The 42,381-nt window shown below is 41.0% G+C and carries 30 protein-coding genes (1 of these 30 cut by a window edge); 25 read left to right on the forward strand and 5 right to left on the reverse strand.

From position 1 onward, the window contains the following. The 4 genes from OCV88_RS09225 to OCV88_RS09240 all read left to right on the forward strand — a co-directional run. Positions 1–378, forward strand: partial view of a tyrosine-type recombinase/integrase gene (locus OCV88_RS09225; protein WP_158425216.1) — the 3' end only. 483 nt of this gene lie to the left of the window's left edge; only the last 378 of its 861 coding nucleotides appear in the window; its start codon lies off the left edge, out of view; its stop codon occupies positions 376–378. Between the two features lie 338 nt (positions 379–716). After that, a complete protein-coding gene (locus OCV88_RS09230; protein ID WP_158425217.1) occupies positions 717–9,548 on the forward strand; it encodes a Spy0128 family protein in 8,832 nt (2,943 codons plus the stop codon). A 275-nt stretch (positions 9,549–9,823) separates the two neighbouring features. Next, positions 9,824–11,659, forward strand: coding sequence for an ABC-F family ATP-binding cassette domain-containing protein (locus OCV88_RS09235; protein WP_158425218.1), 1,836 nt, complete (start codon positions 9,824–9,826; stop codon positions 11,657–11,659). A gap of 148 nt (positions 11,660–11,807) precedes the next feature. After that, entirely contained in the window at positions 11,808–12,941 is a 1,134-nt protein-coding gene (locus tag OCV88_RS09240; RefSeq protein WP_158425219.1) for an aldo/keto reductase, read from the forward strand. 172 nt (positions 12,942–13,113) lie between these two features. On the opposite strand, the gene OCV88_RS09245 is transcribed toward OCV88_RS09240, so the two are convergent. Beyond that, positions 13,114–14,424, reverse strand: coding sequence for an alpha-amylase family glycosyl hydrolase (locus tag OCV88_RS09245; protein ID WP_158425220.1), 1,311 nt, complete (start codon positions 14,422–14,424; stop codon positions 13,114–13,116). Positions 14,425–14,640: 216 nt separating this feature from the next. On the opposite strand from OCV88_RS09245, the gene OCV88_RS09250 reads away from it, so the two are divergent. The 3 genes from OCV88_RS09250 (at position 14,641) to OCV88_RS09260 (ending at position 16,750) form a co-directional block, all read left to right on the forward strand. Further along, entirely contained in the window at positions 14,641–15,573 is a 933-nt protein-coding gene (locus OCV88_RS09250; RefSeq protein ID WP_262591096.1) for an AEC family transporter, read from the forward strand. 317 nt (positions 15,574–15,890) lie between these two features. After that, complete coding sequence (locus tag OCV88_RS09255) at positions 15,891–16,247, forward strand: hypothetical protein (protein ID WP_158425222.1); 357 nt, start codon at positions 15,891–15,893, stop codon at positions 16,245–16,247. Further along, the gene (locus OCV88_RS09260) at positions 16,244–16,750 is read left to right on the forward strand and encodes a hypothetical protein (protein ID WP_158425223.1); all 507 of its coding nucleotides are present in this window, start codon (positions 16,244–16,246) and stop codon (positions 16,748–16,750) included. The genes OCV88_RS09255 and OCV88_RS09260 overlap by 4 nt, the downstream gene beginning before the upstream one ends. Positions 16,751–16,862: 112 nt before the next feature. Here OCV88_RS09260 and OCV88_RS09265 read toward each other — a convergent pair whose 3' ends face one another. From OCV88_RS09265 to OCV88_RS09280, 4 genes are all read right to left on the reverse strand, one after another. Next, positions 16,863–17,852: an IS3 family transposase gene (locus OCV88_RS09265; protein WP_317258618.1), complete on the reverse strand. Its 990-nt coding sequence runs from the start codon at positions 17,850–17,852 to the stop codon at positions 16,863–16,865. Continuing rightward, positions 17,762–18,433, reverse strand: a complete 672-nt coding sequence (locus OCV88_RS09270) for a helix-turn-helix domain-containing protein (protein ID WP_158425225.1) — start codon at positions 18,431–18,433, stop codon at positions 17,762–17,764. Before OCV88_RS09270 ends, OCV88_RS09265 begins: the two co-directional genes overlap by 91 nt. A 148-nt stretch (positions 18,434–18,581) precedes the next feature. Then, complete coding sequence (gene proC / locus OCV88_RS09275; RefSeq protein WP_158425226.1) at positions 18,582–19,391, reverse strand: pyrroline-5-carboxylate reductase; 810 nt, start codon at positions 19,389–19,391, stop codon at positions 18,582–18,584. Between the two features lie 410 nt (positions 19,392–19,801). Further along, positions 19,802–20,581 carry an enoyl-CoA hydratase-related protein gene (locus OCV88_RS09280; RefSeq protein WP_158425227.1) on the reverse strand — a complete coding sequence of 260 codons (780 nt, stop codon included), beginning with the start codon at positions 20,579–20,581 and terminating at the stop codon, positions 19,802–19,804. A gap of 159 nt (positions 20,582–20,740) precedes the next feature. Between OCV88_RS09280 and OCV88_RS09285 the strand changes: the two genes are divergently transcribed. From OCV88_RS09285 to OCV88_RS09370, 18 genes are all read left to right on the forward strand, one after another. After that, entirely contained in the window at positions 20,741–21,904 is a 1,164-nt protein-coding gene (locus OCV88_RS09285) for a pyridoxal phosphate-dependent aminotransferase (protein ID WP_158425228.1), read from the forward strand. Positions 21,905–21,917: 13 nt separating this feature from the next. Continuing rightward, positions 21,918–22,604, forward strand: coding sequence for a DNA/RNA nuclease SfsA (sfsA, locus tag OCV88_RS09290; RefSeq protein WP_158425229.1), 687 nt, complete (start codon positions 21,918–21,920; stop codon positions 22,602–22,604). Between the two features lie 15 nt (positions 22,605–22,619). Next, positions 22,620–23,708 (forward strand): A/G-specific adenine glycosylase, encoded by a 1,089-nt coding sequence (gene mutY, locus OCV88_RS09295; protein ID WP_158425230.1) that lies wholly within the window; start codon positions 22,620–22,622, stop codon positions 23,706–23,708. Positions 23,709–24,047: 339 nt separating this feature from the next. Continuing rightward, positions 24,048–25,064, forward strand: a complete 1,017-nt coding sequence (locus OCV88_RS09300) for a glycosyltransferase family 2 protein (RefSeq protein ID WP_158425231.1) — start codon at positions 24,048–24,050, stop codon at positions 25,062–25,064. Positions 25,065–25,067: 3 nt separating this feature from the next. Further along, on the forward strand, positions 25,068–26,621 hold the full coding sequence (locus tag OCV88_RS09305; RefSeq protein WP_158425232.1) for an ABC-F family ATP-binding cassette domain-containing protein: 1,554 nt from the start codon (positions 25,068–25,070) through the stop codon (positions 26,619–26,621). Between the two features lie 219 nt (positions 26,622–26,840). Further along, complete coding sequence (locus OCV88_RS09310) at positions 26,841–27,386, forward strand: RNA polymerase sigma factor (RefSeq protein ID WP_158425233.1); 546 nt, start codon at positions 26,841–26,843, stop codon at positions 27,384–27,386. Continuing rightward, a complete protein-coding gene (locus OCV88_RS09315) occupies positions 27,383–28,078 on the forward strand; it encodes a DUF4367 domain-containing protein (protein WP_158425234.1) in 696 nt (231 codons plus the stop codon). Before OCV88_RS09310 ends, OCV88_RS09315 begins: the two co-directional genes overlap by 4 nt. 110 nt (positions 28,079–28,188) lie before the next feature. Beyond that, a complete protein-coding gene (locus OCV88_RS09320) occupies positions 28,189–28,581 on the forward strand; it encodes a hypothetical protein (RefSeq protein ID WP_158425235.1) in 393 nt (130 codons plus the stop codon). Positions 28,582–29,051: 470 nt separating this feature from the next. Beyond that, on the forward strand, positions 29,052–29,597 hold the full coding sequence (locus OCV88_RS09325; RefSeq protein ID WP_158425236.1) for an RNA polymerase sigma factor: 546 nt from the start codon (positions 29,052–29,054) through the stop codon (positions 29,595–29,597). 1 nt (position 29,598) lies between these two features. Further along, entirely contained in the window at positions 29,599–30,273 is a 675-nt protein-coding gene (locus OCV88_RS09330; RefSeq protein WP_158425237.1) for a DUF4367 domain-containing protein, read from the forward strand. A 179-nt stretch (positions 30,274–30,452) separates the two neighbouring features. Further along, the gene (locus tag OCV88_RS09335; RefSeq protein WP_158425238.1) at positions 30,453–30,851 is read left to right on the forward strand and encodes a hypothetical protein; all 399 of its coding nucleotides are present in this window, start codon (positions 30,453–30,455) and stop codon (positions 30,849–30,851) included. Positions 30,852–30,881: 30 nt separating this feature from the next. Next, entirely contained in the window at positions 30,882–36,563 is a 5,682-nt protein-coding gene (locus OCV88_RS09340; protein ID WP_262591099.1) for an RHS repeat-associated core domain-containing protein, read from the forward strand. A 162-nt stretch (positions 36,564–36,725) separates the two neighbouring features. Then, a complete protein-coding gene (locus OCV88_RS09345) occupies positions 36,726–38,165 on the forward strand; it encodes an ankyrin repeat domain-containing protein (protein ID WP_158425240.1) in 1,440 nt (479 codons plus the stop codon). 226 nt (positions 38,166–38,391) lie between these two features. Continuing rightward, positions 38,392–38,958: an ankyrin repeat domain-containing protein gene (locus OCV88_RS09350; protein ID WP_158425241.1), complete on the forward strand. Its 567-nt coding sequence runs from the start codon at positions 38,392–38,394 to the stop codon at positions 38,956–38,958. Between the two features lie 43 nt (positions 38,959–39,001). After that, positions 39,002–39,766, forward strand: a complete 765-nt coding sequence (locus OCV88_RS09355; protein WP_158425242.1) for an ankyrin repeat domain-containing protein — start codon at positions 39,002–39,004, stop codon at positions 39,764–39,766. Then, positions 39,750–41,207, forward strand: coding sequence for an ankyrin repeat domain-containing protein (locus OCV88_RS09360; RefSeq protein WP_158425243.1), 1,458 nt, complete (start codon positions 39,750–39,752; stop codon positions 41,205–41,207). The genes OCV88_RS09355 and OCV88_RS09360 overlap by 17 nt, the downstream gene beginning before the upstream one ends. Positions 41,208–41,345: 138 nt before the next feature. After that, complete coding sequence (locus tag OCV88_RS09365; protein ID WP_158425244.1) at positions 41,346–41,855, forward strand: hypothetical protein; 510 nt, start codon at positions 41,346–41,348, stop codon at positions 41,853–41,855. A 46-nt stretch (positions 41,856–41,901) separates the two neighbouring features. Beyond that, on the forward strand, positions 41,902–42,381 hold a 480-nt coding region (locus tag OCV88_RS09370; protein WP_262591102.1), incomplete at its 3' end, for an ankyrin repeat domain-containing protein.

Here is a 42,381-nt window from a genome sequence, read left to right on the forward strand (position 1 = left end):
AAGGTCTGGAATAAAGGAAAGTACAGACTTGTGATTATTCCAAAGGAGCTTCAAATGCGGCTGCTGTTTTATATAAGAAAAAACGGACTTTCTCATGGGCCGATTTTTTGTACAAAATCTGGAAAAGAAAAGGACCGGTCAAATATATGGAAGGAAATGAAAAAGCTTGCAAAAGAAGCCGGAATTAATACGGATAAAGTTTTTCCGCATAATTTGAGACATCTGTTTGCCAGGACGTTTTACAAAACTACAAAAAATCTGATAAATCTGGCAGATATTCTTGGACACAGCAATCTGGAAGTAACAAGATCTTATGCTTCTGACGGGATTAAAGAATGGAAACGCAATCTGGAACGGATGCGGATACTAGAAGTTTGACAACATAATATTAGTTATGTTGTATTATAGAAAATTCACAAATCAAACACGGTTTTCCTTTATTTTATAATACATATTTTTAATAGTCAAATTAAAAATCATATTTTAATAGTAATAGTTTTTGTCTATATCTGAGAAAAGTTTTTGTTTCTTAAATCTATAATCTATAGAAATATTCCCTGATTTTACAGCTATACAGAGAAATAACTACATAACTAATATTATGTAGTATCACATCCTCGTATCTGCAATGGAGAAGTTCATATGAGAAGACTGGTTTTTTATTCCATGTTAGCAGGCACAATGTGTCACAAAAATATGAATGAGAGGAGAGTATTATGTACAAGTCTAAAAAGACAAACAAAGCAGAGAAGAAACTGCGGCGTATTGGAACCAGACGAATACTTGCTATGGCGGCAGCGGCACTTATGGCGGCAGGTGCAGTGCCTCAGGGGACAGGCTTAGTCCAGGCAAAGGGCACGGTCTTAGAAGAAACAGATACGGCAAATAATTCGTCGGAAACATTTTGGTCCAGACTGACTGCCAAAGCAGCTTCTTTTTTTGGAATCGGCGATGACAGCAAAGAAAGGTCCGTGGATGATCATACTGTAGAGGGAATATCCCCCCAGGGAACCACCATTAATCTGTTTGATTACTGGGTAAATCAGCGGGACAGCCCGGATTATGGATATAATAATGATGATGGTGGTATTAATGCCGGGCATCAGCTGAAGTTTACAACCGGCAGCAGCGGTTCTATGAATTCCTGGACCGGGTTGGCGGCCCCAAGGGAGGGGATTGTTTCCAATAAGCTGGTTAACGGTTATCCCCAATTATCCGGAAGCAGTGAGCTTGGAATGACCAGAACGGAGTCGCTTGACTATCTGTTTAATGGAAATGATGTGGATTCAGAATCTGAGGTTGCGGGGAAAAAAGCTTATACAGATGTGGAAGGGCTTCTTCAGGTCAGCGATGACGGCTATTATTATTATGACAGTAAACAGAATTTTGCATCCTTTCAGGAGGAAAGCAATTCATTTGCGATATATGATGCCCCGGCGGTATATACAAATGAGGAGCCTAAAAATATAGGACAGTTTTTTCCTTTTAATACCGCAGAGACAGTTTTTAATGAAGTTGATGGAGCGCTGGAAGCCAAGGAATTGGGAACTCAGAATAATACAATAAAGCATTGGTTTGGGCTGACAATGACATCTCGATTTGTGCAGATGGATGGAGGAACTACCAGCAAAGGAGCTCCGGTTACCTATGAGTTCAGCGGAGATGATGATGTATGGATCTTTATTGACAATGTGCTGGTAGGTGACCTTGGAGGGATTCATTCAGCCGCATCGGTAAAGATTGATTTTTCCACCGGAGAAATTAGTATAAATGGTGAATCGGATGGAACGTTGAAAAGTAAATTTGATGCTGCGGGAGTGTCCACTGACGGATGGGACGAAAATACATTTCCTGATGATTCCCTGCACACGCTGCGGTTTTATTATCTGGAGCGGGGAAATGTAGATTCCAATATGAGTCTTAAGTTTAACCTGGTTATGGTTCCTGAGAGCGATATTGTAAAAGTGGACCAGACCGGGAATCCGGTTCAGGGAGCAGAATTTGCATTATATACAGCCAATGAAGATTTTGAGGTTACAAACCAGACGCCGGTTTCCACCGGGATTACAGACAGTGATGGAAAAATTGTTCTGGTGGATGAAAATGATACATTGATCAGCTTTGATGAGCTCCACAATGGAGGTTATGATTACTTTGTATTGGAGGAAACCAGTGTACCGGAAGGATATCGGAAAACCGGTGAGATGCATCTGCGCTATATTGCCAGTGAAAGCACGGGCAATATCGGGCGCGGGATTGTAGTTTCCGATAATTATGTAGATACAGGTGCATTTGCCAATGCAAAGGTATCCACCACAGTTTCTACAGATATACAGGGGATTGACGGACGGAGCGTGCCGATTACAGATGGAAAGCTGGAAAGAGGAACCTTATTTGCAGTAATTCTTCATCGAAAAGAAGGAGGGGATCTGGAAGATTCTTCAAGCTGGTACGGCATCAGTGGAAGCGCACTTGAGGAGTGGACGACCTCTAAGGAAAATGGAACAAATCTTGCAGGTGTGCTGGAAACAGCAAAGAAAAATCCCATGGAATTTTACTTAAATTCCAGTGGTCTGTATCAGGTGGACATTCCGGAACTGCCGGGGGATATTCAATATTATTACAGTATGCTGGCAGATGATGAGAAAGAAGAGACAGAGTTTGCTATCGGATATTACTACACTTTCGCGGACAATATTGCAGATGCCGAGGAAGGGAATACTTTCCGATTGGATGATACACAATTTTCCAGCCAGTATGCGGCGAATTTTAATATTCCGGATATCAAGAACCGTTTGCTGGTTCAAAAGCTGGATCAGGAGGGAAATCCTGTCAGTGGTGCAAAGTTCAGGCTTTATAATGCAGATGATGTAACGGTCAATAATGACGGCAGTTATCAGGTGCGGGATGGCGCTGACAGTCAGGAAGTGACCACAGAGGATCTGACCAAAGAAAAGGACGGCATAACTATGCAGGGTGCAGCTGTATATGAAGGACTGTCCAATGGAAGATATTATCTTTTGGAGTCATCAGCGCCCAAAGGGTATCTGCTGAATAAATCAATTACAGAGGTAGTGGTGGATGATTCCGGTGTCTATGCAGATGCAGGTGAGGCAGATGATGGAATTGTCACAGCCCGGGGTGTTGGCTCTCTGGTTCAGACGATGCTTCAGTTTGCCACTAACGATGATATGGATACAACGTTCTATAACATACTGGCATCTTTGCAGACACAGGATACACAGCAATTTGACAGCTCCAAAGGCTGGTCTGACACTTCCCAGACAATGCATTTACAATATGATGCAGATACGGCAGCGTTAGAATATGTTCCAGGAGAAACTGATGGAGCAGTGCAGCTTTCTACAGATACCGGCTGGTCACGTTTAAGCATTAAGCAGTGTTATCAGCATGATGCCAATACTGACACAAGTACGAAAAAGAACCTGGGGGATACGGAACTGTCTCAGTTGTTTTCCGGAACGGTAACGGTTCAGGTAACGGATATTCGTTCGGCTGATTTAAAAATCAGTAAGACCGTAAACGGATATGAGGGAATTTCAGATGCCGATCTTGAGAACCTGAAAGATCTTTCTTTTACTTTTCAGGTAACTCTTGAAGAAGAGTATGAAGAGGGAGGAACAGTAAACACAAGACCTCTGGAAGGAACCTGGCAGATTGTAAACCAGAATGGAGAACCGATTTTAGATGCTGATAGCAAAGAGATCGCAGTAGAAAACGGACAGGCGGTATTTACGCTGAAAAGTGGCCAGACAGCAGTAATCAAAGATCTTCCGGAAGGGGCAAAATATCAGGTTACAGAGAATTCTCCGGGACAAGGTTTTACTGCACAAGTAGAAAGTAACGATGCAGATGCAGATCTTAATACAGCGGGAACCATCCGTGGAGATATCAAAGACTTAAATCCGGATATTTCCGGTCTGGAAGAGATTACGGCAGATTTTACAAACACTTATTCTCCGGCAGCTGTAACGGTAGAAGGGACAGATCTGTCCGGAACAAAAACTCTTGCCGGCAAGAACTGGGATGATACGGACAGCTATACCTTTGAAATTACAGCGGTAGAACCTCAGACAGCACCAATGCCGGAAAAGAAGACAGTTACACTGAACGGGAAGGAGCTGACAGTTTCCGGGAATACGCCGGTGTCCTTTAACTTTGGAGATATTACGTATACAAAGCCCGGCACATATATTTATAATATCAAAGAACAGCTTCCTGCCGGAATTGTACCGGGGGTAAGTTATTCCCAGGCCTCCTATCGGGCAGTGGTTACTGTGACAGACCAGGATCAGAACGGCAATTATACAGGACAGTTAAGTGCGTCAGTTTCAATTGTAAAAGAGAAGGATGATACGGGTGCTGCGGCAGATACCCCTTCCCAACAGGCGGATTTTACAAATACATATAATTCGGATGCTGCTAATTTTGTATTGCTGGCCCAAAAAAACTATGATAATCAGGGGAATCATCCGCTGACAGAAAATATGTTTTCTTTTGTGCTCTCCGGGAAAGAAGGAACAACAGAAAACGGTGCTAGTATAGATAAAGACAAAATTCCAATGCCGGATGAAACTGTGAATGGTATTTGTGAGTCCGGCAACAACAGTACGGGAGCTGTTTTTTTAGGAACACTCCATTTTGATCAGGCGGATGTAGGTAACGAATATGTTTATCAGGTATATGAAAAACAGCCTACAGATGATGGAACTTACCAGGGCAGCGCTTTGAAAGAAGGCTTACAGTCTGCATGGCAGGACCCGGAAAAAGACAATGCCTGGGTATATAAAGGTGTAACTTATGATAAAGAGGTCAAAGAGATTACAGTATCAGTAACCCGGGATGCAAACAACACAATTATTGTGACGGCAGAGTATGAAAATACCGGAGATACAATGCTGTACTTTGACAATACATATACACCAGATGCTGTCACGCTTTCCGGAAATACAGCTTTGCAGGGAGAGAAAACTCTGACGGGACGCAGTATGACAGCTGGCGAAGCTTTTGAATTTGAGCTTACTGCTGCCAATGATGCGGCTGAGACGGTACTGCCGGCAGCATTAACAGAAACGGTTAAGGATGTGGAAGATGGTACAGCAGAAAAATTTTCCTTTAAGGATTTGACGTTTACCGAAACAGGTACGTATATCTTCCATATTACAGAAAAGCTGCCTGACGGTGTAAGTGCGGAGAATCCGATAAAAGAAGGAACTGTCTATGACACGCACACCACCATAGTAACAGTAGAGGTTACGGACGATCAGGAGGGAAGTCTTACAGCGAAGGTTTCTTACAATAACGGAAGCGTAAGCAGTGAAACAGACCGGGCAGTTTTTTCCAATACTTACCGGGCTGTTGGAAGTTATAATATCACAGGTATAAAAGAAATAAGCGGCCGTGTATTTAACGGGAATGATCATTTTACTTTTAAAATAGAAGCTCTGGATAATGCTCCGCTGCCTTCCGGCGTTCTTGCAGACGGAACGATTGTTATTACACCTAAGTCAGGAACAAAGGCAGCCATAGACTTTGGAACAGTAAATTTTGATAAAGCAGGGCAGTCTTACAGCTATATTCTTTCAGAAGCAGAGCCGGCAGACAGTGAGAAGCCGGGAGGTATTTCTTACAGCAAAGATACCTACAAAATCACAATAACAGCAAAGGCCGGCGATACGCCGGGAACTTTGATTCCGGAAACTGTAATTGTTAAAAATCCGGGAGGTGATGATGAAACCGAAACTGATGAAATAGGATGGTTAAATCAGTACAGTGCCAGCGGAACACTGGAGGGAGCTGCAAATCTTGGCGGAACAAAAGTTTTAAGAGGAAGAGACTGGACTGCCGATGACAGATTTACCTTCCGGCTGCAGGGCGGCAATCCTATGACCCAGGCAGCAATCTCGTCTGGAAAAGTGATTCTTCCGGCGGTTACGGAAAAAACAGTAAACAGTGATGATCTGAATCAGGGTGAAGCAGCGTTTTCCTTTGATGATATTACTTTTACAAAGGCAACGGATCCGGGATATCCATACATCTTTCAGATAACAGAGAATCTGCCATCTGGGGTTAGTGAGGATCAGCCAAAAAAAGATGGGATCACTTATGATACACATAAATATCTGATTTCTGTTACGGTAACAGATAACGGGGACGGAACGCTGGCGGTTGTTTCTGGACCTTTTTCGGGTTCTTCAACATTTACAAATGTTTACAGCTCCCTGATGCCGGAAGATGAGACGGCTAAAACAGATATTACGTTTACTAAAGAGCTTATTGGAAGAGACTGGACCGATACGGATGCATTTACATTCAGCATCACTGCACTGGATAATGCTCCCGTGCCAAAAGATCAGGACGGCAATGAGATCAGCCAGGTAACTGTGGAAAAAACGTCTGATTCGGATGTTTCAAAGGGTTCATTTGGAGAAATTCATTATACGTACGATATGATCAGCGGGGAGGCGGGATATTCAAAAACATTTGTTTACGAAATATCAGAAGTAATCCCTGAAGATTCCGGGAAACAGACTGGCATGAATTATGATAACAGTGTTTACAGGGTGGAAATTACTGTAACCGATGACAAGAAGGGAACTATGACGGCAGATTCCGTTATAAAAAAGGAAAAAGCTGACGGAACTTATGAAGAAGTCAACGGGGTGGAATTTAAAAATACGTATAAAGCTCTTTCAAATACCCTGACTCCATTAAAGATTACGAAAATCTTAAGCGGCGGAAGAGAAGAAGCTTTACAGAAGGATGAGTTTTTCTTTGAGCTGTCAGTAACTGCTGTGGAGGGTTCACCGGAAGATGGTTTCCGGCTGCCGGCCAAGACAAAGTTAGGAAATGAGGCAGATGGAAGCGTTCAGTTTGATGATATTGTCTTTACTGAAGAGGGAACTTATCAGGTAACAGTCAGTGAAGTAAAACCGGCGTCCGGTGTTTTGGAAGGGGTTACTTACGATGACAATGTATTAACTTATACTGTGACCGTAAAAGATAATAACGGCAATCTGGAAGCGGAAATTTCAGATGTAACTGGCAGTCAGACCTTTACCAATCAGTATCAGGCATCGGGAACTCTCAATGGTGCGGCAAATCTGAAAGTAACAAAAGAACTTTCCGGAAGAAACTGGCTTGATGATGACAGCTTTACCTTTGAGTTATCGCCGGGGGATGAGATTACCCAGAATGCGGTAAAAGATAAAACAGTAATTCTGCCGGAAGATACAAAACTGCAGATTACAGGTAAGGATCAAGTAAAGGAAAAAGCCTTTGGAGATATTACATTTACAAAAGCAGGGACTTATAAATTCCAGATTACTGAAGAAGAAGGAAAACAGGCGGGGATTACCTATGATACAGTCCCGCGTATCCTGACAGTTAAAGTTACGGATAACAATGACGGAACACTGACCGTTGCAGGAACAGAAGTGGTTGAAAACTCTCTGACCTTCCATAATACGTATACAGCCGTACCGGCAGTGTCAGAAAATTTGACTGCTGAAAAAACATTAACAGGCAGGGATATGAAGGACGGTGAATTTTCCTTTTCTGTAACACCACAGAATCAGGCGCCTGCTCCTACAATGGTATCAGTGAAAAATACAGCGGCCAAAAATAATGAGACCAGTGAACTGAACTTTGGCAGAATTATATTTACAGAGGCCGGAAAGTACACATACCTTATAAAGGAAGAAAAGGGAAATCTGGGCGGTGTTTCGTATGACCAAAGAGAATATACCGTTACCTATATTGTGACGGACAACTTAAAGGGAAATCTGGAAATTGAATCTGAAGTTACTCTGGATGGAAAACCTGTTGATACGGTTTCCTTTAAAAATACTTATACGTCAGAAGCTGCAGAGATTTCAGGCAGTGCAGATTTAAGTGGAACAAAGACAGTTGTATCCGAGGATCCGGATTCTTCTTATACGATGAAGGGTAAAGAATTTGAATTTGAAATAACTGCTTTAACAAAGGATGCTCCATTGCCGGAGGATACCATTGTTACGAATGATGCAGGCGGAAGTTTTTCATTTGGAAATATTACCTATACGGCTCCCGGCACCTACCGTTATCAGATTAGTGAGGTAAAGGGAAGTGCGGCCGGAATGTCTTATGACGGAAGTACGTATGAAGTTGTGGTGGAAGTGACGGATAATGGCTTGGGACAGCTTCTTGCAAGTGTAAGCAAAAGCGGAGATTTAGAGTTCAGAAATCATTATAATCCCGAAAAAATCAGTGCTTCGATTTCAGGAACCAAGAGTCTTGCCGGAAGAGATCTGAAGGATCAGGAATTTAGCTTCCGTCTGGAGGCAGGGGATGATCTGACAAAGAAAGCAGTCAAGGAAGGCATTGTAGTACTTGGCGGTCATGCAGACAGTCTGATTACAGACAATACACAGGCCGGTTCCTTCAACTTTGGACAGGATGCCATTACATTCTGCCAGGCAGGAAATTATACATTCCTTGTAACCGAAGAAAAGGGAGAAGATGCCAATATCACTTATGATGACACTGTTTATGAAGTAAAAGTGAATGTGACAGATGATAATGGACTTCTGAAAGCAGAATGGAGCAAAGATCTGGATATTCACTTTGAAAATACCTATACTCCGTTTGAAACAGAGGTGTCCTTTGGCGGAACAAAAACATTAGACGGAAGAACCATTAAAGATGGAGAATTCAAGTTTATTGTTACAGATGCACAGGGAAATGAAGTTTCAAAAGGAACAAATGATGCAGAGGGAAACATTGAATTTGAGCCGGTTGTGTTTACAAAAGCCGGGGAATATTACTATGATATTACAGAGGTCAACAACGCAGTGGGCGGTATTGTTTATGACACAAATTTGTATCATGTGAAAGTTGTAATTGACGATGTTGACGGACAGCTGACAGCAGCATCTGTGATATATACTGCCGATGGCGGAGATTCTGAAAATGGTGCAGTATTTAAAAATGTTTACCGGGCAGAGCATACTTCTGTTGTGTTAGGAGCAGTTAAAGAGCTGGAAGGACGCAGCCTGAAGGACAAGGAATTTACTTTTGTATTGAAAGATGAGAACGGAAAAGTCATCGCTGAAGCACAGAATGACGAAACAGGTATGATTTTGTTTGAGGAAATTGCTTTTGACAAGGCAGGAACGTATCAGTACACTGTTTCAGAGGCTGCAGGAACAGAGGAAAACATTACTTATGATGAGACCGTATATTCGATTACGGTTACTGTGGAAGATAATCAGGAAGGATATCTATCTGCGGCTGTGGATAATCACGGGCAAGATATAGTATTCCATAATCTGTATCAGGAAGCTCAGGCAGATCATCCAAAAGAGGATGATTCCAAAACAGATCAGCCGGGGGCGGACAAAGACGATTTACAGATAGAGGATACAGCTGATGCACCAGCTACTGGAGACGGGCAGCCTGTATTTCAGAGTCTGGCAGTATTTGTAATCGCAGCAGCCGGTATACTCATTGCTGCAGGAGTGATAATCCGCAGAAGAAAACGGATGTAGGAAAATGTATCAGAACTTATGAGCAGACAGATAAAAACTGTCAGTGTGTAAGCAGGCGGAAGGTGCCGGTTCAAAAAGGAATCGGCACCTTCTGTTTTGTGTTTCAGAAGCAAAACAGAATATGCCACACTGCTCCGGCCTGTGTCCGTTTTTTGAATTTCTGTTAAGAGCCGGTTTTCCCGGATAAGTTGACGATTTTTTTAAAATTCGCTATGATGATTAAACAATATATAAAAATCATATAGAAATAAAAATGACAGGCAGGGAGTGTTTTTGTGAACATTTTAAATATAGAACATATCAGTAAAGTATACGGAGAAAAGGTGATTTTTGATGATGTGTCCTGGGGGATACAGGAAGGTGATAAAATTGGAATTATAGGGATTAACGGAACTGGAAAATCCACACTGCTTAAAATTGCGGCGGGACTTGAGGAAGCAGACTCCGGAAGCTGTATCAAAGCAAATCATATTGTAGTACAGTATCTTTCTCAAACCCCGGAATTTGACGGAGAATCCTGCGTGCTTGAATATGTGATGAAGGAAATGTCTGCAGATGTTCACTGGGATATGGAAGGAGAAGCTAAAAATATGCTTCAGACTTTGGGGATTACGGACTGGAATCAGAAAATCGGGGAGCTTTCCGGAGGTCAGCGAAAAAGGCTGGCTCTGGCAGAGGTACTGTTAAAGCCCTGTGATCTGCTGGTGTTAGATGAGCCCACCAACCATCTGGACCACAGTATGGCTCAGTGGCTGGAACAGTATCTGAAAAGCTGGAGGGGAAGTCTTTTGATGGTAACCCATGACCGGTATTTTCTGGACAGTGTTTCCAACCGGATTTTGGAGATTGATAAAGGAAAGATTTATAATTATGATACCAATTATGCCGGGTTTCTGGAATTAAAAACCCAGCGGGAAGAGATGGAGCAGGCCACAGAGAGGAAGCGCCAGTCAATTCTGCGCACAGAGCTTGAATGGGTGAAGCGGGGAGCCAGAGCCCGTTCTACCAAGCAGAAGGCAAGACTTTTGCGGTATGAGGAACTAAAAAACCAGGGTGGTCCTGTCAGTGATGGCAGGGTGGAGATGAGTTCTGTTTCTACGCGTATGGGAAACACAACCATTGAGGTGGAAAATCTCTGTAAATCATATAGAGAGAAGACTTTGGTCAGGGATTTTTCCTACATATTTTTAAAAAATGACCGTATTGGATTTGTGGGTGATAACGGCTGTGGGAAAACAACGCTGATGAAAATGCTGACGGGACGGATACAGCCGGACCAGGGAACAATTAAAATCGGGCAGACCATTAAAATGGGATATTATTCCCAGGAGATTGAGACGGGAAAGGATGCGGGAATTGCTTATATGGACCCTGCTATGCGTGTCATTGATTATATCAGGGAGACCGCAGAATATGTGCGTACCGAAGATGGTCTTATCAGTGCTTCTGCGATGCTGGAACGGTTTTTGTTTCCCCCGGATGCTCAGTACAGCCTGATTGGAAAACTATCGGGAGGAGAACGCCGCCGGCTGAATTTGCTCCGGGTACTGATGGAAGCGCCAAATGTGCTGATTTTAGATGAGCCCACCAATGATCTGGATATTTCCACATTGACCATACTGGAGGATTATCTGGATCACTATCAGGGAATTGTGATAACCGTGTCTCATGACCGGTATTTTCTGGACCGGACGGTGCGGAGGATTTTTGCTTTTGAAGATGGCGGGCGCCTGAGGCAGTATGAAGGCGGATATACAGATTATATTATGAAGGCCAAAGAAGCGGATGAGGAGAAACAAAGTCCGGCAGCGGCCGATGTTTTGGCAGAAAAATCTGGAAGAGCAGGGAAAGATACTTATCGGGCTGCAAAAGAAAAGAAACTGAAATTTTCTTATAAGGAACAGCGGGAGTATGAGACCATTGAGGAAGATATCGCAGCTTTAGAAGAGGCGTTGGAGCAGCTGGAGCAGGATATGATGGCAAATGCAACAAACTCTGCAAAATTATCAGAACTGACAGAATTAAAATCCAAAAAGGAGCAGGAACTGGAAGAGAAGATGGAGCGCTGGGAGTATCTGGAGGAGCTGGCTGAAAAAATTGCCGGGCAGTAGAGAACTTCAGGATTATGCAAAAAAGGCATAGGTATCCATTTTAAACAGATATTTGTAAAGCCAGTTTTTTCTGGCTTATACTAAGAAATAATTGATAATAGAAATAAAATATAAAACAGAATATAAAAACAGAATGGAGTGACAGGTTATGATTTATAAAGGATTTCAGGATTTAAAACTATCAGCCCTTGGAATGGGGGCCATGCGTCTGCCGGTTGTAGATGGAGATGATTCAAACATTGATGAGGCTGCGGCAATGAAAATGGTGGACTATGCTATGAAGCAGGGGATTAACTATTATGATACTGCCTGGGGATATCATGGAGGACAGTCGGAGCTGGTGATGGGTAAGGCGCTTGCCCGGCATCCCAGAGAAAGCTTTTATCTGGCAGATAAATTTCCCGGATATGATCTTTCCAATATGGATAAAGTGGAAGAGATTTTTGAGACACAGCTGAAAAAGTGTAAGGTAGATTATTTTGATTTTTATTTGTTTCACAATGTCTGTGAAATGAATATTGATGCATATCTGGATGAAGCTTATGGTATTTACGATTATCTTATGAAACAAAAAGCGGACGGACGCATCAGACACCTGGGCTTTTCTGTTCACGGAGCGTATGATGTTATGGAACGGTTTTTAAAGGCATACGGAAGCGATATGGAATTCTGTCAGATTCAGTTAAATTATCTGGACTGGAGTTTTCAGGATGCAAAAGCTAAGATAGAGCTTTTAAAACAGTATCAGATACCAGTCTGGGTAATGGAACCCCTGCGGGGCGGACAGCTGGCATCCCTTGATCTTAAGCAGGAGCAGCAGTTAAAAAAACTGCGCCCAGAGGAAGGAATACCGGCATGGGCATTCCGGTTTCTGCAGACAATTCCGGAAGTGACAGTAACTCTTTCCGGGATGTCAGATTTTGGCCAGCTTCAGGAAAATATTCATACCTTTGAAACCAATCAGCCCTTAAATGATATGGAATTTGACGCTGTAATAAAAATTGCGGACAGTATCATAAAGAAGATTGCTCTGCCGTGCACCTCATGCAGATATTGTGTCAGTCATTGCCCTAAAGGGCTTAATATCCCGGTTTTAATCGGGCTGTATAATGAGCACTGTTCTACAAAGGGAGGTTTCCTTGCACCTATGGCGCTGATGGCTGTACCGGAATCAAAACGCCCTGCTGCCTGCGTGGGATGCAGAAGCTGTGAAGCAGTCTGTCCCCAGCAGATAAAAATATCAGAGGCTATGGCTGATTTTACGAAAATGCTGAATGCGTAAACTTTAAGAGAGAAAAATCCCACAGTCCGGAACCTTCCATTGAACTGCCCGCCAAAAGCTAGACCAAAAATCTAACGATTGGGAGATTGGTTCAATGGGCCATGTGGTTCCTTACAGTGGGATTTTTGTTTCTCGGCCTATTTTACTTTAAATAGTTATTTGTTTTTAAAAATCAGCTCTCACATTTCCAGAAGAAAGCGCTGTAAGCAGGCAGCTGGCTGCCGCCGCCAAAGTCGTGCTCTGCACCGGTAATCAGATCTTTCGCCCGACCGCAGCCGGTGTCAAAGTGTGCCGTGTAAGGCGTTTCATCGGCATTGACTGCCACAAATACACGCTCGTTGTCTGTCCGGCGTTCAAAAATACATTGACGGTTTGTCAGAACTACTGAGCAAAAATCCCCATAGTTAAGGGCAGCGCTTTCTTTTTTTGCTTTGCTTAAAGCAGTAATCCATCTGGTAAGCTCATTTTCAAGAGGGGCGTCAAAACATGGACGTAATGCAGGATCTCCTTCATTTTTGTGCGCCTTTGCACCCCATTCGCTTCCGTAGTAAATACATGGAATACCAGGCATTCCAAAACAGAGGGCATAAATCAATGGAAGGTGCCGTTCATTGGTGAGATTGCTGGCAATCCGGGTTACATCATGATTATCCACAAATGAAAGCAGATGTTTTCCTTTATAAAGAGTCCAGTTTTCCGGTCCGAACTGGCGCAGTAAAGAGTGGATAATTTCAAACATATTCATGCTGTTAAAGCTGGAGAACAGTCCTTTGTAGCATTCGTAATTCGTTACTGAATGCAGCATCTGATCATTCATCAGCTGGTTATAATCGCCGTGAAGCATTTCTCCTACCAGGAAGAATTCATTTTTTAGAGAATCACAGTGGCTCCGGAGACGGCGGACAAAGTCATGGTCAAGACAGTAGGCTACATCCAGCCGCAGTCCGTCGATATCAAAGGTATCAATCCAGTATTTTACGCTGTCTAACAGATAACGGATCACTTCTTCATTTTTCAGGTTCAGCTTAACCAGATCAAAGTTTCCTTCCCAGCCTTCATACCAGAGACCGTCGTTATAGTTGGAGTTCCCCTGAAAATTCAGGAAAAACCAATCCTTGTAGGAAGAGTTTTCACGGTTTTTTAAAACATCCTGAAAAGCAAAAAAACCCCGTCCCGCATGATTAAACACCCCGTCTAACACGATGCGGATACCTGCCCGGTGCAGATTTTTACATACTGCGGCAAAGTCTTCATTGGTGCCCAGACGCACATCCAGTTTTTTATAATCCCTTGTATTATATCCATGGGTATCAGATTCAAATAACGGTGAAAAATAAACGGCATCAGCGCCAAGCTTCTTGATATGGGGGATCCAGTCATTTACTTTTAAAATCCGATGTGTTAAAACTCCATCATTTTCAAAAGGCGCCCCGCAAAATCCAAGGGGATAAATCTGATAAAAAACACTTTCATAAGCCCACATAGTTTTTCCTCCTGTTTCAAAACAGATATGAACAGAGATCTGTTTTTCTTTATAATAACCTTATGATAAAATTTTACTCAATGTCTGTACAGGATACAAGGGGAACTTGCAAGTTTCTAAGAATACGTGACATTCTAAAAAGTGTGTGCTATGATAGATTTAATAAAAAAATCTTGTTTTATGCAAAATATATGAAAAATGAAAGGGGAGAGAAATATGGTTATTGCAACAACAATGTGTAAGCTTTTAGCTGCCATGGTAGTTGGATTTTTTTTGTTTCGAAAAAAAATACTCACAGAAGAAACGAATAAGAAGCTTTCCGCCATGATTGTACAGGTTACCTGTCCGTGTATTATTTTAAACAGTGTTTCTTCCGTATCCCATGATGACCCGCAGATGGTACTGAAGCTTTTTCTGGCGGGAATTGTCATGTATGCGATATTTCCGTTTATCGCCTATTTGGTAACAGGACTGATGCGGGTTCCAAAACATCTCAGAGGGACCTATATGTGTATGCTGATTTTTTCCAATAACTCTTTTATGGGATATCCGGTGGTCCAGGCATTATTTGGAGAAAGCGCAATCTTTTACATAACGATTTTTAATATGCCATTTAACATTTTGTTTTTCTCACTGGCACTGCATTTGTTCAAGAAAGACGCGGCAATCGGGTCCGGTGCTTCTGAGAAAGAGAAAATGAAGCTTCGCAGTTTTATCAATAATGGAATTATTGCAGCTGCAGCAGCCCTGGTGATTTACTTTGCCAATATCCCAATGCCGGATATTTTCTTTGAATGTGTGGGATTTATCGGAAACATTACCACCCCGTTGTCCATGATTATTATCGGAAGCTCTATGGCTGCGGCTTCCTTTAAGGAAATCAAAACAGAAAAAGGAATCTGGCCCATGCTTCCGGTGAGGCTGATTGGAATGCCCCTGTTAGTCTGGGGATTTATGCATTTTGTAACAGACGATCCTGTTCTGATCAGTATTTGTACTATAGGAGCCGGGATGCCGGTAGCTTCTTTAGTGGCCATGGGGTCTGCGCCTTATGCGAGACAAAACAAAAGCGCTTCTATCGGTGTTGTGATTTCGACACTTTGCTCGTTAATTACCATTCCCATTATGGCGGTGCTGCTGGGAGCCTGAGGAAATTTAACAGCAGGAAAAAGCGTTAAAAATATCAAGATAATTATAGAAAGCTGAAAAACACTGCTTTGCAGGAACGGACAGGATAAGGTGTCTTTAATTGCAGGGTGGTGTTTTTATTATAAATAATATATAATAACAAATACTTTATAATACAAAGTATAGTTGACAAAGAATGAAAAGATAGTAAAATAATCTATAAGATATAGTAATGGATGTCTTAAAATAATTATTTTATTTGAACAGATATATCTGCATTATTATGGCTGGTACTCTGTCGGAAGTGTATAGCAGAAAATGTTCAGAAAGGAATATCTATGAAAAATATTTTATACATAATTTTAGTGCAGCTGATCGTTTTTATAGATCCGATTCTGCTGCATAAATTATATGATTATGCAGCCCGTAACTATAATACATATCCAAGCCTGATCTATCAGGCCATTTCAGCATTGATATTTGGCGTCTTCTTATATCTGGCAATAAAAAAATCAGATGATGCCGCCATAAACGTAAAAATACTTTATGTGATTCTGGCCTTTGTCAATGTAGTTATTAGTATTTACTGGTGGATTTCTTGGGGACAGATCGTTCGATTTGCATTGATTGCTCTTGTAGTATTTGCAGCTTTGTTTATCAGCCAGTGCCGTAAAACAAAAGGAGAACACCATTGATAAAAAAGTGTAAGAAACTGACAGCTGTTATGGTTTTTGCTATGGCAGGTGTATTTCTGCTTTCCTGTGAGCAAAAAAATGTACAGAAAGAATCGGTCCAGAGCAGTACGGAATCAAAAGAAGCGGAAAAGTATCAAGAAGAATCCCTGATTACAGAAAAAGATCTGGAACAGAAGTCATATGTGAACGTTGTGGAAGACTTTTTTGATGCTTTTTCCAGGGAAGATTACGAGACCATGAAGAGCTATTGTACGGACAATTTTGCAAAAAACCTGATTCATGAAAATGTCGTCTGGGGAATGCGCCGGGCAAAACTGAAAGAACTGCCCACCGGCATAGAGGAAGCGGTTAAAATTGTGGACGGACAGCTGTGGGTCTTTGCAGAGGTAGAAATGGAAACGGTAAAAGAGTCTGCGCTGTATCCGGATACGGAAGGCGGATATTACGTTGTGCTGGATAAGACAGCTGACGGATGGCTCATTGACAGTCTGACAACCGGATAATTTAAAGAAAGAAAAGAGAGGGCCGGCGGGTAAAATGAACTGCTTCCCGTCAAGTAGACAATTAAAAAAATAAAATTTTTTCTGCCAGTAGGTGTTACCTGCTGGCAGATTTTTATGCTGCCTGCAAATATATTTCATGTTTTTCCATTGGTGTTAACACACCCAAATTTCTCTGTAAACGTTTATTGTTGTAATAGTAGATATATTCTTCAATCATGGTTACTAGTGACTCTCGATCTGTGAAGCGTCTACTATAATAGCGTTCTCTCTTTAAAATTCCCCAAAATCCTTCCATAGGACCGTTATCGATACATTTCGCAACCCTAGACATACTTTGTGTCATTCCGGCATCTTCAAGTTTGGCGTGAAATATTCTGTTGGTATACTGGAATCCCCTATCACTATGAAATAAAGGATGCGCATCTGGATTCTTCATGACAGCATCGTCAAGGGTGTCAAAAACTAAAGAATTATTATTGCTGTTGCCAATACAATAAGCTACAATTCTTCTATCGAACAGATCCAGAATAGCACTTAAGTATACTTTGTGTTTCTCGGTTCCGATGTAGTACTGAAATTCTGTTACATCAGTAAGCCACTTCTGGTTTGGTGCTTCTGCCTTAAACTCACGGTTTAGTATATTTTCTGCTATATACTGTGGATTTACCGCCTGTCTTGTACATCCGTTATTCGCATACTTAATGGTAGATTTGATACCAAGTTTCCGGCAGATACGCAAAATACGTTTATCATTCACATCGATCCCATGGTATCGTTCCAGTTCATCGCGGATCCTGCGGTAACCCTTATCTGGTGATTCGTTATGGATTTTTTCTATCAGTATTGCAATTCTTTGGTTCTCCTGCTCGTGTTCCGACATTTTCCGATTTAGCCATTTATAGTAGGCAGCTCTGGAAACACTGCCGAGTTTACAAAGAGCCCGTACTGGATAATTATGTTCCTCATGTTCTTCTTTCACCGCCTGATAGATTGACTCATGGCGAACCAGGCTCAGCCCCGCCTCCTCTCGATTTCCTCTAATTTTTTTAAGAATGATATTTCCATTTCCGCTTTCTGTCGTTTTGCTTTTTCCATCTTTAATTCAGCCCGGAGTTTTTCAATTTCGGTCAGAGAATCTTCTGGTTTTCGCTTGCCGCGATGATCCTGAAGGGCATTGATACCGCCCGCTTCATACTTTACCGTGTAATTACGAGCCTGTTGATAGGATACCTGATACTTCTCTGCTGTTTCAGCATAGTTATGTTCATGTGCAATACAGTACTGCACGATTTCAATACGTTCTTCAAATGTTGTTTTTCTTCCTTTGGTCATAAGGCTATGTCCTCCTGTTCCGGAAGCTTTCAGCTCCTTATGACCATTATATAACAAAATCCACTTCGATAATTGAGTAGATGAATGAATAGCATATTTTTTGCATAACCCCATTAAAGAATCCTTATCAGCCAGATAGTCATTTACCGCTTGTTCTTTCAGTTCTTTTGAGTATCTTTTGTACCCTGACTTTACAAAAGCATCCGTTCCCATAGATTCATATTTCATAAGCCATCTTTGAACAGAAATCTTATTGACTTGAAGGATCTTGGCTATTTGTCCTTGTGAAAGCTTACCCTCCAAGTACTGTTTACAATAATATATCTTGTCTTCTGCTGATATTTTTGACATAGAAAATGCTCCCTCCTAAGCAAACAAGTTTTTATTATTTCACTTGTCTACCTAGAAGGGAGCATATCAAAAAAACGCCAATGCTCCTCTCTTTTTGCTCTATAGGAAATACTGTGTTGTGGTAAAGCTGTAATTTTTGTACCGGTTATTATTTACTCATATCCTTTGATTTCTGACTGCAGGCTCTCTGGGCTTCGATAACAGCAGTGCGCAGCCCCATCTGCTCCAAAACAGCTACAGCTTCGATGGTTGTCCCTCCGGGTGAGCAGACCATATCCTTTAATTCTCCTGGGTGTTTTCCTGTTTCCAGTACCATTTTTGCGGAACCAAGTACAGACTGTGCTGCAAATTTATAGGCCTGGCTGCGGGGCATACCGTCAGCAACAGCGGCGTCTGCCATAGCTTCGATAAACATATAAACATAAGCAGGAGAAGAACCGCTGACACCTACAACTGCATCCATCAGAGATTCGGATATAATTTCGGATTCTCCGAAGCTGTCAAACAGCTGTTTTACTTCATGGAGTTCTTCCTCAGAAACGTGATCGTTGCCGCATAAAGCGCTCATGGAAGCGCCTACAAGTGCGGGAGTGTTTGGCATAGCCCGGACTAGTTTTATGGGGTGCTCAAACAGATCTTCGATTTTCTCTAGAGACTGTCCGGCAGCAATGGAGACGATAATTGAGCTTTCTTTCAGATGATGTCTGATCTCTGGAATAACTGTGGGAAACATATTCGGTTTTACTGCCAGAAATAAAATATCAGCAAGAGAGCTGACTTCAATATTTTCAGTAGATGTCTGGATACCGAAAGTTTCTTTCAGACGATTGACGGCAGCCTGGGTTTTGTCTGCGGCAATAATATGTTCTTTATCAGAAAGGCCGGAGCTTATCAGTCCGCCGATAATTGCGCTGCCCATATTGCCGCCGCCGATAAATCCGATAATTTTTTGATTCATGTTTGTGTAACCTCCTTTGGATAAAACAGGATTTGTTTTTATATGAAAGAAAGCAGGGAAGTAAAAGCTTCCCTGCAATTTTTTACTCTATAGGAAATACTGTGTTGTGATAAAGCTGAAAAGTACCGATTCTTATAGAGCAAAAAACGCTCCGCTGAGGATCGCACTGCGGCGGAATGGAGTCATTTCGCAAAAACGACCCGCCGCAGGCGGAGAATGTGCTTTGCACATTCTTTTTTACTCTACTAGGAAATACTGTGTTGTGATAAAGCTGAAAAGTACCGATTCCTATAGAGAAAAAAAACGCTCCGCTGAGGATCGCACTGCGGCGGAATGGAATCATGTCGCAAAGGCGACCCGCCGCAGGCGGAGAATCCTGCCGTGGCAGGATACTTTTTTATTAATAGTATTTAGAAATCAGTGAAGTTTTTCTCTTTCCGTTTTTCAAGGAAAGCAGTCATTCCCTCTGTCTTATCATGTGTGGAACATGTAATGCCAAACAGGTTTGCTTCATATTCAACAGCATTTTTGATATCCATATCATAACCGTTGTTGATGGCCGCTTTTGCAATAGAAACAGCATAGCTTGCATTGCGGGCAATTTTGGATGCCATTTTTTTAGCGGTATCCATCAGCTCTGCCTGAGGAACAACTTTATTTACAAGGCCGATTCTGTAAGCTTCCTGAGCGTCAATGTTTGTGCATGCAAAGATCATTTCTTTTGCACGGCCCATACCTACCAGACGGGCAAGTCTTTGTGTGCCGCCGAAGCCCGGAATGATTCCAAGACCGCATTCAGGCTGTCCAAACAGTGCGTTGTCAGATGCGATACGGATATCGCAGGCCATAGAGATCTCGCATCCGCCCCCAAGAGCAAATCCGTTTACAGCAGCGATGGTAACCTGACGCATATTCATTAATTTAAAGAATGGATCTGCCGCGCGCATACCAAAAGCACGTCCTTCTGCACCTGAGAAATTAACCATTTCAGAGATGTCAGCGCCTGCAACAAAAGATTTCTCCCCTGCGCCTGTAAGAATGACAACTTTGATGTCGCTTCTTCCTTCGATTTCTGTGAGTACTTCGTTTAATTCAGTCAGCGTTTCGCTGTTTAAAGCATTCAGAGCCTTTGGTCTGTTGATTGTCAAGACCGCAATTGAATTTTCAACTTCCAGTGTTAAGTTATTCATTACCTTATACCTCCTGTGGTTTACCAACTTAAAGATACAACAATTATACACCAGAAAAATGAAAAATGAAAGCGCGGATTGTTTTGGGGATAGGAATTTTTAAGGGACTGTGTTACACTCAGTTAGAATGTGAACCAAAGAAATAAAGCAGGTGATAGAATGAAAAAAACATATATATCGGATGTGGTTATGCAGATGCCTGATTCCGGCATTAAAGATTTTTTCGATGTGGCAAATACATTAGACGGCGCGGTATCTTTAGGAGTAGGGGAGCCGGATTTTGCAACGGCAGAGCATGTGCGGGATGCCGCCATAGAGGCCATCAGAGAGGCCCGGACAAAATACACGGATAACCGTGGAACGGTGGAGTTAAGACGGGCAGCCGCCAAATATCTGGAAAAGTTTGATCTTTATTATGACAGACAGGATGAGATTTTGATTACTGTGGGAGCAAGTGAAGGAATTGATCTGGCGCTTCGGGCTTTGATTAATCCCGGGGATGAGGTTTTGGTGGTGGAACCATCTTATGTTTCCTACATTCCGTGTGTAATGATGTGCGGCGGTGTGCCGGTTCATCTTTGTATGCAGGAGAAAAACCGCTTTCGTCTCACACCGGAGGAGCTAAAAGAAAAGATAACTCCGAAAACAAAGGCTCTGCTGCTTCCGTTTCCCTGCAATCCTACCGGGGCTATTATGGAACAGACGGATTTAGAGGTCCTTGTTCCCATTTTAAAGGAACACAATATTTTTGTAATCAGTGATGAAATTTATGCGGAGCTTACATATGGAAAGAGACACGTATCCATTGCGGCGCTGCCGGGGATGAAGGAGCAGTGTGTAGTATTAAATGGATTTTCCAAGGCTTTTGCCATGACCGGATGGCGTATGGGGATGGCGGCAGGACCGGCAGAAATCATTGCGGCCATGAATAAAATCCATCAGTTTACAATAATGTCTGCAGGAACGATTGCACAGGCCGCCGCACTAGAAGCCCTTACCAGTGCCCAAAGAGAAGAAGATATAGAAGTTATGCGCAGGGAATATGATGCCAGAAGAATGTTAATGACAGAAGGTTTTAAAAACATGGGGCTGGATGTGGTGGAGCCGGAAGGCGCCTTTTATGTATTTCCATCCATTAAAAAGACCGGCATGAGCAGTCAGGAGTTCTGCCGCAGACTACTTGAGGATCAGAAGGTGGCTGTAATCCCGGGGGATGCCTTTGGAGCCTGCGGCGACGGTTACATCCGCTGTTCTTATGCATACAGCCAGGAAACCATCCGCATCTGTCTGGAAAAAATCGCGGCGTTTTTAAAGAAAATTTAAAGAAGATAAATTTATGAAATACAAAAAGATAGTAAAGGGAAATTTTGTAAGCCGGCCCAACCGGTTTGTGGCAAATGTAGCTATTTCAGGAAAAGAGACGATCTGTCATGTAAAAAATACAGGCCGGTGCCGGGAGCTTCTGATTCCGGGGGCGGAGGTTTTTCTGGAGGAGAGCTCTAATCCTGCCCGGAAGACAAAATATGATCTGTTAGGGGTAAAAAAGGGAGATTTGATGATTAACATGGATTCTCAGGCTCCCAACAAGGCCGTGGCAGAATGGCTTAAGAAAAAGATTTTATTTCCGGATCTGACTTATTTAAAAGCAGAACAAAAATACGGAACCTCCAGATTTGATTTTTATCTGGAAGCCGGAGAGCGGAAAGTTTTTCTGGAAGTAAAAGGCGTTACCTTAGAAGAAGACGGCACGGCCTATTTTCCGGATGCGCCTACCCAGCGGGGAGTGCGGCATATCAGGGAATTAATTTCCTGTATGCAGGACGGATTTGAGGGAGTAATCTTATTTGTGATACAGATGAAACAGATTCGGCAGTTCTGCCCCAATGACCGCACCCATCCTGAATTTGGAGCTGCTTTAAGAGAAGCCTGGGGGGCGGGCGTTAAGGTTCTGGCTTATGACTGCCTTGTAACGGAGGATTCTATGGAGCTGGACAAAGAGATTCCGGTAGTTTTGCACCAATGAAACAGGAGAAAAAGTATGCTGACAGATTTTGATCTGACAAAAATAACAGAGCCGCTGCTTTTGTGGTATGAGCAGAATAAAAGGTCTCTGCCCTGGAGAGATGAGGTTTCTCCCTATCGGGTATGGATATCTGAAATTATGCTGCAGCAGACAAGGGTGGAGGCGGTAAAACCGTATTTTGCCCGGTTTACGATAAGCTTGCCGGATATAAAAGCGCTGGCAGAGTGCGAAGAGGAACGTCTGCTGAAGCTTTGGGAAGGTCTTGGATACTATAACCGTGTCAGAAATATGCAGACTGCCGCCAGGACGGTAATGGAAGCGTTTGGCGGAGAGCTTCCGGCGGATTATGAGAAACTGCTGACCTTAAAAGGAATCGGACACTATACGGCGGGAGCTATTGCGTCTATTGCCTATGGGATACCGGTTCCGGCAGTGGATGGAAATGTGCTGCGCATTTTGATGCGCCTGACAGAAGATGATTCCGATATTATGAAACAGTCAGTAAAAACTAAAGTGGAGCAGGAGCTTCTTAAGATCATGCCAAAGGGGCGGGCAGGAGCCTTTAATCAGGCTCTGATGGAGCTTGGCGCTACTGTGTGCGTGCCAAACGGGGCGCCAAAATGCGGAGAATGTCCATGGAAGGAGTTCTGCCTTGCAAATCAGCATCAAACATGGGACAGGCTTCCGGTAAAGACAAAAGCAAAAGCCAGAAGAATCGAAGATAAAACGGTTCTGGTGATTCGTGATGGTGAGCGGGTGGTGCTGAACAAGCGGGGAAAACGGGGGCTTCTTGCGGGGTTATATGAGTTTCCAAACAGGGAAGGGCATCTGTCTGCCCGGGAAGCCCTTAACTGTGTGCAGGAAATGAATCTGCATCCTATGAGGATTCAGCAGCTAGAGGAAGCCGTGCATATTTTTTCCCATGTAGAATGGCATATGACTGGTTATATGATACAGGTGGATACATTGACAAGAGAAAAAGCCGGACTTTTATTTGCAGAAACTGCAGAGGCGGAGCAGAAATATGCAATTCCCGCGGCTTTCGGAGCTTATACGAAATATATGAATCTCCGTCTTGGAAATGAAAAGTTTCAGGAGCAGTGAGGGCAGATCAGGAGAATATTTTAAGTTTGTGAAAGATATTGAAAAAGCAGGAAGGGTTACAGAAAGTTATGCCCAAAGACAAAGAGGAAGCCGGTGTGGTGGCACCGGCTATTTACATGAAAAAGATTTATGAAAAGAAATTGTCACTGCTAAGTTAATTTCTTAACTTGAGATAAGTATAAAATTAAAATGTGTCAATCGTATGTTGAATATATGTTTATTTAGTAAATAAAATATGAACAGTTTATGAACGATAAAATTTTTAAAATAATTGATGAAAATTAGTATTTAAGTGTATAATGGGACGTAAGATGAAAAAAACAGAGTGAGGAATGTTTTATGAAACTGCTTACTGTAACGGTTCCCTGTTATAATTCACAGGATTATATGGAAAGATGTATTGATTCTCTGCTTCCGGGAGGCGAGGATGTGGAGATCATTATTATAGATGACGGTTCTACAGACCGGACAGGAGAGATCGCTGACACATATGCGAAAAACTATCCTGACATTGTCAGAGTGATCCATCAGGAAAACGGAGGCCATGGAGCAGGCCTGAATGCCGGGATAAACCATGCTGCAGGTCTGTACTTTAAGGTGGTTGACAGTGATGACTGGGTTGATCTTGATGCCTATCAGAAAATTCTTCTGACCCTTAGAAATTTGTGCAGCGGCGGCTGTATGCTGGATATGATGATCAGCAATTTTGTTTATGAAAAGATAGGAGCCAAGCATAAAAAGACTGTGCGCTATACAAATATTCTGCCCCAGAATCAGTTATTTGGCTGGGCAGAAACAAAGAATTTTAACACAGGTAAATATATTCTGATGCATTCAGTAATTTACCGGACACAGCTGCTTCGGGACTGTCATCTGGTACTGCCAAGGCATACATTTTATGTGGATAATCTGTTTGTCTATGTGCCCCTTCCATATGTAAAGACCATGTATTATCTGAATGTGGATTTTTACCGCTATTACATAGGCAGAGAAGATCAGTCAGTCAATGAATCGGTGATGATTAAACGCATTGATCAGCAGATCAAGGTTAATAAAATGATGATTGACGCATGTGATCTGTACAAGCTGACAGACCGCCATCTGCGCAATTATATGATGAATTATCTTGAGATTATCACTGTGATTTCCACAATTATGCTGATAAAATCGGGTACGAAAGAAAATCTGGAAAAGAAGCGGGAGCTTTGGACTTATTTAAAAGGGCGTGATATACGCCTGTTTCATAAGCTGCGCAACCGGATTATGGGACAGATTGTGCATCTGCCAGGGAAAGGCGGCAGGCAGATCTCACTGACAATTTATAAAATTTCACAGAAGGTAATTGGATTTAACTAGATTATGAGCATTTTAAATGTTGAACATCTGACCCATGGATTTGGGGACAGAGCGATTTTTGAGGACGTTTCCTTCCGGCTGTTAAAAGGAGAACACATTGGCCTTATAGGAGCCAACGGAGAAGGAAAGTCCACATTTATGAATATTATTACCGGCAGATTGATGCCGGATGAAGGAAAAATTGAATGGGCAAAAAATGTCCGCGTTGGCTACCTTGACCAGCATACAGTACTTCAAAAAGGAATGACAATCCGGGATGTACTGTCCTCGGCGTTTGATTTCCTGTATGAGATGGAAGAGGAAATGAACAAAATATACGAAAAGCTGGGGGAAGCAGACCCAGAGCAGATGACTGTCTGGATGGAAGAGGCAGGGACGCTGCAGGACCTTCTGACCATGCATGATTTTTATATGATTGATGCCAAGGTTGAGGAGGTTGCAAGAGCTCTGGGACTTCTTGATCTGTCTTTGGACCGGGATGTAACGGACCTCAGCGGCGGCCAGAGAACAAAGGTGCTGCTTGGGAAGCTTTTACTGGAAAAGCCGGATATCCTGCTGTTGGACGAGCCCACAAACTATCTGGATACAGAGCATATTGAGTGGCTGAAACGTTATCTGAATGATTATGAAAATGCATTTATTCTGATATCCCATGATATTCCTTTTTTAAACAGTGTGATCAATCTGATCTATCATATGGAAAACCGGGCTTTAGACAGGTATGTGGGAGATTATGATAAATTCCAGGAAGTACATGCCGCAAAAAAGGCTCAGCTTGAGGCGGCCTATAACAGACAGCAGAAGGAAATTGCTGATTTGAAGGATTTTGTGGCACGGAATAAAGCCAGAGTTGCAACCAGAAATATGGCTATGTCACGGCAGAAAAAGCTGGACAAGATGGATGTCATTGAGCTGGCAGCAGAGCGTCCCAAGCCGGAATTTCACTTTAAAGAAGCACGTACGCCGGGACGCTATATTGTTCAGACAAAGGAGCTGGTGATTGGATATGAGGAACCTTTGTCAAAACCTTTGAATCTTGAGATGGAACGGGGAATGAAAATTGCATTAACCGGCTCTAATGGTATCGGAAAAACGACATTGTTAAAGAGTATTCTTGGATTTATTCCGGCTCTGGAGGGAGAGATTTTTCTGGGGGATTATCTGGAGATTGGATATTTTGAACAGGAAATGAGCCAGGACGCGGATACAACCTGCATTGAGGAAATCTGGAAGGAGTTTCCGGGATATTCTCAGTATGAAGTTCGCAGCGCTCTTGCAAAATGCGGCTTAACAACCAAGCATATTGAAAGTAAAGTAAGAGTATTAAGCGGCGGCGAGCAGGCAAAGGTTAGATTATGTAAACTTATAAACAGGGCCAGTAATCTGCTGGTTTTGGATGAACCTACAAATCATCTGGATGTGGATGCAAAGGAAGAGCTGAAACGGGCATTAAAAGCATATAAGGGCAGTATTTTGATGGTCTGCCATGAACCGGATTTTTACGAAGACTGGGCAGATGCTGTCTGGGACTGCACAGTGTGGACCACAAAACTGTAAGGTGAAATGAGACCTGACACAGATTATTCCAAAAGGAATGATCTATGGACAGGCCTCTTTCGCTGTTATGATAAATCAGGTGCTGATGCCTGAGAAAACGAAATTTTAAAATTGTAATGTATCAGTTTAGAGACTATTGGACTGTAAATTTTAAAAAATTTCTGATTTGTTGTCACAAATAAAGGGTTCCATACGTTCTTGTATGGTAGAAGGAGGAAAATGATACTATTTTATACAGTTCCACTGGAAACTGAAGCTGAGAAAACAAAGTTTGAACTTATATATGAAAAATATCACAAATTAATGCTGTATGTTGCCATGGAGATGCTGAATAATCAAATGGCAGCGGAGGATGCGGTACACAGCGCTTTTTTAAAGCTGCTCCATCATTTAGATCAGGTGGAGGAAATCAGCGGAAATAAGACGAAACGGTTTGTACTGACGATAACGGAAAGAACTGTTATTGATATGATGAGAAGGAATAAAAGAGAAAGGAAAATTTCTCTGGATGAGGTAGAGGACTGGCAGATGCCTGGCAAATTTCAGGAGAGCTATTATGAGCTGCCGGAGGAAAACCGGGTGATCACTGCTATTAAAAATATGCCGAAGCTGTATCAAGATATTTTTCTTCTTAAGTACAGCAGTGGTTATGAAAACTGTGAAATTTCAAAGATATTGGATATTTCTGAGGATTCGGTCCGGAAACGTATTTCCAGAGGAAAAATAAAATTGGAAAAAATATTAAATGGAGAGGGAGTTTTATGAGAATAGAAGTTACCGACGAGCTGCTTTATAAATATGTGCCAAAAGCAGATCAGGAGCTTTTAGATGAAATGCCGGAACAGCCGGATCTTAACTTTACACCCGGCATTCAATTTCAGAAAAGAATGAATAAGCTGAAAAGGCAGAGCAGACATCCAGGGAGACATTTTCATTATATGTCTGCAGGCAGACGGATTGCAATGATTATACTTCTTTTGTTTGCCATCAGCACAGCTCTTTCCGCTGGCGTGAAGGCAGCTATTAATTTCAGAATGAAAATAGTGGAGACAAAAAAGAATGAAAAATATGTAGAGGAGGAATATTCTATAGACGGAACCGGGTACGGTAGTCTTAAAAAATTCTCCTATATACCGTCCGGATATTTGATGGAACATGAAGAACTGTCGGATAATAGTTATTCCGGAGAATATGAAAATGGCGAAGGTTCCCTGCTTGTGTTTCAGCAGACTATTTTAGAAGACGGGGCGGTGACCGCCAGGGATGCGGAATTTTCAGAGTCTCATTATGCACAGGTGAGGGGAAACGATGTTCTGATTGGGACCACCCCGGATGGGTGGAAAGAATGTTTCTGGGTAGAAGAAGATATCTGGTGTGTGCTTCTGGCAGAAGATCTGCCGGAAGAAGAGCTGATAAAAATAATAGAAGAAATGGCAGAAAGCAGAAAAGAGGCTTAAGTTGTCTATTTCGTACAGATTAAGCAGAAAAAGAAATTAAAACTTGTCTAATTTTTTGGTCACAAAAGGGCATAGTTGAACGTTATAGTATGTTGGAGGAGGTGAAAGACATGAAAAAAATTATTTCTGTTATCATTCTGTGTGTGACGGTGCTGGCACTGGCTGTTATGCCTGCCATGGCTTCGGAGTCTCAGATCAGTCCGGCCAGTACACAGAATGTACATTGCGGACTGACCATCAGTGGATTAAAAGCAACGTCAACCTGCAGTGTCATTGTAAGCGGAGCAGAAAAAACAACTGCAACGCTGTATCTGGAGAAGTACAAAAGCGGAAAGTGGAAAGTAATGCAGAGTGCTTCAAAAACCACCGGCAATAATACGTTATCTATTAAGAAATCAAGGCTGATTGTGTCCGGGAAGTTTCGTGCGAAGGTAAAAGTTACAACCGTGAAAAACGGTAAAAAAGAAACACATACATATTATAGTGCTGTAAAGAGCCGTTAGGTATGTATGTGCGGGGATACAGGTAAAATGTTGAGAGTACTGTATCATGGAAAAGCGCTGTAAAGACAGGCATATCTGACGCAGGAAAAGCTGACGGCTGGTATTAACTTGGGGAAGGGATAGCGGCTTTGGGCTGAAATGAAAGTGGGGACTTTCACGGCATCAGATACAGCAGACACGGGGCTATAAAGGTAATGTATTAGGAAACGTAAAAGAGTATTTAAGTGCAGACTGTAAGCTTACATATAGGCATTATAAATGGAACCGGAGCAGTTGCATGGGGCATGTATGTTGAACTGTCAGTCTGGACTGAATTATTCTTTGCAGAAGCTGAAAAGTTGCGGCGATGTATGATCAAAAGATTGTATGTGGCCGTTTTTTTTGATATGTGGTATTATAAAAGTAAATTATAAGTGACAGGGTGCAGAGGTGAAAGCGGATTGCATTTATTGTGTAAAAGGGGAAAACAAATGCTTATATTTTATGCGGCAATACTGGAAACAGAGTCTGAAAAAACGGAGATGGAACGTTTATATGAAAAGTACCACAGGCTCATGCTCTATACGGCGGTGAAGATGTTGAAGGAGCAGATGGCGGCAGAGGATGCGGTACACAGTTCTTTTTTGAAAATTATCAGGCATCTGGACAAAATTAGAAGTATGGATGATTATTGCAAAAAAAGGTTTGTATTAACAATTACGGAACATACGGCGGTAGATATGCTCAGAAAGAAGAAAAAAGAGAGTTTCGTATCCTTTGATGAGATGGAGGACTGGAAGGTGCCGTCAGGGGGAACTGTAGATTTCTATGAATTGCCTGAGGAGAATCAGATTATTCTTGCAATAAAAAATATGCCTCTTTTGTACCGGGATATATTTTTGCTGAAATACAGCAGCGGATATGAAAACAGAGAAATTGCCTCTATATTTGGAATTACAGAAGAATCTGTACGGAAACGTATTTCCCGGGGGAAGAAAAAACTGGAGGAAATATTGAATAAAGAGGGGGTGCTGTAAGATGAAAGTAAATGATGAGTTATTGTATCACTATGTACCGTTAGCCGATCAAGAACTTTTAAATGAAATTTTGGATCAGCCGGATCCCGGTTTTCTTCCCAGCAGAAGTTTTCGAAAAAAAATGAAAAAATTACTCCGTCAGAGCAGATATCCGAAACTGCATTTTCAATATATGTCCGCTGGGCGCAGGGTGGCAATGATTGTGCTGCTGTTGTTTGCCGTAAGTGCTGCATTATCTGTGGGAGTAAAGGCGGCCATTAACTTTAGACTAAAATTAATAGAACATAAAGAATACGAGGATTATGTGGAGGATCGTTATTCTGTGGAAGGAAACGGTGGGGGGGTTTTTAAACAGTTTTTGTATCTGCCCGGGGGATATGAGTTAAAGGATGAAGACTACAGTGAAGACTCATACAGCGGAGAATTTGCGAATCAGGAAGGGATGCAGATTATATTTATGCAGGTAAAAATGTCCGACAATATAACAACTGCCAGAGACAACGAATTTGTAGAGTCGCACACTGTTTTGATTCGGGGAAATGAGGTTTTAATTGGAGTTACCGAAGACGGATGGCATGAGTGTTTCTGGACAGAACGTGATATATGGAATGTTATATATGCGGAGTCATTGTCAGAAGAAGAGATCATAAAAATGATCAATGAAATGAAAGAGTAAAGGGAAGCGCTGGGGATTTTTAAAGTACGTGGAGAGTCTGGGTAATCAAAAGGAAGCTGTGGGCTTTTGATTAATGGGAATTGGTTAATAGTTACAAAAAAATAAAATAAAATTGTGCACTATTTTTGTCACAAATTGAAATAACTTTTCGTGTTTTGTATGTATAGGAGGTGAATGAAATGCGGAAGGTTATTTCTTTTTTATTAGTTTGTGTGACCGTATTTTTGCTGGTAACAATGTCTGCAATGGCAGCCGGCAGTGGTAAAAATAGTATTTCTGCCAGATTAAACAGTACAACATGCAGTTTAAAGATCAGTGGAATGACCGCTGAGTCCAGTTGTAATGTAATACTTCGAGGAACAGATAAGGCGACTGTTACACTATCTTTGCAGAAGTATAAAAACGGAAAATGGACGGTGGTTCAAAGCACAACGAAATCAACAACAGGAGCGCGTTTGAGTTTTTCCAGGAAAAAGCTGATTACAGCAGGAAAATTCAGGGCAAAAGCTGTTGTTACTGCAATCAGGGGAAATACCAGAGAAACTAAAAACTATTACAGTTCTATTGTAACAAAGTAGATTAGACAACAGAAAGTGACAGGTATGATTATGAAAAATACAAAAAAATACTTAAGACGTGGGATTTCCTGTAGTCTAGCAGCGTCTGTTTGTTTTACAGGATTTAACATAACACCATTGCTGGATGGAAGAATAGTAATGGCGCAGGAAATAGAATATCAAAAGCAGCTGGAAGAAACAAAAGTGGAAGTGTCTGAAGAGAGAACAGAGGACACTACCAGCTATCAGCTGGCAGATGGAACAAAGCAGCTTGTAATTCACTCAGGGGATGTCAGATATGAGAATGAGAGTGGAGAGCTGATAGATTATGATCCTACTTTAACTCAGATTACAGAAGAAGTTTCTGAACAAAAGAGAAGTCTGGAAGGATATACATACGAAAATACAGAAGGTGATATGAAACATTACCTTCCTCAAAAACTGGATCCGGATACTCCGCTTTTACTGGAAAATGGAAAGATGGCTATTGAGCTTCAGCCGGTAACAGACCAGGACAATAATGTATTTGGCATGGCCGGAGAATATGAAAAAGTACAGGCAGTTAAGGAAGATTATACGGATATTTATGATGAAGAAGAACCGGCAGTTGTCGGCGCCGTATATGAAACAAAAGATGAAAGTCTGGAATTATCATATATTTCCAATACGGATGGGGTAAAAGAGACGATAGTCCTAAATGAAAAACCAAAAGGAAATGTATTTCGCTATTATCTTCAGTTAAATGGTCTTGAGCCGCTGATAAATGAAGAAACAAAAGAGATTGAGCTATACCGTGCAGGAGATACGGATGATCCTGCGGCTGTTATTGAAGCGCCCTATATGAATGATGCCACACAGGAGGCTTATAGTGAGGATATATATTATGATATTGAATCTAAAGACGACGGCCGCTATCTTCTTACCATGATAGTAGATCAGGGTTATTTAGATAAGGCTCAGTATCCTGTTATAATTGATCCAACGGCTACCTGGAGCGGCAGTGCAAAAATAGATGATGTTTATATCGCAGATGGCGCACATAAAAACAGTAATTTTTATGCGGCGGCTTCACAGGCATTTTTTGCAGGACAGAACCACAGCGGGTTAAAACTCAGATCATTAATAAAATTAAATGATTTGAAAAAGACACTGGACGGAAAGTGTGTGACCAGTGCAGTGTTGAATATGTATGAGGCAGGGGGAGATTCAGGAGTAACAGTAAACTCTTATGCTTTAACGTCTACCAGAGCTAACAGCTCCGCTACCTGGGCGAATCAGCCTACAATTAGCTCCACAGTGCTTGGAACCTGTAAAAGTACCGGAACCATAGGAAATAAAGTTACTATGAACATGACAAAATTTGTTCAGGAGCTGTGTAACGGAACAAGATCTTATAATTATGGGATCATGATGAAGAGTACCAGTGAAGCAAATAAAAAATATGCTAAATTTTATGGCGTTCGTTTTACCACTGCAGGTAAGCGTCCCACTCTGGTTGTGAATTATGTAGATGGCCCGACAACAGCGACTTCTGTCAGCGCCAGTCCAAATTATATCAAAAAGGGCGGGACAACGAAAGTTACCTGGGCAGGTATTAATACGTCCTATTTAAGCTATGTACAATACCGGATACAAAAAAGTGGTGCGGAAGATAATTTGGTAAATTATTCATCCAGCACTAAAATCGGAACAACCGGTTCCGGTTCTGCCAATGTAACATTGGGAAGCTGGGCAGATGGTACGTACCGCATTTATGTCCGGGGAGTAGATAAAGGTGGAATAAAAGGTGTTGCTAAAGGCGTGAATGTGGTAATTGACAGCACCAATCCGGTATTTGATAAAAATTCCGTATCACCGGCAACATCGGCATCCGCTTATTCTAAAAGTTTACCGACCATGAGCTGGAAAGTAACGGATACAAATTTCAGGGACCTGTATTATTCTATAGATAAGGGGACTACCTGGAAAAAATTAAGCACGGCAAAAGAAGGCAGTGCAGCACTTCCGGCGTCAGATTTTAAAAAGACCGGAACATATCGCATTTTTTTAAGGGCTTATGACAAAGCGGGGAATTATAAAACATCCGCAGGGATGGATTATTATTATGATAATACGGCACCCAAAGCAAAAACAGTTACCAGATCAAACGATGGTACCAATGTTTTAATATCTTTGTATGGATTATCAGAGGTAATTGATACAGATAAGGTGTACTATGCAGTTTCTGCAGGCGGTGCAGGCAGACCGGCAAAGACCTCTTATACTCCGGTTACAGCTCTTTCATATAAGGACAATAATCTTACAGTAAAGGTGCCAATAGACTCTAAAATCAATGCAGAGAAAGTATATGATATTTATGTGGCGATAGGAGATAAAGCAGGAAATATTTCTTATGATAATCCGGTGAAGGCAGGATGGTACAATATAAAAAATGCTGTTTATGATGGTACTCTAATTGTGTCTGCGGATAAAAATGAAGAAAATCCTACGGATGACTGGTATTTATTTTGGGATACAGGTAATTCATCAAGTGGGTCAGCAGATAGTGTGATTACATCAGCAGACATATATGAGAGTTTGGATGGAAATACATTTAAGAAGATAGGTACCAATACTACAGGACAGCAAGTGATTTCTGTCCCGGAAATGAAAGATTATGTTTCATATAGAATTGTAGCTTCCTATAAAGATGGGAGTAAACGGTTGTCTAATGTACAAAGTTTACGAAAAACAGCATTAGATGAATATGTCGAGACACAGGAGCAGGAATTGGGTGCATCTATTTCAGAAGAAGATGTAGATGAACTGGTTGCTATGGATGCAGTTGCAGTAAAGGAGGAATCGCCGGATATTATTTCAGGAAAACAGCGTGCTGCAGAAAATATTGCGGAAGAATATGTTTATCTGAATGAAGAGATTGATACGGACGGCGACCAGCTATTGGATGGCTATGAGATGTGGGAGATTGGAAGTGATAAAACATCAGCAGATTCTGATACAGATGGTTTTGATGATTATTATGAAGTGACTGTGTTAGGAACCAGTCCGGCCATATACACGGCTGACGGTGATAACGATAAAGATGGAGTGCTAAACAGCAAGGAGAAACAGCTTGGAACAAATCCATATCTTCCGGACACTGATTTTGACGGTGTGAATGATTCTTCTGATAAGGAACCTTTAAAGACCAATACCGGTAATGGAGCAGCAGTATCTTATAGTATTATAGAGAATAATAATATTTATGAGCATAAAATATCTAAAACAGAGGAAGGTTTGACGTTTGTTTACTGGTATAATCCCTACAGTGATTTAATTCGAAAAATTGAGCGGAGTACGGAAAAGAATGGAAAAGTTCAAGAATATTATTTTTATGATTCTAAAAAGCAGCAAATAGGACTTTTGCGTAATTATGGGAATAATAAATATGACGTAGTAACCAGTACATATGATGGAAATGATGAAGTAAATTTTGCAGCTTATAATGGATTAGGATATACTATAAACAGAAATGATGATGGTGATCTATTATCTGTATCTGTAAATGGAGTGAACTTAATTAGTAATTCATTTGCTGTTACAGGAACGGGTGAAGATGCGTATACTTATCAGTCAAAGGCCTGGTTTGCCAATAATCAGGGAGAAACATATGATTATACTCAGATTAATGTAACTGATGCAGACGGGAATGTATCCAAAGAGAAGGCGTTAAAAGGTGTTAAGATTGACGGAGCCTCAGCTTATAGTTATGAATATGCGTATGATTCTCAGGGAAATGTTCAAAAGTTAAAGGATAATGAAAATAATGTTCAATATACATATGAATATGATTCCCAAGGGGAAGTAGCCGGGATTACTGCAAGCAATGGATTTAAAATAAATAAGCAGAAGGATTCTGATACCGGAGATCAAAGGAGAACATATTCCTTTGGGAATGTTCAGCATAGCGTTGCGTATACGGAAAGCGGCTCTGATACATCAACAAAGAAAACATCCGTTATAGATACAGATTTATCTGTAGAGGAGCAGACAGACTCAAATTCGAAAAATGATTCAAAAGTGATAAAATTCAAGAATAATTTGATTTTAGAAAATAAACAGGTTTTAGAAACAAATCAGCTTAGCTTGAGTTTGAAAAATAACAGAAAGCTGTTATACAAATATGATACCTGGGGAAATATTGCGTCAATATCATATTCAGATGGAAACAGTACAGCTAAAAACTATAGTGCAGAATATGAGTATAATACGAAAGGTGAATTAACCAGCGAGAAAAACAGCTTTTCAGGCACAAGTAAGAAATATGAATATGATGGAAATGGCAATAGGGTTAGTAAAAAGGAATATGATAAGGCAGGCAAGCTTGTGAAAACAGGTTCGTTTACATATGATGCTGTCTGGCGTGATAAGATTGCAGGATATACCGAAAATGGTGTAAAAAAATCTATTTCCTTTGATAAACTTGGAAATCCGATAAATTGGCTCAATGATTTGAAGTTTACCTGGAAAAATGGGAGACGTTTAAACACAGCAGAAAATCCTGAATATTCTGTCGTGTATAAGTATGACGTAACCGGATTAAGAACACAAAAGAAAGTAACAGAAAAAGCAGGAAATATTAGTACAACCTATGACTATATCTGGGACGGAAATGCGCTCTTACGGGAAACAAGAACAACCGGACAAAAAAAGCTGGTATTTGATTATTTGTACGACGGTAATTATAATATAATTGGCTTTAAATTATCCGGAAGCGGGATTGCCGAAAAAACATATATATTTGAACAGGATGTACAGGGGAATATAGCCGCTGTATATGAATTAGGTGATAAGTCAGCGGCCTGCGTGGCGGAATATGTTTATGATGCATATGGCGAGTTAGTTAAAGTAACAAATAATACAAATGATAATATAGGGGATTTAAATTTATTCCGATACAGAGGATACTATCAGGATGTGGAGACAAATCTTTATTATCTGCAGAGCAGATATTATGACGCATCTGCCGGAAGGTTTTTAAATATGGACAATATTTTATATCTAGGAGTTAATCCGGATATATACAATTGTTCTTATAATTTGTTTGTATATTGTGAAAATGATCCGGTAAATTATGTTGATGAGACAGGAAGTTTACCATCATTTAAAACAATTAAAAAAATGGTTAACAAGTATCTAGGAGGCTGGTATTACCGGAATGGTAAAACAATATATTATTGGGGGAAGCGTTCACCACAATCATTAGCGGGATATAATGATATGTATGATGGATTATCCGGAATGATAGGATGTAATTTGTCTAATAATAAAATAATAGAATATAATTCAAAAATTTGGTGGAGATTTCAATTTTGGAAAGGCTCATATGGGTTTACCAGGTTATATGGGGCAGAAATAGGAGTTTATTATAAAAAAGGCGGCGGTTCTGGTGGACACTATACATGTGCCAAAAAATATCCGTTAAAGATGTCATTTTCATTATATAATAAGAAAAACCAGCGTTTGTTTTCGACAATTTCAGAAAATACGTGGTGGAAAAATGGATTTGTCTGGGGGTATCAACACCGGAACAATTTAATAATGGTTTCTAAAATATATTTTCCGAATACTTCAATAGGAAATTCTCAAAAAGCTGCATTTGTCAAAGGTAAGAAAAATCTAAAAAATTGTGAAATATCTCAAAAAGGAAGAATTTATACAATTAAATGGAAGAAAAATGGGAATGAGAGATAGGTGAATATTAAAAGCACAAGAAATTCAAATAATGTTCTTGATAGTTCTTTTAGTTTTTTTGGAGGAATGCTGTTTGTAAATAATGAAATTTTTGTAAAAATGAAGACGTCGTATAGTTCGTGAGTATTCAAGGGAATATGTGTTATCGGTTGAGGTGAGCATATGAAAAAATATATAATACTATTTGTTGCTTTGCTATTTTTATTCTTACAGGGATGCGAATTAAAAATCCCTTCAGAGAAAGATGAGGCACAGGAAAAGCTTTTGGCATCTATGGAATTTTCACTGCATGAAACTTTAAAGGAGAGTATTGAGCAGGGCGTTGACTTAAATCACTTTTCCAGAGAATATCGCAGGAGAACGAATAATGGGAAATCTGAGAGTAATCCGTTGCGTATTGGATTGTATAATATGATTGAAAATTATCTGGTTCAAGAAATGCTGGAAGCTGGAGCAGACCCCGATCTATACGACAGTGATGGTTATCCTGTGTTTTTTTACAGTGCCTGGGAAGATGATACAGACCTGTGTCAGATTTTTTTTGATCACGGAGCAGATATTTCCAAAAGAAGTAAAGATAAGTGTACAATTCTTGACTACTATCTTCAGACAAAAGCACCCGGAGGTGCAGACTTAGTGAATCGAAAGTTTGTACAGCTGCTTTTGGAGCAGGGAGTTCCTGTAGATAAAAATACCTGGAAACTGGCAGAAAAAACCGGAGCCTATCATATTTTCGATCTATTGTATCATGCTCCTCAAAATGAATTGGATGATTTTTCCCAGCTGCAGAAAGCTTATCTGGAGGGAAAGATAGAGGAGGGGAATGCTCTGCTGAGACAGACGCTGATACCGGATCAGGAGGATACATATCTTGCGGCTGTATACGGGAATCGTGAAACGATTGAGATTTTAAAGGTAAAAAACCGGGAAATTTCCTTTGACCAGGAAAACGATTCAAAACCGTCTTTATTATTTTTGGCTTTTTACAATGGAAATGCCAAAACGGCATCGGAAATGCTTCAGCAGGCAGAACGAGGAGATGTAACTCTGGGCGATTTGAAGGAAATCGTATTTAAAAATGACGATACAGTTTTATTTGAATATTTGTGTCAAAGAGAATGGCTTAGTGTTACAGATATTTCTAACGAAGATATCGGAACGATTGCGGTAAAAGATGCCAGAGAGATCATGAATTATCTGTTTCAAAACGGATATCGGTTTTCAGATCACACAGGGGCATCTAACGAGACGTTAAACAGGGCAATTATGTTTGAGCGGGAGGAGATGCTGGATTTATTATTAGAAAATGGCGCTGATCCCAATGAAGATGGGGAACTTGGTTATCCGCTGATTGAAAGCTGTCAGGGAGGGGATCCCAAAGCGATGGAGAAACTGCTGTCCTATGGTGCAGTTTTAGATAAGTGTGGAGAAGCCGCAATGCAGGACGCTGTTGTATGTGCAAATCTGGATGCTGTAAAATGGTTAACAGAGCACGGCGTGAAAATTTCAGAGACCGCATATAAGGATGCAAAAGAAGCTGGTATTTATAAGAATGATCACACCTGGGAATTTGTGAAAAAAGTGTATGAAAGTCAGAAATAATCCTCTCGGACAAGGAGAGCTTTTGGCAGGAATTTCTTTGGAGTGGGATATCAATATATGTGATGAAGAGATCGCAAAAGAAATTATTGAATTGATGTAGGGATGTGCAGGATCCATTTTGGTTTCGCCTTCTTAGTCTGTGCATTAGTGCTATTAAGAAGGCGGTACAGTATTTAGATAAGCCATTTATCATTTCATTGAATAAAGCAGAGAAATAGGGTGATCTATGAAAAAATATATAATACTATTTGTTGCTTTACTATTTTTATTCTTACAGGGATGTGAATTAAAAATCCCTTCAGAGAAAGATGAGGCACAGGAAAAGCTTTTGGCATCTATGGAATTTTCACTGCATGAAACTTTAAAGGAAAGTATTGAGCAGGGCGTGGACTTAAATCACTTTTCCAAAGAATATCGCCGGAGAACGAATAATGGGAAATCTGAGAGCAATCCATTGCGAATTGGATTGTATAATATGGTTGACCGTTATACAGTCAAAAAAATGCTGGAAGCTGGAGCAGATGCCAATGCATATGATTGTGAAGGCTATCCATTGGTTTTTTACAGCGCATGGAATGAAGATGAAGCTCTGTGCCGGCTCTTTTTATCTTATGGTGCAGATGTGTCTCTAAAAAATAAGCAGGGTGATTCCATTTTGGACTATTATTTAGAAACCAATGAAACGGGAATTTATTTAAGCAGAAAAAATCTGGTAAAGCTGTATTTGGACGAGAGCGCTAAGGTAAGCAGACAAACGTTAAAGATCGCTGAAAGCTGTCAATACGGAGCTTAAACGGTGCTTTCTGGAAGGAAATATCCATCGGGGAAATCAATTATTGGAATCGAATGAAAAATTGGAAGAAACGGATCAGTATCTTGCCGCTGTTTATGGTAATGCAGAGTCAATTCAGATTTTAGAGGAAAAAGGAACGGATTTTTACGAAAAAGGAGAAAATAGGGCATCTATTTTGACGACAGCGGTATATAACGGGAATTTGGAGACTGTTGCGGCTATGTTAGAACAAACTGACAAATCTAAAATTGATATCCAGGATTTCCTGCAGGGAATTTATCAAAATGACGATGCCGTTTTGATGGATTATTTGTGTGAAGAAATGTGGGTAGATGCTTCAAATATTTCAGGCAGCGAAATCGAGATAATCGTATGGGAAAATGCAGAAAGTGTTCTGGAATGTCTAATAAAACATGGCTTTAAGTTACCGGAACATAAGGAAATCGGGAACCAGGCATTAGTTTTAGCTATTCAATCGGAAAATGATGGTATGCTGAAATTTTTGCTGGAAAATGGGACAGATCCAAATGTAAAGAATGAAGTTTCATATCCGCTGGTAGATTGCTGTTCGTGGTCGGATCCGGAAAATATCAATATATTATTAGAGCACGGTGCAGATTTAGAATTAATGGGTGAGGAAGCAATGAAGACTGCCGTGTGGGCTCAAAATTTAGACGCTGTAAAGATTTTGTATGAAAATGGAGTAGAAATAACGGAAGAGTGTTATCTATATGCAGAAGAATGCAAATCACTGGATAATAATCATACTTGGGAATATGTGAAAGAACGATATGAAGAAACAATGTAAAGCAAAAAGAATTTTATTAACTGTAATTATGAGCTGCCTATTCCTTCCCGGCTGTGGTGTCTATACAGGAGAACTTTCTGCTGAAGACAAGTTAAAACGAGCCATGGAGACAGGAGAACATGAAGTTTTAAAAGAAGCAGTAGAAGAGGGCGTAGATCTGAATTGGTTTGCCAGAGATAATGGAGAATGGACGGAGAACGGAAAATTTGACAGAAATCCTATGAGAGTAGGAATGTTTGGCTCTATGGACTTATATTCGGCAGAGTATATGCTGAGATCCGGGGCCGATGTAAACGCTTATGATGCATATGGCTATCCATTGATGTTTTATGGTTTATGGGAAGACGATGAAGCACTGGTAAAGCTGTTTCTGCAGTATGGGGCGGATATTTCTCTGGAAGGTAAGGAGGGTATGTCTGCTCTTGACTATTATTTTTGTGAAGGTGGATTGGATTATTTTTATGAGAATTGCTTTGGTTTTGCAAAGAAAACTATGGTGGAGATTCTGCTGGACCATGGTGCGAAAGTAGACTGTCAGACTATGGAATACGCAAAGGAGCAGGGAGCTTATCATGTCATGGGACTTCTGTATTCGAAACTAGAGGATCAGGAAAACTGTGTTTCTGAATTACAGCGGAAATATTTTGAAGGGAAGCTTACGGAAGGAAATGAATTATTGAAAAAATCCGGAAAGCTGGTATCCGCAGATCTGTTTGCAGCTGTGACCTATGGAAACGAAGAAACAGTGAAAATTCTTGAAAAAAAAGAAATCGACTTTTCTCAAAGTTATGGAGAACCGCATTCTCTGCTTTCTATAGCAGCCTGGAATGGAAATGTGCAGACTGTATCAAGAATCGTTGATGGAATGGTTTTAGACAAAAATGAACTTGATGAGATATTGTATGCAGCATATTCTAATGATGATTTGGAACTGATAAAATTATTGTGTGATAAAGGGTATGTGGATTTGAAAAAACTCACAGACAGTCAGCTGCAGAGCGTTTCTGAGGAAAATGCTATTGCGGTTATGGAATATTTTTTAAGCAGCGGATGTGATTTAAAAAAGCTGCCGTCGAAAGGTGCTGCTGAATTGTTAATGGCGCTGTATCGTGACAATGATGAGATGGCAAAGTTATTGTTAGAGAATGGGGCCGATCCCAGCCGGATGTCAGATGACACTTATCCTTTTGAAATTGCGTGCAGATATGGTACTCCGTATGAGGTAAAGCTTATGATAGAAGCCGGAACAGATCTTAAGAAACTTGGGAAAATTGGTATGGATGCTGCACTTGAGGGCGGTGATTTTGATATAATAAAAATTTTAACGGAACATGGTGTTGCGATCACGGAGGCGCAGTATAAATATTACCAGGAAATGGGAGGCAGTAATCATATTCTGGAGTATTTAACGGAATATTTTGCTCATTCCAAGGAGGAGTGAGCCACCCCAAATTATTAAACGAGCGAAAGGAAATTTAAGTCTCATTTTATTTCCGCCTTCTTGGTCTGCGCATTTGCACTGCTAAGAAGGCGGTATAGCCACAGAAAGAGTAAAATAGCTGTCAGAAGGGAAATAACTATGAATTACTTATTTTATTTGGATACATTTTCCTATCATGTATTTATGAACTTTTTGTTTGTAATAATTATTATACTGATACCTTTTGCGGTGATAACTCGTGTATTTCGCAGGAAGTCATGGAAAAGGGAGATTCCAACTTATATGTTTTGTCAGTGGGAGACCTCATTTATATTAGTTTTGATTTCCTGTATTTTGGGAATTATTATAAAACCTGTCTGGCAGCAGATTTTTGTCTTTGCTGGATTAATTTTCCTGACATTTTTTGCAGTGTGGGCCGGGAAAAGACACTGCGTCAATTGGTGCGGCAGGGGAAATTTTTATGTACTGGGAGAAAAGTCCTGGGATCAGCTTTCCAGAGAAGAAAAAGTGTTATCCGCGGAAGAAATTGCCAAAAACAGAATCATTGGTCGGGAACAAATAAAATATTGGAAGCCGATATGGGTATTTTTTATACCGGCGTTTGTTCCCCTTGTGTTGATGGAAATCGTTCTTTTTTTAGTTAGATAAGCCTTTTATCATTTCGCTGAATAAAGCGGAGAAACAGGGTGAGCATATGAAAAAAATAATAGCAGTATTTGCACTTGTTATTGTGTTTTGTATTTCCGGATGCGGGAGTTTAAAGAATGAATTCCCGGACACAGCAGAGGGGAAACTGGCAATGGCAATGACGAATTTTGTGCATGAGCCGTTAGAAGAAGCAATTGAACAGGGAGCAGACATCAATTATTTTTCCAAAGAATATCGTCAGCGAACGAATAATGGGAAATATGAGAGCAATCCCTTAAGAATAGGAATGTATCATGGAATTGATCATTATATGGTCGGACGAATGCTGGAAGCCGGAGCAGACCCCGATCTATACGACAGTGATGGTTATCCTGTGTTTTTTTACAGTGCCTGGGAGGATGATACAGACCTGTGTCAGATTTTTCTTGATCACGGAGCAGATATTTCCAAAAGAAGTAAAGATAAGTGTACAATTCTTGACTACTATCTTCAGACAAAAGCACCCGGAGGTGCAGACTTAGTGAAT

The organism is Brotonthovivens ammoniilytica (assembly GCF_025566885.1).
Lineage (GTDB): Bacteria > Bacillota > Clostridia > Lachnospirales > Lachnospiraceae > Brotonthovivens > Brotonthovivens ammoniilytica.

Coding starts and splice junctions, on each gene's coding strand:
- OCV88_RS09230 (WP_158425217.1), top strand. CDS start 717: ATGTACAAGTCTAAAAAGACAAACAAAGCAGAGAAGAAACTGCGGCGT.
- OCV88_RS09240 (WP_158425219.1), top strand. CDS start 11,808: ATGATTTATAAAGGATTTCAGGATTTAAAACTATCAGCCCTTGGAATG.
- OCV88_RS09245 (WP_158425220.1), bottom strand. CDS start 14,424: ATGTGGGCTTATGAAAGTGTTTTTTATCAGATTTATCCCCTTGGATTT.
- OCV88_RS09250 (WP_262591096.1), top strand. CDS start 14,641: ATGGTTATTGCAACAACAATGTGTAAGCTTTTAGCTGCCATGGTAGTT.
- OCV88_RS09255 (WP_158425222.1), top strand. CDS start 15,891: ATGAAAAATATTTTATACATAATTTTAGTGCAGCTGATCGTTTTTATA.
- OCV88_RS09270 (WP_158425225.1), bottom strand. CDS start 18,433: ATGTCAAAAATATCAGCAGAAGACAAGATATATTATTGTAAACAGTAC.
- proC (WP_158425226.1), bottom strand. CDS start 19,391: ATGAATCAAAAAATTATCGGATTTATCGGCGGCGGCAATATGGGCAGC.
- OCV88_RS09280 (WP_158425227.1), bottom strand. CDS start 20,581: ATGAATAACTTAACACTGGAAGTTGAAAATTCAATTGCGGTCTTGACA.
- OCV88_RS09285 (WP_158425228.1), top strand. CDS start 20,741: ATGAAAAAAACATATATATCGGATGTGGTTATGCAGATGCCTGATTCC.
- sfsA (WP_158425229.1), top strand. CDS start 21,918: ATGAAATACAAAAAGATAGTAAAGGGAAATTTTGTAAGCCGGCCCAAC.
- mutY (WP_158425230.1), top strand. CDS start 22,620: ATGCTGACAGATTTTGATCTGACAAAAATAACAGAGCCGCTGCTTTTG.
- OCV88_RS09300 (WP_158425231.1), top strand. CDS start 24,048: ATGAAACTGCTTACTGTAACGGTTCCCTGTTATAATTCACAGGATTAT.
- OCV88_RS09305 (WP_158425232.1), top strand. CDS start 25,068: ATGAGCATTTTAAATGTTGAACATCTGACCCATGGATTTGGGGACAGA.
- OCV88_RS09310 (WP_158425233.1), top strand. CDS start 26,841: ATGATACTATTTTATACAGTTCCACTGGAAACTGAAGCTGAGAAAACA.
- OCV88_RS09315 (WP_158425234.1), top strand. CDS start 27,383: ATGAGAATAGAAGTTACCGACGAGCTGCTTTATAAATATGTGCCAAAA.
- OCV88_RS09320 (WP_158425235.1), top strand. CDS start 28,189: ATGAAAAAAATTATTTCTGTTATCATTCTGTGTGTGACGGTGCTGGCA.
- OCV88_RS09325 (WP_158425236.1), top strand. CDS start 29,052: ATGCTTATATTTTATGCGGCAATACTGGAAACAGAGTCTGAAAAAACG.
- OCV88_RS09330 (WP_158425237.1), top strand. CDS start 29,599: ATGAAAGTAAATGATGAGTTATTGTATCACTATGTACCGTTAGCCGAT.
- OCV88_RS09335 (WP_158425238.1), top strand. CDS start 30,453: ATGCGGAAGGTTATTTCTTTTTTATTAGTTTGTGTGACCGTATTTTTG.
- OCV88_RS09340 (WP_262591099.1), top strand. CDS start 30,882: ATGAAAAATACAAAAAAATACTTAAGACGTGGGATTTCCTGTAGTCTA.
- OCV88_RS09345 (WP_158425240.1), top strand. CDS start 36,726: ATGAAAAAATATATAATACTATTTGTTGCTTTGCTATTTTTATTCTTA.
- OCV88_RS09350 (WP_158425241.1), top strand. CDS start 38,392: ATGAAAAAATATATAATACTATTTGTTGCTTTACTATTTTTATTCTTA.
- OCV88_RS09360 (WP_158425243.1), top strand. CDS start 39,750: ATGAAGAAACAATGTAAAGCAAAAAGAATTTTATTAACTGTAATTATG.
- OCV88_RS09365 (WP_158425244.1), top strand. CDS start 41,346: ATGAATTACTTATTTTATTTGGATACATTTTCCTATCATGTATTTATG.